At 42.0% G+C, this 57,671-nt stretch carries 61 protein-coding genes and 1 pseudogene (2 of these 62 running past the window's edge); 46 read left to right on the top strand and 16 right to left on the bottom strand.

What is annotated here, in order from left to right:
- Window positions 1-591, bottom strand: the 5' portion of a protein-coding gene (locus DIU38_RS05260) for a hydroxypyruvate isomerase family protein (protein WP_112655495.1). Its footprint begins 354 nt before the window's first position; the window shows 591 of its 945 coding nt (coding positions 1-591); its start codon is at window positions 589-591; its stop codon lies off the left edge, out of view.
- 358 nt (window positions 592-949) lie between these two features.
- On the opposite strand from DIU38_RS05260, the gene DIU38_RS05255 reads away from it, so the two are divergent.
- From DIU38_RS05255 to DIU38_RS05245, 3 genes are all read left to right on the top strand, one after another.
- Window positions 950-1,141, top strand: a complete 192-nt coding sequence (locus tag DIU38_RS05255; RefSeq protein ID WP_112655493.1) for a hypothetical protein — start codon at window positions 950-952, stop codon at window positions 1,139-1,141.
- Window positions 1,142-1,251: 110 nt separating this feature from the next.
- The gene (locus DIU38_RS05250) at window positions 1,252-1,737 is read left to right on the top strand and encodes a hypothetical protein (RefSeq protein ID WP_112655491.1); all 486 of its coding nucleotides are present in this window, start codon (window positions 1,252-1,254) and stop codon (window positions 1,735-1,737) included.
- A gap of 46 nt (window positions 1,738-1,783) precedes the next feature.
- Entirely contained in the window at window positions 1,784-1,981 is a 198-nt protein-coding gene (locus tag DIU38_RS05245; RefSeq protein ID WP_090526592.1) for a hypothetical protein, read from the top strand.
- A gap of 72 nt (window positions 1,982-2,053) precedes the next feature.
- On the opposite strand, the gene DIU38_RS05240 is transcribed toward DIU38_RS05245, so the two are convergent.
- A complete protein-coding gene (locus tag DIU38_RS05240; RefSeq protein ID WP_112655489.1) occupies window positions 2,054-2,383 on the bottom strand; it encodes a YbjQ family protein in 330 nt (109 codons plus the stop codon).
- A 384-nt stretch (window positions 2,384-2,767) separates the two neighbouring features.
- Between DIU38_RS05240 and DIU38_RS05235 the strand changes: the two genes are divergently transcribed.
- The 14 genes and pseudogenes from DIU38_RS05235 to DIU38_RS05175 all read left to right on the top strand — a co-directional run bounded on the left by DIU38_RS05235 (window position 2,768) and on the right by DIU38_RS05175 (window position 15,336).
- Window positions 2,768-3,259 carry a D-glycero-alpha-D-manno-heptose-1,7-bisphosphate 7-phosphatase gene (locus DIU38_RS05235; RefSeq protein WP_112655487.1) on the top strand — a complete coding sequence of 164 codons (492 nt, stop codon included), beginning with the start codon at window positions 2,768-2,770 and terminating at the stop codon, window positions 3,257-3,259.
- A 173-nt stretch (window positions 3,260-3,432) separates the two neighbouring features.
- A complete protein-coding gene (locus tag DIU38_RS05230) occupies window positions 3,433-4,953 on the top strand; it encodes a hypothetical protein (RefSeq protein WP_112655485.1) in 1,521 nt (506 codons plus the stop codon).
- Between the two features lie 110 nt (window positions 4,954-5,063).
- Complete coding sequence (locus tag DIU38_RS05225; RefSeq protein ID WP_112655483.1) at window positions 5,064-5,285, top strand: hypothetical protein; 222 nt, start codon at window positions 5,064-5,066, stop codon at window positions 5,283-5,285.
- Window positions 5,286-5,798: 513 nt separating this feature from the next.
- A complete protein-coding gene (gene hisG, locus DIU38_RS05220) occupies window positions 5,799-6,650 on the top strand; it encodes an ATP phosphoribosyltransferase (protein WP_112655481.1) in 852 nt (283 codons plus the stop codon).
- A gap of 82 nt (window positions 6,651-6,732) precedes the next feature.
- On the top strand, window positions 6,733-8,016 hold the full coding sequence (hisD, locus tag DIU38_RS05215) for a histidinol dehydrogenase (protein WP_112655479.1): 1,284 nt from the start codon (window positions 6,733-6,735) through the stop codon (window positions 8,014-8,016).
- Between the two features lie 6 nt (window positions 8,017-8,022).
- Window positions 8,023-8,733, top strand: a complete 711-nt coding sequence (locus DIU38_RS05210; RefSeq protein ID WP_112655477.1) for a hypothetical protein — start codon at window positions 8,023-8,025, stop codon at window positions 8,731-8,733.
- Window position 8,734: 1 nt separating this feature from the next.
- Window positions 8,735-9,781, top strand: coding sequence for a histidinol-phosphate transaminase (gene hisC / locus DIU38_RS05205; RefSeq protein WP_112655475.1), 1,047 nt, complete (start codon window positions 8,735-8,737; stop codon window positions 9,779-9,781).
- A 37-nt stretch (window positions 9,782-9,818) separates the two neighbouring features.
- Entirely contained in the window at window positions 9,819-10,958 is a 1,140-nt protein-coding gene (gene hisB, locus DIU38_RS05200; RefSeq protein ID WP_112655473.1) for a bifunctional histidinol-phosphatase/imidazoleglycerol-phosphate dehydratase HisB, read from the top strand.
- 33 nt (window positions 10,959-10,991) lie between these two features.
- Complete coding sequence (hisH, locus tag DIU38_RS05195) at window positions 10,992-11,657, top strand: imidazole glycerol phosphate synthase subunit HisH (protein ID WP_149354035.1); 666 nt, start codon at window positions 10,992-10,994, stop codon at window positions 11,655-11,657.
- A 5-nt stretch (window positions 11,658-11,662) separates the two neighbouring features.
- The gene (locus tag DIU38_RS05190; RefSeq protein ID WP_112655469.1) at window positions 11,663-12,412 is read left to right on the top strand and encodes a 1-(5-phosphoribosyl)-5-[(5-phosphoribosylamino)methylideneamino]imidazole-4-carboxamide isomerase; all 750 of its coding nucleotides are present in this window, start codon (window positions 11,663-11,665) and stop codon (window positions 12,410-12,412) included.
- Window positions 12,413-12,451: 39 nt separating this feature from the next.
- Window positions 12,452-12,748: pseudogene (locus tag DIU38_RS33805) on the top strand (endonuclease domain-containing protein); the annotation flags it as partial.
- A gap of 57 nt (window positions 12,749-12,805) precedes the next feature.
- Window positions 12,806-13,591, top strand: coding sequence for an imidazole glycerol phosphate synthase subunit HisF (gene hisF / locus DIU38_RS05185; RefSeq protein ID WP_243770842.1), 786 nt, complete (start codon window positions 12,806-12,808; stop codon window positions 13,589-13,591).
- A 145-nt stretch (window positions 13,592-13,736) separates the two neighbouring features.
- Window positions 13,737-14,324, top strand: a complete 588-nt coding sequence (hisIE, locus tag DIU38_RS05180; RefSeq protein WP_112655467.1) for a bifunctional phosphoribosyl-AMP cyclohydrolase/phosphoribosyl-ATP diphosphatase HisIE — start codon at window positions 13,737-13,739, stop codon at window positions 14,322-14,324.
- 100 nt (window positions 14,325-14,424) lie between these two features.
- A complete protein-coding gene (locus DIU38_RS05175) occupies window positions 14,425-15,336 on the top strand; it encodes a WD40 repeat domain-containing protein (protein WP_112655465.1) in 912 nt (303 codons plus the stop codon).
- A gap of 90 nt (window positions 15,337-15,426) precedes the next feature.
- On the opposite strand, the gene DIU38_RS05170 is transcribed toward DIU38_RS05175, so the two are convergent.
- Both DIU38_RS05170 and DIU38_RS05165 read right to left on the bottom strand, forming a co-directional pair.
- The gene (locus DIU38_RS05170) at window positions 15,427-16,191 is read right to left on the bottom strand and encodes a C40 family peptidase (RefSeq protein WP_112655463.1); all 765 of its coding nucleotides are present in this window, start codon (window positions 16,189-16,191) and stop codon (window positions 15,427-15,429) included.
- Window positions 16,192-16,455: 264 nt separating this feature from the next.
- Window positions 16,456-16,809, bottom strand: coding sequence for a 4Fe-4S dicluster domain-containing protein (locus tag DIU38_RS05165; protein WP_090526563.1), 354 nt, complete (start codon window positions 16,807-16,809; stop codon window positions 16,456-16,458).
- Between the two features lie 101 nt (window positions 16,810-16,910).
- Here DIU38_RS05165 and DIU38_RS05160 point away from each other — a divergent pair, with 101 nt between their 5' ends.
- The 5 genes from DIU38_RS05160 (at window position 16,911) to dnaJ (ending at window position 21,131) form a co-directional block, all read left to right on the top strand.
- Window positions 16,911-17,936: an acyl-CoA reductase gene (locus DIU38_RS05160; protein WP_112655461.1), complete on the top strand. Its 1,026-nt coding sequence runs from the start codon at window positions 16,911-16,913 to the stop codon at window positions 17,934-17,936.
- Window positions 17,937-18,072: 136 nt separating this feature from the next.
- Window positions 18,073-18,276: a fructose-6-phosphate aldolase gene (locus tag DIU38_RS05155; protein ID WP_112655459.1), complete on the top strand. Its 204-nt coding sequence runs from the start codon at window positions 18,073-18,075 to the stop codon at window positions 18,274-18,276.
- Window positions 18,277-18,280: 4 nt separating this feature from the next.
- A complete protein-coding gene (locus DIU38_RS05150; protein ID WP_091162312.1) occupies window positions 18,281-18,961 on the top strand; it encodes a cell division ATP-binding protein FtsE in 681 nt (226 codons plus the stop codon).
- 265 nt (window positions 18,962-19,226) lie between these two features.
- Entirely contained in the window at window positions 19,227-19,841 is a 615-nt protein-coding gene (locus tag DIU38_RS05145) for a nucleotide exchange factor GrpE (protein ID WP_243770808.1), read from the top strand.
- A 126-nt stretch (window positions 19,842-19,967) separates the two neighbouring features.
- Window positions 19,968-21,131: a molecular chaperone DnaJ gene (dnaJ, locus tag DIU38_RS05140; protein ID WP_090526554.1), complete on the top strand. Its 1,164-nt coding sequence runs from the start codon at window positions 19,968-19,970 to the stop codon at window positions 21,129-21,131.
- Window positions 21,132-21,251: 120 nt separating this feature from the next.
- On the opposite strand, the gene pyrF is transcribed toward dnaJ, so the two are convergent.
- Window positions 21,252-22,082 (bottom strand): orotidine-5'-phosphate decarboxylase, encoded by an 831-nt coding sequence (pyrF, locus tag DIU38_RS05135; protein WP_112655455.1) that lies wholly within the window; start codon window positions 22,080-22,082, stop codon window positions 21,252-21,254.
- A gap of 364 nt (window positions 22,083-22,446) precedes the next feature.
- Between pyrF and rho the strand changes: the two genes are divergently transcribed.
- The 3 genes from rho to purS all read left to right on the top strand — a co-directional run bounded on the left by rho (window position 22,447) and on the right by purS (window position 25,129).
- The gene (gene rho / locus DIU38_RS05130; RefSeq protein WP_112655453.1) at window positions 22,447-24,081 is read left to right on the top strand and encodes a transcription termination factor Rho; all 1,635 of its coding nucleotides are present in this window, start codon (window positions 22,447-22,449) and stop codon (window positions 24,079-24,081) included.
- Window positions 24,082-24,171: 90 nt separating this feature from the next.
- Entirely contained in the window at window positions 24,172-24,894 is a 723-nt protein-coding gene (gene pssA / locus DIU38_RS05125; protein ID WP_091162304.1) for a CDP-diacylglycerol--serine O-phosphatidyltransferase, read from the top strand.
- Complete coding sequence (gene purS / locus DIU38_RS05120; RefSeq protein ID WP_090526546.1) at window positions 24,875-25,129, top strand: phosphoribosylformylglycinamidine synthase subunit PurS; 255 nt, start codon at window positions 24,875-24,877, stop codon at window positions 25,127-25,129. The genes pssA and purS overlap by 20 nt, the downstream gene beginning before the upstream one ends.
- Before the next feature lie 221 nt (window positions 25,130-25,350).
- Here the strand turns inward: purS and DIU38_RS05115 are convergent, their stop codons facing one another.
- Complete coding sequence (locus DIU38_RS05115; protein ID WP_112655708.1) at window positions 25,351-25,728, bottom strand: Hpt domain-containing protein; 378 nt, start codon at window positions 25,726-25,728, stop codon at window positions 25,351-25,353.
- A gap of 16 nt (window positions 25,729-25,744) precedes the next feature.
- Window positions 25,745-26,233: a 2-amino-4-hydroxy-6-hydroxymethyldihydropteridine diphosphokinase gene (folK, locus tag DIU38_RS05110; protein WP_112655710.1), complete on the bottom strand. Its 489-nt coding sequence runs from the start codon at window positions 26,231-26,233 to the stop codon at window positions 25,745-25,747.
- Between the two features lie 87 nt (window positions 26,234-26,320).
- On the opposite strand from folK, the gene sppA reads away from it, so the two are divergent.
- The 8 genes from sppA (at window position 26,321) to DIU38_RS05070 (ending at window position 34,793) form a co-directional block, all read left to right on the top strand.
- A complete protein-coding gene (gene sppA, locus DIU38_RS05105) occupies window positions 26,321-28,111 on the top strand; it encodes a signal peptide peptidase SppA (protein ID WP_112655712.1) in 1,791 nt (596 codons plus the stop codon).
- 334 nt (window positions 28,112-28,445) lie between these two features.
- Window positions 28,446-30,119: a DNA polymerase/3'-5' exonuclease PolX gene (locus tag DIU38_RS05100; RefSeq protein ID WP_112655714.1), complete on the top strand. Its 1,674-nt coding sequence runs from the start codon at window positions 28,446-28,448 to the stop codon at window positions 30,117-30,119.
- Between the two features lie 67 nt (window positions 30,120-30,186).
- On the top strand, window positions 30,187-31,179 hold the full coding sequence (gene rfaE1, locus DIU38_RS05095; RefSeq protein ID WP_112655716.1) for a D-glycero-beta-D-manno-heptose-7-phosphate kinase: 993 nt from the start codon (window positions 30,187-30,189) through the stop codon (window positions 31,177-31,179).
- 88 nt (window positions 31,180-31,267) lie between these two features.
- Window positions 31,268-31,834, top strand: coding sequence for a D-sedoheptulose 7-phosphate isomerase (locus DIU38_RS05090; protein ID WP_112655718.1), 567 nt, complete (start codon window positions 31,268-31,270; stop codon window positions 31,832-31,834).
- Between the two features lie 81 nt (window positions 31,835-31,915).
- Entirely contained in the window at window positions 31,916-32,419 is a 504-nt protein-coding gene (rfaE2, locus tag DIU38_RS05085) for a D-glycero-beta-D-manno-heptose 1-phosphate adenylyltransferase (RefSeq protein ID WP_091162286.1), read from the top strand.
- Window positions 32,420-32,470: 51 nt separating this feature from the next.
- Complete coding sequence (locus tag DIU38_RS05080) at window positions 32,471-33,397, top strand: glycosyltransferase family 9 protein (protein WP_208809244.1); 927 nt, start codon at window positions 32,471-32,473, stop codon at window positions 33,395-33,397.
- Window positions 33,398-33,529: 132 nt separating this feature from the next.
- Window positions 33,530-34,150 carry a porin family protein gene (locus DIU38_RS05075; RefSeq protein WP_112655722.1) on the top strand — a complete coding sequence of 207 codons (621 nt, stop codon included), beginning with the start codon at window positions 33,530-33,532 and terminating at the stop codon, window positions 34,148-34,150.
- A gap of 166 nt (window positions 34,151-34,316) precedes the next feature.
- On the top strand, window positions 34,317-34,793 hold the full coding sequence (locus DIU38_RS05070; protein ID WP_112655724.1) for a SixA phosphatase family protein: 477 nt from the start codon (window positions 34,317-34,319) through the stop codon (window positions 34,791-34,793).
- Window positions 34,794-34,912: 119 nt separating this feature from the next.
- On the opposite strand, the gene dprA is transcribed toward DIU38_RS05070, so the two are convergent.
- Window positions 34,913-36,010 carry a DNA-processing protein DprA gene (gene dprA / locus DIU38_RS05065; RefSeq protein WP_112655726.1) on the bottom strand — a complete coding sequence of 366 codons (1,098 nt, stop codon included), beginning with the start codon at window positions 36,008-36,010 and terminating at the stop codon, window positions 34,913-34,915.
- A 248-nt stretch (window positions 36,011-36,258) separates the two neighbouring features.
- Between dprA and DIU38_RS05060 the strand changes: the two genes are divergently transcribed.
- From DIU38_RS05060 to DIU38_RS05050, 3 genes are all read left to right on the top strand, one after another.
- A complete protein-coding gene (locus DIU38_RS05060; protein WP_091210684.1) occupies window positions 36,259-36,636 on the top strand; it encodes a BlaI/MecI/CopY family transcriptional regulator in 378 nt (125 codons plus the stop codon).
- Entirely contained in the window at window positions 36,633-38,399 is a 1,767-nt protein-coding gene (locus DIU38_RS05055) for a M56 family metallopeptidase (protein WP_112655728.1), read from the top strand. The genes DIU38_RS05060 and DIU38_RS05055 overlap by 4 nt, the downstream gene beginning before the upstream one ends.
- Before the next feature lie 292 nt (window positions 38,400-38,691).
- The gene (locus DIU38_RS05050; protein WP_091162272.1) at window positions 38,692-38,934 is read left to right on the top strand and encodes a hypothetical protein; all 243 of its coding nucleotides are present in this window, start codon (window positions 38,692-38,694) and stop codon (window positions 38,932-38,934) included.
- A gap of 121 nt (window positions 38,935-39,055) precedes the next feature.
- Here DIU38_RS05050 and rsmG read toward each other — a convergent pair whose 3' ends face one another.
- From rsmG to DIU38_RS05035, 4 genes are all read right to left on the bottom strand, one after another.
- A complete protein-coding gene (gene rsmG / locus DIU38_RS05045; RefSeq protein WP_112655730.1) occupies window positions 39,056-39,682 on the bottom strand; it encodes a 16S rRNA (guanine(527)-N(7))-methyltransferase RsmG in 627 nt (208 codons plus the stop codon).
- A 69-nt stretch (window positions 39,683-39,751) separates the two neighbouring features.
- A complete protein-coding gene (locus DIU38_RS33800) occupies window positions 39,752-39,817 on the bottom strand; it encodes a sigma factor-like helix-turn-helix DNA-binding protein (protein WP_244311300.1) in 66 nt (21 codons plus the stop codon).
- Window positions 39,817-40,275 carry an RNA polymerase sigma factor gene (locus DIU38_RS05040; protein WP_244311262.1) on the bottom strand — a complete coding sequence of 153 codons (459 nt, stop codon included), beginning with the start codon at window positions 40,273-40,275 and terminating at the stop codon, window positions 39,817-39,819. Before DIU38_RS05040 ends, DIU38_RS33800 begins: the two co-directional genes overlap by 1 nt.
- Complete coding sequence (locus tag DIU38_RS05035) at window positions 40,266-41,186, bottom strand: glycosyltransferase (RefSeq protein WP_407716479.1); 921 nt, start codon at window positions 41,184-41,186, stop codon at window positions 40,266-40,268. The genes DIU38_RS05040 and DIU38_RS05035 overlap by 10 nt, the downstream gene beginning before the upstream one ends.
- A gap of 423 nt (window positions 41,187-41,609) precedes the next feature.
- Here DIU38_RS05035 and tgt point away from each other — a divergent pair, with 423 nt between their 5' ends.
- The 5 genes from tgt (at window position 41,610) to DIU38_RS05010 (ending at window position 46,989) form a co-directional block, all read left to right on the top strand.
- Window positions 41,610-42,740 carry a tRNA guanosine(34) transglycosylase Tgt gene (tgt, locus tag DIU38_RS05030; protein ID WP_112655732.1) on the top strand — a complete coding sequence of 377 codons (1,131 nt, stop codon included), beginning with the start codon at window positions 41,610-41,612 and terminating at the stop codon, window positions 42,738-42,740.
- Window positions 42,741-42,805: 65 nt separating this feature from the next.
- Window positions 42,806-43,909 (top strand): LptF/LptG family permease, encoded by a 1,104-nt coding sequence (locus DIU38_RS05025; RefSeq protein WP_112655734.1) that lies wholly within the window; start codon window positions 42,806-42,808, stop codon window positions 43,907-43,909.
- A complete protein-coding gene (locus DIU38_RS05020; protein WP_112655736.1) occupies window positions 43,909-44,811 on the top strand; it encodes a DMT family transporter in 903 nt (300 codons plus the stop codon). The genes DIU38_RS05025 and DIU38_RS05020 overlap by 1 nt, the downstream gene beginning before the upstream one ends.
- Before the next feature lie 1,008 nt (window positions 44,812-45,819).
- Entirely contained in the window at window positions 45,820-46,098 is a 279-nt protein-coding gene (locus DIU38_RS05015) for a lipopolysaccharide assembly protein LapA domain-containing protein (RefSeq protein ID WP_167516085.1), read from the top strand.
- 3 nt (window positions 46,099-46,101) lie between these two features.
- Window positions 46,102-46,989 (top strand): NAD(P)-dependent oxidoreductase, encoded by an 888-nt coding sequence (locus DIU38_RS05010; RefSeq protein WP_112655740.1) that lies wholly within the window; start codon window positions 46,102-46,104, stop codon window positions 46,987-46,989.
- Window positions 46,990-47,237: 248 nt separating this feature from the next.
- Here DIU38_RS05010 and ispE read toward each other — a convergent pair whose 3' ends face one another.
- Complete coding sequence (gene ispE / locus DIU38_RS05005) at window positions 47,238-48,038, bottom strand: 4-(cytidine 5'-diphospho)-2-C-methyl-D-erythritol kinase (RefSeq protein WP_090526498.1); 801 nt, start codon at window positions 48,036-48,038, stop codon at window positions 47,238-47,240.
- Window positions 48,039-48,218: 180 nt separating this feature from the next.
- On the opposite strand from ispE, the gene DIU38_RS05000 reads away from it, so the two are divergent.
- The 5 genes from DIU38_RS05000 to DIU38_RS04980 all read left to right on the top strand — a co-directional run bounded on the left by DIU38_RS05000 (window position 48,219) and on the right by DIU38_RS04980 (window position 55,471).
- Window positions 48,219-49,040 carry a thymidylate synthase gene (locus DIU38_RS05000; protein WP_112655742.1) on the top strand — a complete coding sequence of 274 codons (822 nt, stop codon included), beginning with the start codon at window positions 48,219-48,221 and terminating at the stop codon, window positions 49,038-49,040.
- Window positions 49,041-49,328: 288 nt separating this feature from the next.
- A complete protein-coding gene (locus tag DIU38_RS04995; RefSeq protein WP_112655744.1) occupies window positions 49,329-49,811 on the top strand; it encodes a dihydrofolate reductase in 483 nt (160 codons plus the stop codon).
- A gap of 116 nt (window positions 49,812-49,927) precedes the next feature.
- A complete protein-coding gene (gene secDF / locus DIU38_RS04990) occupies window positions 49,928-52,918 on the top strand; it encodes a protein translocase subunit SecDF (protein WP_112655746.1) in 2,991 nt (996 codons plus the stop codon).
- Between the two features lie 245 nt (window positions 52,919-53,163).
- The gene (locus tag DIU38_RS04985) at window positions 53,164-54,477 is read left to right on the top strand and encodes an NAD(P)/FAD-dependent oxidoreductase (protein WP_112655748.1); all 1,314 of its coding nucleotides are present in this window, start codon (window positions 53,164-53,166) and stop codon (window positions 54,475-54,477) included.
- Between the two features lie 142 nt (window positions 54,478-54,619).
- Window positions 54,620-55,471 (top strand): hydroxymethylglutaryl-CoA lyase, encoded by an 852-nt coding sequence (locus tag DIU38_RS04980; RefSeq protein ID WP_112655750.1) that lies wholly within the window; start codon window positions 54,620-54,622, stop codon window positions 55,469-55,471.
- A gap of 109 nt (window positions 55,472-55,580) precedes the next feature.
- Here DIU38_RS04980 and DIU38_RS04975 read toward each other — a convergent pair whose 3' ends face one another.
- From DIU38_RS04975 to DIU38_RS04965, 3 genes are all read right to left on the bottom strand, one after another.
- Entirely contained in the window at window positions 55,581-56,813 is a 1,233-nt protein-coding gene (locus DIU38_RS04975; RefSeq protein ID WP_112655752.1) for an ROK family protein, read from the bottom strand.
- 246 nt (window positions 56,814-57,059) lie between these two features.
- On the bottom strand, window positions 57,060-57,593 hold the full coding sequence (locus DIU38_RS04970; RefSeq protein WP_112655754.1) for a hypothetical protein: 534 nt from the start codon (window positions 57,591-57,593) through the stop codon (window positions 57,060-57,062).
- Between the two features lie 8 nt (window positions 57,594-57,601).
- Window positions 57,602-57,671: the final stretch of a VOC family protein gene (locus DIU38_RS04965; RefSeq protein WP_112655756.1), read on the bottom strand. 356 nt of this gene lie beyond the right edge of the window; only the last 70 of its 426 coding nucleotides appear in the window; the start codon falls outside the window, past its right edge — the gene reads right to left on this strand; it ends in the stop codon at window positions 57,602-57,604.

Here is a 57,671-nt window from a genome sequence, read left to right as displayed (position 1 = left end):
GCTTAGCGGCTCCAAAACCATTATAATGCCGTGCGGCTCCAGTATAGCAGTTCCCTTTTTTATGGCTTCAATAACATTGCCTGTTTGCACACCGATAGGGAGTTTCCGCGCAAAATCGCCGGGGACTACGGTAACCAGTTTGCTGCCTATGCGTTTGGCTACCTCAACCGCCTGCTTACAGGAGGCGATGAACTTTTCAACCTGGTCGGAATTGCCTGTTGCCAGCATGTTACTATCGTTGCCCAAGCCTGGCTGCACAAAAACGCCCATTGCCATGCCCAGCTTCGCCAGCGTATCACCTATCTTTTTTTGCTGCTCAACCGGTCGGCCGCTCATGCCGTTATCCTCAATAGCGCGGAACCCCTTATCATAAGCAAATTTTATCTGGTCGATAAAATCATCGCCTGCATGGCTTTTAAATATGCCGTCATGAATGCCATAGTTAAGATTAAAAGGTTTATCGCCGGCTACAGCAGCTGCTTCTCCTGTAGGTTGAGCGCAACCGGCAAGCGCGGAGGCTTTTAAAACACCTGTGGTCAATAGTGAAGCCCCGGCCAGTACCGAGCTTTGAACAAAGTTTCTGCGTTTCATGAGGGTTGTTGATTGGTTTGCGGGCTAAATATAACACCTATGCCCCATTTTAAAACATGGGCAACACCGTTTTATCCGTTTTTTCCAAGCATTCTTGCTGACCCGGCGACAGAGCCTGGTTGAAAATTCGGCTATTTTTGTTATCTTTGTGTATAAACGGCAAAATATTAAAGCTATTCCAGCTCACAGCGCCCAGCTATTTTGATGCTGATCTGTTTTATTCCCCGCTGATACCGTTGCTGCCCGGAACTTAACTTAAAGATCATTTTTACGCTCACCAAAACAAGGGATTATTACCTGGCCCGGCCTTTTTACTGCTACACGGAATAGCTATTGTTTAACTTAATCGATTTTAATTATGGCTAAATCGCAAGCAACATTCATGAAAAAACAACTGGAAAAAAATCGCCAGAAAAAAAAGGAAGATAAAGAACAACGTAAACAGGAACGCAAACAAAACGCAGGCGCCAGCGATCTGGAAAGCATGCTGGCCTATGTAAATGAATTTGGGGAAATTGTATCTACCCCGCCCGAAAAAAAACAGGCATAACCGGGTACGAATGGCATTACCCAGTACATTGTAACTATTTCGTGGCTGTAGCAATTAGTGATTGAACCTTTTACTATTTTAATTGTCATAACAAAAAATCAACCACAGTTATGAAATTTCAATTAGGCTTTGCTTCCCTTATCGCAATGACGGTTGCCTCTTGCTCGGGCAATCATTCGACGAATGATACTGATACGGTAATTAAAAAGGAAGACACCGCCATGGCTAATGCACCCGACGCCCCAGCTGTAAATATGGAGTATTGCTTTTATACTACCGAAGGCACCGCCAGCCAGGATACTACCAAAGTTAACCTTCATATTAACGGCAATAAAGTTACCGGCGATATGGACTGGCTGCCCAAAGAAAAAGATGCCCGCAAAGGCAGCCTGATGGGCAATTTAAACGGCAATGTTATTAAAGCCTTATGGACTTACGGGCAGGAAGGCCGCACGGATACGCTGAGCGTCGAATTTCAGCTAAGGGGTAATCAGCTTGCCCAGAAGCCTTACAGGTACGATCCAAAAACCGGCAAGCAACAAACAAACAGCACAGCCGATTATACAGTAATTTACAGCATGAAAAATTGCCGTTAATTTAAACGCAATTTATAAATTAGCTAAAAAATAAAAGGTCAAGAAAATGGAAAAGCGCGAAACCAGTATACTATATCTTGTTTTAGGCCTATATAGTTTAATGATAAGCTGGTATTACAATCACAGTGTTATATTACTTATTATCCATTACATATTTTGGCCTGTTTACTTGATATATGAACTACTAATAGGCCACCTTGCCCACGGCATGTGGAAAACCATCCCGCTTTCATACTTTAAATAAAGTAAAACTGGACGATATATAAAACAGAAAAACCACCCTGATATGTAATTTCAGGGTGGTTTTCTGTTTTTATTAAACCTTTTCAACCACAACAGCGGTACCGTAAGCAAGCACTTCTGTAACGCCCTGCATTACTTCGTTGGCGTCATAACGCATGTTAATGATGGCATTGGCACCAATAGCCTGCGCGTGCTGAATTAAAAGCTGGTAAGCCTCTTCGCGCGCGTTTTCGCACAACTCAACATAAATTGAAAGCCTGCCGCCAAACAGCGACTGAAAACCGCCGGCAATATTGCCCAACGCACTGCGGCTGCGCACCGTAATGCCACGTACAACGCCTAAATGCCTGGTAACTTTGTAGCCATCTAAGCCTGTACTTGTAGTAATAAGTGATGTATCCATTTTTAGTTTAAGTTTGTTAGCCAGCAATTTATCCGGCCTGGTTTTTATTTAGATGTAGTATGGTTAACGATATTACGTAAATATCTGTTTTTATTTTTTGAGATCAATGGTTTGTGATCAGAGATTAGAGATTAGTTTCTTTGCATATACAAGCGCTAATGATATCTAAATTAAGAGCAAATCCTAAAAATCCGTTTAATCCAGGTCAGAAACATAACCGGTATCCGCTATTAACTAACGCAAACTCCGTTTTCAATTTAAGTAATCGAAGCAAACTGCCCATGCTGCTTAAACCACCAACTATGATCCATGAACTATAAACCACAGTCTATGGACCATCTACTATGGACTAAAAAACGTACCTTCGCCAAAAAATTAAAATAGATGCCTGATAAAATTAAAGCTGTTTTTTTAGATCGAGATGGTGTGTTGAACCAGGAAATGGGCGATTATGTATGCCGTTTTGAGGATTTCCATGTACTTGATAACTTTGATGCCCTTAAAACCCTGCAGGACCGCGGCTATATGCTGCTTGTTGCTACCAACCAGGGCGGCCTGGCCAAAGGATGGTACACTGAAGAAGAACTGGCAAAAATGCACACTCACCTGAAACAGGTTTATCTTGAACGCGGCGTTGAACTTACCGACTTTTTTTACTGCCCGCATCACCCCAACTTTACCGGCGACTGTGATTGCCGCAAACCAAAACCGGGACTCCTGCTGCAAGGTATAGCTAAATACAACATCGACCCATCAAAATCGTACTTTATAGGTGACCGCGAACGCGACGTTGAGGCAGGCACAGCTGCAGGTGTAAAAGGTATTTTGATAGACAGCGACCAACCGATCAGTACGGTGCTGGATCTGATACTATAAAAGCAAAAACATATGTCATTGCGAGCGTAGCGCGGCAATCTCGTAGCCAATGCATTTCCGATCTGCTTGGCTACGAGATTGCTTCGTCGTTCCTCCGCAATGACATAAAAATAAAGCCCTTTCCCTAAAACATTTTCTTCTCTCCTGCTTTTTACAAATATTTATATTATCCTATGCAAAAAAGCCGCTACTTAAAAAACCTTGATGCTGTAATAGCCGCCTTAATCGGCTGGTTTATATTAAGCTTGTTTTTCAGGTATAGCGGTGTAGGAGTTTCTCCGGATAGTATCATGTATACCAGCGCGGCCAGGAGCTTTAAAGACCACGGTACCCTGCTAACGTTCAACCATGTACCTATTGTTGACTTTCCGGTTTTCTATCCTATCTATCTTGGTATAATTTCAGTTATCACCCAGATAGATCCTGTTAAGTTTGGCGCAATGTTGAATGGCATCATGTTCGCCGCACTCATTTTCACTAGCGGCTGGATCATTGAGCACTTTGTACCGGCCTCAAGAATTTATAAATGGCTGATGCTGGCGGCTATCATCCTGAGCCCCCCGTTGCTCCAGGTGTACTCCTATTTATGGTCCGAGACCTTGTTCATTCTTGAGATCCTGTTTTTTTTGGTTGCTTTCCGCGAATACCTTTTAAAACACACGCTTAAAGCACTTATAGTAGCAGCCGTTATAGCAGCTATAAGTTGCATAACCAGGTACGCGGCTGTTACCATTGTAGGTACAGGCGGTTTACTTTTGCTATTGGACAGGGTATTGCCCCTTAAAAAGAAGATTACCCATATCATTGTTTACGGGCTAATTTGTATCTCGCTGCTGGTGAGCAACCTTGTTTTCAATGCTTTTGTAACGGGTACAACAACCGGTCCGCGGGAGCCATCTATCACTCCGTTTAGCAAAAACCTGTATTACTTCGGCACCGTAATGTGCGACTGGATGGGCCTTACACCAAATCAATACTGGGCTGCCACACCTTTAGCCATCATCATTTTTCTGGGCTTTATTGCTGCCCTGGCATTTAATTATTATCGCCGCAAGCTGGATAGCTTTGAAAATTTGGCCATTACTTTCGCATTGGTTTACGGGGCTTTTATTGTGCTCTCATCTACTTTCTCAAGGTATGAACGGATCAATCACCGCCTGTTATCGCCATTGTACATTTCGGCTTTATGGGGATATACCAGTTGGGCTTTGCTCCTGCTGAAAAAAATAAACAATACCACTACCCGGCGCATTATCGGTGCTGTAATGGTGGTGCTGATGCTGGGTTTCATAACCAGCGAATTTTTCATAGATAGAGCCCGGTACAACGACCAGGTAGCCGACGAATACGGTAACCCCGGCTATACCGACGAAAGCTGGATAGATTCGGAATTTGCAGCCTATTTAAGGGGTACAGACCACAGCCTGTTTAAACCCGGCGTCAAAATCTATACCGACGCGCATGAAGCCGTTTATTTTTTCTCGGGCATGTCATCCTACCTGGTGCCGCACCGTTTCTTCACTAAGGATATCGATAAGTTTTATAAGGTGAAACATTATTATCTTATTTGGTTTAATGTATTGGAGAACCCTGAACTGATCAACCTGAAGGATATCCAAAAGGTTAAAAACCTCAAAAAGATCAAGGATTTTGGCGAAGAAGGGGCGATTTATGAATATCATTCAGAACCATGATTTACGGGATTTTAGGATTACCAAGAATTGAATAAACGCAGCTTCCGCCCGTTGTTGGTATTGTCACCAACAACGGGCGGGTTTCATTTGTCAATGTTTATCTTTGTTTTATGGCTGGCCAAAAGGACCCCAAAGAAGCATCAAACATCTTTAACTCTATAATAAAAGCATCGGTGAATATTCCTTTGCCTAAAAAGCCTTACCCCGACTGTTTAGAATGTGGTGAAGAAGCAAAAGATATTGTATCGAATAAGCGAGATGGTAAACTGATAATCTATACATACAAATGCCCCAATGGGCATTTGTTTACTGAAGAACTAACGTTGAAGTAATTCTTTTCTCATCCACATGGTCTAACAGGTATATAGTTACCTGACAACACCAATAACGGGCGGGTGACAACAAGTTGACCACAGGCTAAGTATTTTAATAATCTTTGGAGTAACCCTACCTTCAAATTAAACAATTGACAAACAATTACTTATTTCAACATATTCAAATTTATGTTAACCCCCCTCTCATTGCAATCTGCGGTTGCTGTTGTCACCAACAACGGCAAAGGTTAACAAAATTAAATTCTAAAAGCTCGTTCAATCGGACATAAAACTTCTTTAAAATTTCACGCACCCGTATACTTTTTCACATTAAATTTTGATTTAAAAAACATCTGTCTATATTTGCACCGCTAATCTATAGTTTTACTATATAAAAAATGAACGGTATCGCACTACATCATCTTCATCTGCATCACCACCATGTGGTGATCAGCTAATATGTATGTTTCTACGCGAAATAACAACCTCCGTTTATATTCTTTTTTATCATAGTCTCTTAAATTCAATCTTTTGAAAACACTTAAAATAGCTATCCAAAAATCGGGTAGGCTCAACGAAAAATCTGTTGAATTGTTAAAAAATTGCGGCTTAAACTTTGAAAACTACAAAAGCTCGCTTATCTCTCCGGTATCCAATTTCCCTTTAGAAATCCTTTTCCTTCGCGATGATGATATCCCTGAATATGTGCAGGATGGCATTGCCGATTTAGGTATCGTTGGTGAAAACGTGATCCAGGAAACCGAAGTTGAAGTAAGCTACCTGCAGCGCCTTGGCTTTGGTAAATGCTCGCTCAAGATAGCAGTGCCCAACAACAGCGATATCAACTCACTGGCCGATTTACACGGCAAAGCAATTGCTACCACCTACCCCGCCATTTTAGGCAAGTTTTTAAAACAACAAAATATTAACTCAGATATCCGCACCATTTCCGGTTCGGTTGAAATTTCGCCGGGCTTAGGTCTAAGTGACGCCATTTGCGATTTGGTATCAACAGGCGGTACCCTTAAAAGCAATGGACTGAAACCTTTTGCCGATGTAATGTCATCTGAGGCGGTACTGATAGGCAGCAAGGCCATTGCCGAAAGCGACCTTGTACAGGAACTGATCCAGCGTATTCAATCAGTTTTACGCGCCAAAGAAACTAAATACGTGGTACTTAACGTTGAGAAAAAAAACCTCGATGCCGTTATTGCTTTATTGCCGGGCGTAAAAAGCCCGTCGGTAGTGCCATTGGCCGAAGAAGGCTGGGTTGCCGTACACACAGTGATCCCCGAGCGTGATTTTTGGGACCGCATCAGTCAGCTTAAACAAGCCGGCGCGCAAGGCATTGTGGTAATGCCTATTGAAAAGATCATTTTATAGTAGTTGGCAGTGGCAGCTGGCAGTTTGCACTATAGTAAATTGCTGATTGTTGCAAACTGCAAACTGATAACTGCAAACTGGAATGAAAACATACAATTATTCAGAACTTACCGCATCCGATATCCAGAAGCTGGTTCAGCGTAATGTTGACCCTGCCAATGAGATCAGGACTATTGTTGAAGATGTGATAGCCAACGTGCAGCAACATGGCGACAAGGCCCTGCTTGATTATGCTTTAAAGTTTGACAAGGTAGAGCTGAACAAACTTTATCTTGATAAAGCCGAACTGGCAGAAATTGCCAAAGCAATATCTGCCGATCAAAAGGCGGCATTGGAAACGGCTTACAGCAATATCTATAAATTTCACCAAACGCAGCTAAAGACCGAGGACAAGGTTGAAACCATGCCCGGTGTAACCTGCTGGCGCGAATTACGGCCAATTGAAAAAGTAGGCTTGTATATCCCCGGTGGCTCTGCTGTATTGCCAAGTACGTTTTTGATGCTTGGGATCCCGGCGCGTATTGCAGGTTGCCATGAAATAGTGGTTTGTTCGCCCCCGCAAAAAAATGGCAAGGTAAATGCCTTTATAGCTTATGTGGCATTGATGCTGGGGATTGATAAGATCTACCTGGCAGGTGGTTCACAAGCTGTGGCGGCCATGGCGTACGGAACAGAAACCGTTACCAAAGTTGATAAGATCTTCGGGCCCGGCAACCAGTTTGTAACCAAAGCTAAAACCATTATCCAGTCAACCACCACAACGGCAATTGATATGCCTGCGGGCCCTTCGGAAGTATTGGTTATTGCAGATGAAACTGCAATTCCGGCTTATATAGCTGCCGATTTGCTGGCCCAGGCCGAACATGGTATCGACAGCCAGGCTGTATTGGTTTGTACCTCTGCAGATATTGCCCAAAAAGCCGTTGCCGAGGTTGAAAAACAACTACCCGTTTTGCCACGTGCCGAGATAGCCAAATTGGCTATTGATAACTCATACGTGGTAATTGCCGGCAGCCTGAGCGAAGCCATGAACTTCAGCAATCAGTATGCGCCTGAACACCTCATACTTGCTACAAATAGCTGGGAGCAAATTACCGGCAGTATCGTAAATGCAGGTTCGGTATTTTTAGGAAACCTGACCCCGGAAAGTGCAGGCGATTATGCATCAGGCACCAACCACACCCTGCCAACCAGCAGTTATGCAAGAGCCTATTCAGGAGTGTCGGTTGATTCGTTTGTGAAGAAGATCACTTTTCAGCATATCACCCGCGAGGGCATCAATAACATTGGCCATGCGGTAGAAGTTTTGGCAGAGTTGGAAGGGCTGCACGCGCACAGAAATGCCGTGAGTGTGAGGAAACAATAGTTGATTATGAAAAAGCTTGCATACCTTTTGAGTTTGTTTACACTCACAGCTTGTCACAGTGTTAATCATAAACCATTAATATCTGATACAGTTAAACAAGGTACCACTACTAAACAAGATACAACTATCTCGTTTAAGCCTTATCGGCTTAATAAAGACTACACTGTAATTGACACAGGTATTTTTGATGCGACTGTTATGGGAGGCAGCTATGCTGTTGTAACAAGAAACGGAAAGCTTGCGGATACTATTGACAAATATTACGGAATTGAAAAAATTGGCAACGATAACTATTTATATCTAACCATAACAGGTACAGGACCGGGAGAAGATGATGCTTCGAAAACACAGAAATCCCAAAAATCAATCAGTGGGTCTTTGGGCAGTTATATAATGGTCGTAAATGGTAAAAAGCAAAATCTGTCCGCTTTGACAACTGACTTTAATGACTATTTTTCTTCACCGTCTGTAATAAACGGCAACATTTATTTCTGGCAAATAAAAAAAATAGATACAACGGGTAATAACAGTATATCGGCTGCTAAATATGATCCAGCTACCAGGAAAACCACGAATTATTATTTGGTTGATGATTATATCGAAACAGATGATGCCAACTATTTTTCAGCGCCATATTTAAAAAATGACACCATCTATTTTGATGGAGAAAATAAAAAATTAAGAAAATTCACAAAGGATTTTAAGCCTTACAATTAAAATGTTCGACATAAATAATATACTCAGAGAAAATATAAAACGTCTTGTGCCCTATTCATCGGCACGTGACGAATACCAGGGTGAGGCAAGCGTTTTCCTTGATGCTAATGAAAATGCCTTTGGTTCTCCTTTAGATCAGCAGTTTAACCGCTACCCTGATCCTTTACAATACGATTTAAAAAAACGCATTACCGAAATTAAGGGGGTGCCGCCACGAAATATTTTCATAGGCAACGGCAGTGATGAAGCTATTGATATCCTTTTCCGCAGTTTTTGTAACCCGGGAGTTGATAATGTGATCCTGGTGCCGCCTACTTACGGCATGTACGAAGTATCGGCAAACATCAACGATATCGAAGCCCGTAAAGTAAACCTTACGGAAGATTATCAGCTAAATTTAGAGGGCATTGCCGAAGCTATCGACAAAAACACCAAGCTCATCTTTATCTGCTCGCCCAACAACCCGACTGGCAATTCTATCAACCGCGATGATATTCAAACCCTGCTGGCCAACTTCAGCGGAATTGTAGTGGTCGATGAGGCTTACATCAACTTCAGCCGTCAAAAGTCATTTATACAGGAATTGACCGAATGTGCCAACCTTGTGGTAATGCAAACCCTTTCCAAAGCCTGGGGCCTGGCCGGTTTACGTGTTGGTATGGCCTTCGCCAGCGAAGAGATCATTGAGGTGATGAACAAAGTAAAACCTCCTTATAACGTTAACGAGTCCTCACAACAGCTGGCATTGGCTGCCCTGGCAAACGTTGGTCAGGTTAATAAATGGATTAAAGAAACCCTTACACAACGCGATAGGTTGGTTTTACAACTGAAAGATTTTGAGTTTGTGGTAGATATTTACCCATCAGATGCCAACTTTATCCTTGTAAAAACCACCAATGCTAACGGTATTTACGATTACCTGGTAAAACAGGGCATTATAGTGCGCAACCGTTCAAAAGTTGAGCTTTGCGAGGGCTGTCTGCGCATCACTGTAGGCACACCAGATGAGAACACTATTTTACTCGAAGCGCTTCAAAACTTTAAATAAAAAAATCACCAACTCAATAATTCACTAATTATAAAGAATGAGTTTACAGAAAATATTATTTGTCGACCGCGACGGCACCCTGATCAAAGAGCCTGCTGATGAGCAAATTGATTCATTTTCCAAGCTGGAGTTTTATCCGGGCGCGTTAACCTATCTGCCCAAAATAGCCAAAGAACTTGATTTTGAACTGGTAATGGTTACCAACCAGGACGGTTTAGGAACTTCTGTTTATCCTGAGGATACATTTTGGCCTGTCCACAATTTCATCCTGCAAACATTTGAAGGTGAAGGCGTAAAATTTGCCAACCAGATCATCGACCGTACCTTCGCCCGCGACAACGCTCCCACCCGTAAGCCGGGCACTGCACTGTTAACGCAATACTTAGATGCGGATAAATACGACCTGAAAAATTCGTTTACTATCGGCGATCGTAAAAACGATGTATTGCTGGCAAAAAACCTGGGTGCAAAAGCTATCTGGCTTAACAACAACAGCAACCTGGGTGGAAGCGAATTTAGCGAAGCAGATCATATTGATGACGTTATCGCCCTTGAAACTACCGACTGGCAAAAGATTTATGAGTTTCTGAAACTTGGTCAGCGGGTATTTGAACATCGCCGTGCCACTAAGGAAACCGATATCTATATCAAAATAAACCTTGATGGTAAGGGCGATGCCAAAATATCAACCGGTTTGCATTTTTTTGACCACATGCTGGATCAGATTGCCCGTCATGGCAGTATTGACCTGGAAATTACAGCCAAAGGAGATCTGCATATCGACGAGCATCATACAATTGAAGATACCGGCATTGCCTTAGGCGAAGTATTTGCCGCTGCGTTAGGTAACAAAATGGGGATTGAACGCTATGGTTTCTGCCTGCCGATGGACGATTGCCTGGCCCAGGCCGCTATCGACTTCGGAGGCCGTAACTGGCTTGTTTGGGAAGCTGATTTTAAACGCGAAAAAGTAGGCGATGTACCAACAGAAATGTTCTTCCACTTTTTCAAATCGTTTAGCGATGCTTCAAAAAGCAATCTGAACATAAAAGCCGAAGGACAAAATGAACATCACAAAATTGAAGCTATATTTAAAGCCTTTGCCAAGGCAATAAAAGTGGCTGTAAAACGTGATGTAGATAAGATGGTTTTACCAAGCACTAAAGGACTTTTGTAACCCCCAGCCCCTAAAGGGGAGTAACTAATCAAAATGGAAACACCAGATCAAAACAATACATCGGAAACCGATAAAAGCCTCGCAGAGGCACCCCTTCAGGGGCGGGGGGGTATCGGCATCATACTATACGGAGCCGGAAACATATTTTCCCTAACTGCCGCTTTAGAGCGCTTAGGTATCCTTTATGGCTTTATAAACAGGCAGGAGGATTTTGATAAGTACGACCGTTATATCATTCCTGGTGTTGGGCATGCAGGCGCAGCCATGAATAAGCTAAAAGCTACCGGATTGGTGCCTGCTATCAAGGCACTTAAAAAACCTACGCTGGGTATCTGTGTAGGTATGCAATTGCTTACCTCCCACTCTGAAGAAGGCGACTCTAACCTCTTGGATATCATACCGGTTAAAACTTTAAGGTTTAAAGATAGCGCCGATCATAAAGTGCCGCACACGGGATGGAACAGGGTTTATCCCGAAAAAGAAAACCCGCTATTTGAAAATATACCGTCAGGTTCACATTTTTACTTTGTACATTCATACTTTATTGAGTATGATAAAGCATACACTTTATTAGCTTCTGATTACGGAAATGAATTTTCGGCATCAATTTGGCTTGATAATTTTTATGGCGTACAATTTCACCCCGAAAAGTCGGGTGTGGTTGGCGAAACATTGTTAACTAATTTCTCAAAAATATAAAGGATATGTACATTATTCCTGCCATTGACATTTTGAACAAGAAGGTTGTTCGTCTTCGTGAAGGCGACTACAAACAGGTAACCGAATACGACGTTACCCTTGAAGAAATGATTGAACGCTACCAGAGCAACGGCACCAATTTCATCCACATTATCGACCTTAACGGCGCAAAAAATGATTTCAGCAATCAGCAGTACCTGTTTGACGTGATCCGTAAAACTGATATGAAGGTACAGTATGGCGGTGGTATACGCAGCATCGAAAAAGTAAAAGAGCTGATAGATGCAGGCGTTCACCGCGTTATTGTTGGCACGCAGGCACTTACCAACCCTGATTTTTTACCAGATCTGAGCAAAGAGATCTGCGGCAAAGACAAATGCTCCGACCAGGTGGTTGTGGCTATAGACGTGCTGGATGAAGTAATCAAATACTCAGGCTGGATGGAAAGCTCCCCCATCAAACTGATGGATTACGTTGATAAATGCCTGGCTTTAGGTTTCTTCCGTTTCCTTTGTACCGATATTAACAAAGATGGTAAATTGGGCGGTGCCGGCATTGAACTATACGAAAAACTGCTTGATCATTCTCCATTCATTAAACTGATCGCCTCAGGCGGCGTTAGCTCTATGAGCGATATCGAAAAACTTAACCGCTTAAAAGTTGAGTCGGTAGTAGTTGGGAAAGCCATATATGAGGGCCATATCACCATTGAAGACGTGAAACACTGGAATTTAGACGCGTTGATATCGATATAAGTCGCCCCCGGCCCCCTAAAGGGGAGAAATAGTTCAACAATGAAAAGAAAAATGTTTTTGGGAGCCGATAAGTTAGTTTTCCAAAATGCAGAATCTCTTCGTTATAGAATGACTGCCGCGGAAGAGTTACTTTGGGAACAATTAAAGGGCAAACAGTTAGGTGTAAAATTCAGAAGGCAGCATCCTTTGGGAATTTATATCGCCGACTTTTATTGTCATCAACATAAATTGGTTATTGAGCTCGACGGGAGTATTCATCAGCTTCCTGAGGTTGCTCAAAATGATATAATCAGGCAAACCAACTTAGAACTCGACGGCCTCAAAGTATTACGTTTTACTAATGAGCAAGTCTTCAACAACTTAAATAAAGTATTGGAAAATATAACCACACAAATCAAAGGCTCCCCCTTTAGGGGGCGGGGGGGGTTAGCCAAGCGAATCATCCCCTGTCTTGACGTTAAAGACGGTCGTACGGTAAAAGGTGTAAACTTTGTTGACCTTCGCGATGCCGGCGACCCGGTTGAGCTGGCCTGGAATTACTCGAACCAGGGAGCCGACGAGTTGGTGTTTCTGGATATTACAGCAACCGTTGAACGCCGTAAAACTATGGTTGAACTGGTGAAAGCAGTCGCCAGGCAAATCAACATTCCTTTTACTATTGGTGGTGGTATCAATGAAATTGCTGATGCCGATGCACTGCTCAATGCCGGAGCCGATAAAATCTCCATCAATTCGGCCGCGGTACGTAACCCTAAGCTGATAGATGAACTGGCCGCCGCTTTTGGTGTTCAGTTTGTAGTAATAGCTGTTGATACCCGCAGAATAGATGATAAAAATATTGTGCACTTAAATGGCGGCAGACTACCGACAGAACGCCAAACACTGGAGTGGATCCTGGAGGCTGAAAGCCGTGGTGCAGGCGAAATCCTGCTCACTTCTATGGATCATGACGGCACAAAGGGTGGCTTCGATAATGGTTTGCTCAAAACTGTTAATGATGCCGTGCATATCCCGGTAATAGCTTCGGGTGGTGCAGGCAAAGTTGAACACTTTGTTGACGTGTTTGAAAAAACCAATGTGGATGCAGCACTGGCGGCTTCAGTGTTTCATTATGGTGAGATATTGATACCTGATTTGAAGCGGACGTTGCAGGGTAATAAAATAGAAGTTAGGATTTGATAATCCCATAAAAAGCGGCGGCTCTGCGCGATTCCCCTCTTGAGAGGGGTGTAGGGGTGTGTTTCTCATCAAGCTTAGAACACACCCCTGCCAGCTCACACACCTACGCTCCCCCCCTCAAGAGGGGAATTTAAAAGCAGTTATTATGAACATAGATTTTGAAAAAACCGGTGGACTTGTCCCCGTAATTATACAGGACGAGCAAACTTTAGAGGTACTGATGCTGGGTTACATGAACCAGGAAGCTTACGATAAAACCGTTCAGGAAAATATCGTTACTTTTTATTCCCGTACAAAAAACCGTTTATGGACTAAGGGGGAAACCAGCAGCAACTTCCTGCATGTAAAAAGCATCAGCATTGATTGCGATAATGATACATTGCTGATCAAAGTGAAAGCCGACGGCCCAACCTGTCATACAGGCTCACGCAGCTGCTTCAATACCGAATTTAATCAAAATTTTATCCTGGAGCTGGAAAATATCATTGCCGACAGATATACTAACCCGGTTGAAGGATCATATGTGAATAAACTTCGCAACAAAGGCCTTAACAAAATAGCCCAGAAAGTTGGCGAAGAAGGAGTTGAAACCGTAATAGCAGCCCTTGCCGAAACAGAAACCGACCTGATCAACGAGTCATCAGACCTGGTTTTCCATCTATTGGTTCTGCTTCGCGAAAAAGGTTTAGCACTGGAAACTATTGCTAAAAATTTAGAATCAAGACATAAGTAAATAGTTGGTAGTTTTGAGTTTGCAGCAGGCAGTTGGAGAGTTTTAACTAATATTGCAAAATACAAATCTATAAACTGCCAACCGGAAACTGCAAACTGAAATGATTACCGTCCAAAAAACAGCCGAGCTCACAGGCCATGCCAACCCAATATTCACACTTGAGTTATCGCAAAAGCCGGGCATATTGTTTACGGGCGGGAATGATAAAGGGCTGGTTGAGTGGAGCTTGAATAATTTCACTTTTATTAAAGTGATGTTCCCGGTTAATGCATCTATTTATGCTATTCATTGTCCGGAGGGATATCCGCTAATGTTTGCGGGTTTACGCAGCGGCGAAGTTCTGGTGTTTGATTTTATTCAGCAAAAATTGCTCAAACCTTTAAGGCATCACCGCAAGGCTATCTTCGATATCAAATCATCAGTTAAAAAAGATGAGTTATTAATAGCATCGGAAGATGGCACCGTATCTGTATGGAACCTTAAAACGCTTGAAATGGTGCACAGCATAACAGTATCCAGGGACACCGTTCGTTGTATTGCCGTTTCGCCGGATCAAAAACAGGTGACATTCGGTTGCCGTGATAATCACATCGCCATTTACGACCTGGAAGATTATACGGTTATTAAAGCTCTTCACGGCCATACTATGGCTGTTTTTGCGCTTGCCTACAGTCCCGATGGGAGTTACATCGCTTCCGGCTCAAGAGATGCCCAGGTAAAGATTTGGGATAGCAGCAGTTATCATGAAATAAAAAATGTTCCGGCCCATTTATTTGCGGTGAACCATATCGCATTCCATCCCACCCTACCCTATTTTGCTACCGCCAGTATGGATAAAAGTATCAAGATTTGGGGATCAGACGATTTTAAACTCTACAAAAATATCAGCAGGGAAAAAGGCTATCCAGGCCATGTGCTATCTATCAACAAATTAGCCTGGGGAACGTCCGACCAGCTACTTTCGGTAAGTGATGATAAAAAGATCATTTCATGGGAGATTAAATTTAGTTGACCCCATCTTTTTTCAGGAAACTTATCTTACCAAATTAAACTACCTTCCCTCCGTATGCCTTTACCATTTTTGGGTAAATAAGGCATGGAGCTAATTAAATAACCGCCTTATACCGCACAGGTTATGGGTATGTTTTTTTTGCTCCCGCGAGTATATACCATCTTCGTTAATAGTATCAATTTTAACCTTGCCCGATGCATGAATGATGTGCTCATTATTAAGTATAATACCCACGTGAGTTACCCTGCCTTCGGAATTATCAAAAAAAGCCAGATCGCCTAACCGTGCTTCCTTTATTGAATCAACCTTGGTACCTTCTTTCACCTGCATGCTTGCATCCCGCTTAATTCTGAGGCCCTTAAGTTTGTAAACCATTTGCGTAAAGCCCGAGCAATCAATACCAAAATGCGTTCGCCCGCCCCACAAGTAAGGAGAGTTCAGAAATGCTTTAGCGGTGGCAGCAATGTCTTCAGGCTCACCAATTTTACCAATTATTTCAAAACGTTCATGACCAATGCGGCATGAGGTCCCTTCTAAAAAAGCAAGCGAGCTGCCCGCCGGCAAATAAACAACACTATTGTCGCTCATTTTCCATGCCTGCGTAACCGGCTGGTAAGTGAGCTTTGAGGGATGGTTCCTGATATTTTTATACGCTATATGACCAAGCATAGCAAATTGCAAGCGGCCTATCCAGCCGATATACCCATCCGCCTCGGCAATGATCTTAACCCAGTTGTTTTGCCACTCAGTAATTTCAAACACTTCGCCAAATAGCAATTGCGATACCTGCTCGCTCCGCTCACTGGGCTCGGCCCTGAGCGGGATTACAGCAAGATTACATATCCCGTACTCCATAGTTCTGTAATGTCAAATAAACAACAATCTGGCACGTATTTTTTAATCTATACGCGGTTAACATTTTAATATGATATTATTTTATAATTGGTATCAGTAACTTTTGGGGTAAAAGCTATACGATAATACAAAATATTTTTGAATACTTAGCCCAACAGAAATGTTCCTGCAATCCTTAATACTTAATTTATCACTCACCGAATCATCGCTAACTAAAAAGGGACATGCATTGCATATCCCTTTTTATATCCCTAAAATAATGTCCTATTCGTTCATGTGCAGCCACTCTTTTTTGGCAAGCAGCTCTTCTTCGCTTTCGCGGATATCTTCGTCATCAACACAACAATCTACAGGGCAAACCGCAGCACACTGGGGTTCATCATGGAAACCTACACATTCGGTACACTTATCGGGTACTATATAATAAATATCGTCAGATAATGCAGCTTGTGTTTCTTCGGCATTCAGGGTATTACCATCGCCAAAATCAATTATCCCTCTAAGGCCAGTCCCATCGCTGAAACGCCAGGCCGCTCCTGCATCATAAATAGCATTATTAGGGCATTCCGGTTCGCAGGCCCCGCAGTTTATGCATTCGTCGGTGATTTTAATCGCCATATTTCTAAATATCTAATAATCTCAATTAACTTTGCCTGCAAATTACAAGCGTACAAATATAACAAAAAAAGGCTTTAAGGGTTTAATCCCTTAACATATATATGTCAAAAATTAATCCAAAAAACTCAATAAATTCATTTTCGGAATTAGGCAGGCAACTTCTGCCCCCCGATGCGGCATTAAGCGCACTCATTGAAAACGAACAATATCATAATGCCTGGTTTACGCCGGCAAGTGTTTCAGAAGCCGTTACAGCCATAGGCGCCATGCTTAACGTGGAAGATCTAACTACATGGCTTTCGAAATATGTGCTTGAAACAGGCAAACCTGCAAAAAACGTAGGGCTTATACTGGCAGGCAACATCCCGCTGGTAGGCTTTCACGACGTGCTTTGTGTTATTGCTTCCGGCAACAAGGCGCTTATCAAAGCCTCATCACAGGATGCACGACTCATCAAAGCTGTATTGGAAAAACTGGTAGCTATTGATCCTGCTTTTGCCGGCAGCTTTAACTTTGTTGACAGGCTGGAAGGTTTTGACGCCATCATAGCCACAGGCAGCAACAACAGCTCACGTTATTTTGATTATTACTTTGGCAAAGTGCCTAACATCATTCGTAAAAACCGTAACAGTATTGCCGTTTTAAGCGGCAAGGAAAGCGCTGCAGACTTATTTAGCCTGGGACATGATATTTTAGATTATTATGGCCTTGGCTGTCGTAACGTATCCAAAATACTGGTACCGGAAGGGTATGACTTTACTTTCTTTTTCGAATCGATAGAAGATCATAAAGCCATTATCAATCATCATAAATACAACAATAATTACGATTATAACAAATCCATTTACCTGGTTAACGGTGATAAACATTTTGATAATGGTTTTTTGATGGTTAAAGAAGATGACAGGCTGACATCTCCGCTGTCAGTATTATTTTTTAACTATTATCATAACATGGCAGAGGCCGAAAATATCATCGATCAGAATGCCGAAAATATCCAGTGTATAGTGAGCAAACTACCGTTGCAGGTTACAAACCAGGTGGTAGGTTTTGGACAAAGCCAGCAACCCAAACTATGGGATTATGCCGACGGCGTGGATACTATGGAATTTTTGTCAAGTCTTTAAATAAAATAAATACCTTTGGGAATAAGCTGAAAGCCGAACGCGGAAAGCTAAAAGCAAACATTTTGCAACTGTTTTTAATTTAACAGTGAAACAGATACAGCTTTGGGCTTTTTGCCTTAAGCTTTAAGCTCAAAAAATGTATATCATAAAAGTTAAAGGGGTTGCCAAAATACCCGATTATGTACAACTACGTGATGATAAGTTTACGCTGTTGGCTTATTTCAGGGTTGACAGACCGGATAAATCGCTTGATAAGGTTGGATTAGGCGACAAGGCCGACGAGATCATGAATATTATCAAAGAACTGCCGTTTGGACAGATCTTAAAATTAGAGTTATAAAACAATGATTGGAAATTCTATAATAAAACTAAACAACGTTGATATTTTTCAACAGGCGCACCTGGTACTTTCAAACGTAAATTTACATGTTGATAAAGGTGATTTTGTGTGGCTGATAGGTCAGACAGGATCAGGGAAAAGCAGTCTGCTGAAAGTAATTTATGGCGATTTGGGGATTAAAGCAGGTACCGGTCATGCCTGTGGTTATGAATTAAGCAAGCTGCCCAGCCGCGACATTCCCTATCTGCGTCGTAAACTGGGTATAGTTTTCCAGGATTTCCAATTACTTACCGATCGTACCATTGAGCAAAATCTCAACTTTGTAATGCGTGCCACCGGTTGGAACGATAAAAAGCTGATTTCAGATAAAGCTCTTGATGTACTTGAAAAAGTTGGCCTGCGGTCAAAATTAAAGAAAATGCCTCACGAACTTTCAGGCGGTGAGCAACAGCGTGTGGTTATAGCACGCGCATTGCTTAATGATCCGGAAATAATCCTGGCCGATGAACCTACAGGCAACCTCGACCCCGAAACATCTGAAGAAATTGTACTCCTGCTCAAACAAATCAGCCAATCGGGCACTGCCGTACTGGTAGCCACGCACGATTATCACATTATCCGTGCTTTTCCATCGCGTATTATCAAATGCGAGAACGGTAAGGTTTTGGAAGATGTGGAGATATGACCGCTGATCATTGATGATTACGTTGATTTCGTTGATCTTTTAATTTAATGATTGAACTGACGTTTTAAATTCGCCGGCAAGTCAAAATCATGCCGGCGAATAGTCATAAACACTCTTCAAGAACAATCAACGAAATCAGCGCCATCAAAAACCAACGGTGACAAATCAACGGTTCGCCTGTCACCCTTTCTTAAAATCATTTCATGCTACTGACAGCTTGACTGCTTTACAGTTGTGGCAAGATACTTGATTGGCACTACTCGCTATGAAATTTAACGATATGTTGAAGAAAAAGAAGAAAGAAAATACGGATAATACTGAAAATATAAACGAAGTGAACAACGAGCAATTACATGATGAAGGGCAGGAACAAGCCCCGGTAGCAGAAGCGACAGCCACGGAAACCCAACAGGGAACTGCCGCTGCCCCAACTGCCGAAGAAAAGTTGAAAGACGAGCTGGCACAGGCTAATGACAAGTATTTGCGTTTATATGCCGAATTTGATAACTTTAGAAGGCGTACCATTAAAGAACGCGAGGAAGCCCGCAAAACTGAAGGTAAAGATGTAATTGTGGCTTTACTACCTGTACTTGACGACTTTGAACGCGCGCAGCGTGCCATGGATAAGGCTACCGAAGTTGCCCCGGTTAAAGAGGGCGTTACTTTGATCCAAAACAAGCTAAAAAATATACTTGGCCAAAAAGGCCTGAAAGAAATGACATCAATAGGCAATGCCTTTGATGCCGACCTGCATGAAGCTATCACCAATATTCCGGCACCTACTGATGACCTTAAAGGCAAGGTAATGGACGAAATGGAAAAAGGTTATACCCTGAACGACAAAGTGATCCGCTTTGCTAAAGTGGTTGTAGGAGCGTAACTGATTTCGGATTTGAGACTTTCAATTTCGGATTTATCCGGATGTGATAGTCTATCCTGATCTTACACAATATTAAATAATAATAAATCCGAAATCTAAATTTCGGAATCCGAAATTTTTAAAATTATGGCTAAAAGAGATTATTACGATGTGCTTGGGGTTGCGAAAGGCGCAAGTGCTGATGACATAAAAAAAGCATATCGTAAAATGGCTATTAAATATCACCCTGATAAAAACCAGGGCGATAAGGAAGCGGAAGAAAAGTTTAAGGAAGCTGCCGAAGCTTATGAGGTACTAAGCACCCCCGAAAAACGTCAGCGTTATGATCAGTTTGGTCACGCAGCCAACGCTTCATCGCCAAATGGTGGTGGTTATGGTGGCGGCGGTATGAATATGGACGACATATTTAGCCAGTTTGGCGATATTTTTGGTGGTGGCAGTCCGTTTGAAGGTTTCTTTGGCGGCGGTCGTCAAAGCGGTGGCGGCGGCAGGCGTGTAGCCCGCGGCAGCAACCTGCGTATCAAAGTACGCTTAACCCTTGAGGAAATTGCCAACGGCGCCGAAAAGAAGATCAAAGTAAATAAACAGATCATCTGTAAAACCTGCGATGGCAGCGGGGCTAAAGACAAATCATCGTTCCAAACCTGCAAAACCTGCGGTGGTTCAGGAGCGGTACGCAGAGTAACCAATACCATTTTGGGTCAGATGCAAACTACCAGCACCTGCCCTACCTGTAACGGCGAAGGATCAACCATACTGTCAAAATGTAACGTTTGTCATGGTGACGGCGTGGTTCGCGGTGAAGAATTGATCACCATCCAGGTGCCTGCAGGTGTTAGCGAAGGTATGCAGTTGAGCATGAGCGGTAAAGGTAATGCAGCCCCACGCGGCGGTGTGCCCGGCGACCTGATCATCCTGATTGAAGAGGTGCCTCACGAAACATTAAAACGTGATGGCAATAACGTGATTTATGATCTGCATGTAAACTTTGTTGATGCAACTTTAGGCACATCTATTGAAGTGCCAACCATTGACGGTAAAGCTAAAATAAAAATTGATCCCGGAACACAAGGGGGCAAAATACTACGCCTGAAAGGTAAGGGTTTACCGGAAGTAAATTCATATCACCGTGGCGATCAACTGGTGCATATCAACATTTGGACACCAAAAGCGTTAAGCCGTGAGGAACGTGAGATCCTGGAAAAGCTGCAGGGCTCTCCTAACTTTAAACCCAATCCGGGCAAAAACGAAAAAAGTTTCTTTGAACGGATGAAGGAATATTTTGAATAGTATTTTCTTTAGGTAAAAGGATAAAGGCGAAAGCTGAAAGGTATATGCAAAGCCCGGAGTTGTTATGACTTCGGGCTTTTTAGTTTAAAGAAAGTTGAAGCGTGGACGCCCGGACTTGCTTTACAAAATGCCCGCCTTTTCCAACTCCGCCTGCATCTGTTGCTGCAAACTTAGCGCTTCCGCACGGGCGGCATCGGCAAAATCTTCGCCATTGCTTGCATATAATATAGACCGCGACGAGTTTACGATGAGGCCGCAATCTTTAGTGATGCCGTATTTGCAAACTTCTTCAAGGCTTCCGCCCTGTGCCCCTACTCCGGGTACTAATAAAAAATTATCGGGCGCATATGCGCGGATGTTAGTAAACTCGGTGCTTTTGGTTGCGCCCACTACATACATTATCCTATCGGCTCCGGCCCAGGTATTGGCCTTTTTTATCACATTTTCATATAAATAGCCGTCTCCGGTTTGCAGGTATTGAAAATCCTTACTGCCGACAGATGATGTTAAGGCTAAAATAATAACCCATTTACCTTCGTAGGTGAGGTATGGCGTAACGCTGTCATTACCCATATAAGGTGTAATGGTGATAGCATCAAAGCTCATTCCGCCCGATTGTTCGTCAAAAAATGCTTTGGCGTATTTGTCTGATGTATTGCCGATATCGCCCCGTTTGGCATCAATGATACTTAAACAATCTTTGGGCAAATATTTATAAGTATCAATTAAGCTTTGCAATCCTTTTATACCATAGGCTTCGTAAAAAGCAGCATTGGGTTTATAGGCAATGCAAAGATCCTGCGTAGCATCAATGATGCGTTTGTTAAATTCAAGTATAGGATCGGGATACGATTTTAAAAACTCAGGGATCTTATTAATATCGGGATCAAGCCCAACACATAAAAACGATTTCTTTTTTTTGATTTGTTCAATTAACTCCTGGCGGGACATCATCAGCGGCTGAATAATATTTTAATTGTCAAAAAAACTAAAAATTTGGCTTATGTGTTCTGATATAAGTGATATTTATTTAATTAATTTGAAATTAAAGAATAATTGTTTACACTTGCATCGTTTTCCATTGAATTTTTCTTGCACTAAAGAAACAATTTAAATCACCACGCTTTTTATTATCACTTTACATAATACTTGCATGGGTTTGGATGTTTACTAAAACAAGGTTTCAAGATCAATTTCTTTCAATTATAGCCTCATATGTTTTTACATGTGGTCAAGCTTTAACACTTGCATAGAAATTTTTGCCGTTTGAAAACAAATTACAATTAAAAAATCCCATTGAACTATAATTCATATCATGTCTGATAAAATTGAATTGAACGACAAACTCGTTTCTGAGTTGCGCGAAATTGCCAGAAATTTAGGTATTGCTGAGGCCGACGAACTACGTAAAGCTCAGCTTGTTGCCCGTATTATTGAACAACAACAGCTTATTGAAGCCGCCAGGGCCCAACAAGATCTAATTGAATCAAACTATACCCCTACACCCGCGCCAGGCGAAGCGCCTGCTGAAACAATTGAAAAGCCCCGAAAAAGAACCCGTGTTATAAAAACCAAAGATTCATCAAAACCGCGTATAGAGGTTCCTTTAGATGATACCAATCTTTTTGATGCGCAGGATGATGAGCCGTCACAGGATGATCCGGAAACTGAAATTCCTGCTGTAAGCACAGAAACGGAAGCGCCGCAAGCCGGTGAAACAGTTACCCGTACAGAAGAAGTTGTTCCGGAAGCCCGCCCGCAAAAGTTTGAGCGCAGGGTTAACAGCAACAACCAAAACCAGCAAAAAGCGCAGGAACCGGCAATCAATCTCGATTTTGATAATGTTATTGTAAATGAGGGTGTTTTGGAAATTATGCCTGATGGTTATGGCTTCCTTCGTTCATCTGATTATAACTACCTTACTTCTCCTGATGATATTTACGTATCACAATCACAGATAAAACTATTCGGCCTTAAAACAGGTGACACGGTTAGGGGCAGCATCCGCCCACCGAAAGAAGGTGAAAAATACTTCCCGCTGGTACGTGTTGAGGCCATCAACGGCCGCATCCCAGCCGAAGTGCGTGACCGCGTTCCGTTTGATCACTTAACACCATTGTTCCCTTCTGAAAAGCTGAGCCTCTTTACCGATCCGAACAACTATTCAACCCGCATCATGGACCTGTTTTCGCCTATTGGTAAAGGTCAGCGTGGTTTGATCGTGGCACAGCCAAAAACTGGTAAAACCATGTTATTAAAGGATGTGGCAAATGCTATCGCCAAAAACCACCCTGAAGTATACCTTATTATATTACTGATAGACGAACGTCCGGAAGAGGTTACCGACATGGCCCGTAGCGTACGTGCCGAAGTTGTATCATCAACCTTTGATGAGCCTGCTGAGCGCCACGTAAAAATTGCTAACATTGTGCTTGAAAAATCAAAGCGTATGGTAGAGTGTGGTCACGACGTAGTGATTTTGCTTGACTCTATCACCCGTTTAGCACGCGCTTATAATACGGTTGCCCCTGCATCGGGTAAAATATTATCAGGCGGTGTTGATGCCAACGCATTGCACAAACCTAAACGCTTTTTTGGTGCCGCCCGTAATATTGAGGATGGCGGTTCATTAACTATCATCGCTACCGCGCTTACCGAAACCGGCTCAAAAATGGATGAGGTTATTTTTGAAGAATTTAAAGGTACCGGTAACATGGAGTTACAACTGGATCGTAAATTATCGAATAAACGTATTTTCCCGGCTATCGATATTACTGCTTCAAGTACCCGCCGCGACGACTTACTGCTTGACCGTGACACGCTTCAGCGTATCTGGATCCTTCGCAACCACCTTGCTGATATGAATTCGCAGGAATCAATGGAGTTTTTACAAGCTCAAATTAGGGGCACAAAAACTAACGAAGAATTTCTGATTTCGATGAATTCGTAATATTTTAGCGATAATGAAGTTATAAGTAAGTAGAATATTATTTGTAACTTCATTATTACTTAATAAATTCCTGATAATTTCGATGGCGAAATGAAGAGACGCGTCAAAAAACACCTTCCAAATGCTATTACCTGCGCCAACCTTTTTAGCGGTTGTATAGGTATAGTTTTCGCTTTCCAGGGTAACCTCATAGTGGCTGCTTATGCCATTTTTCTTTCCTCAATATTTGATTTTTTTGACGGCCTTGCATCAAGGGTTTTAAACTCCTACTCATTTATAGGCAAAGACCTCGATTCGCTGGCCGATATGGTAAGCTTTGGCGTATTGCCGTCAGTGATCATGTACGAACTATTTTTACAGGCTCCGCAATTAGACGGCATAAGTCACCTGTTAAACTTCGTTGCATTCCTTTTACCGGTATTTTCGGCGTTGAGGCTTGCAAAATTCAACAACGACACGCGGCAATCAGATAGCTTTATCGGGTTACCAACACCAGCAAACGCCATCCTTATAGCATCACTGCCTTTAATAGTGCAACAGTACGATGCTTTGGCGCATTACATTTTAAATCCTTACTTTCTAACGGTTCTGGTTTTAATAATGTGTACGCTACTTGTATCCGAAATACCGCTCATGTCGCTTAAATTCAAGAACCGCGACTTTAACAAAAACATTTTCCGTTATTTACTGCTCTTGTTTTCGGCAATACTCATACTATTTTTTAAATTTGTGGCCGTTCCGGTGGTTATATTTATTTATATCACCTTATCTCTAATTCAAACAAAACTCACAAATGACAAAGTTCCAGGCTGAAATCGACGTAATGCCAAAAAAAGAAATACTTGACCCACAAGGAAAAGCAGTAACCGGTAGCATGAAAAACCTTGGCTTAGCCGAAATTCATAACGTGCGCATTGGCAAACACATTACGCTTGAAATAGAAGCCGAAAATGCCGAAGCCGCCAGCGCCAAAGTTGACCAGGCCTGCAAAAACCTACTGGCCAACCTGATTATGGAAAGCTATACTTTTAAAATATCTGAAGTTTAGGTGAAAAGCGAAAGGTAAAAGGCCAAAGGTTTCTTATCTCTATAAAACAACTAAAAACTTTATAAAATGCAAAAGGCAAAAGGGAAACCTCTTGCCTTTGTTTTTTATATCTAAGCGGCGAACCTTTCACCTTTCACCTTTCACCTTTCACCTTTCACCTTTCACCTTTCACCTTTCACCTTTCACCTTTCACCTTTCACCTTTCACCTTTCACCTTTCACCTATAAATTAGCTTCCTTCTCGGCTTTAATTTCCTTTAAAGTGATGAGGTTTGCAGATACCATGCTGTTTACCTGGTTAAATTTTTCAAATATTTCGGTTGGGTTTTGACCGCCAGCTTTACAGGCCAGCTCAACTTCCTGTATGGTAGCCTGGCTTATGGGCATACCAAAAAAACCAAGGTTAGGCTTTAATTTATGAGCTGCCTGGGCAGCTAAAGCCCAATCCTGGTTATTTAATGCGTTGCTGATCGTATTAAGTAGATCGGGCGATTGCTCAAGGAACATCCCAATCGAGTCAACAATAAAATCGTCACTACCGTCGGCGATCTCGTATAAAAAAGAAAGATCAAGATCCTGTTCTGGTGAAATATCTGCCATTATAAAAGCTTTGTGTTTATTCAAAAATATGCTTTTTTACGATTAAGTTATCCTTTAGTTCATCCTTTAGCTGCAAAATATTTTTTTTGAACACAGGATGAACAAGGTTAGGTGCTATCTCGGCCAGGGGGATCAGCGTAAAACTGCGTTTATATAATTCGGGATGTGGCACTACCAGATTAAAATCATGGATCACTTCATCGCCATAAAACAAAATATCAATATCAATAATGCGCGATCCCCATTTAACCTCCCGTTTACGGCCCATTTGTAATTCGATACCCAATATTTTTTCCAACACATCCTGCGCCGAAAGCTCAGTTTGGAGCATCAGCACCTGGTTTAAATAGTCGGGCTCATCGGTTTTACCCCACGACTGGGTTTCATAAACCGACGATATCAATTTAACCGGAGCAATTTGGGCCGAAACAGATTCAATTGCCTGCTGCAGAAACAATTCGCGGGTACCGAGGTTGCTCCCAAGCAGTAAAAAAACATCAATCATGTTGTAACAAATATAATGGAAACCGCTCTTAGCATTATACGGCTCCTTATTACTAAGTTTGCATAGTTAAAAAGATTTATAACATTAATGAAACAATTCTTCAAATTCGTTCTGGCCACTATTGTAGGGGTAATTATTTCGGGTATAATAATAGGTGTTGTAGGAGCGGTTCTTGTTATCGGCCTTATTGCATCCGCAGGCAGTGATAAAACTGTAGATGTTAGCCCAAACTCTATTTTATACATGTCGCTTAAAAATCAGATCACCGAGCGAACACCAAACAATCCCCTTGCCGGTCTGGATTTTTTGGGTTTGAATGAAGATAAATCAATCGGCTTAAATGACATCCTGGCTGATATTAAAAAAGCCAAAACCGACGATAATATTAAAGGCATATACCTTGATGAGAGTTATATGACCGCCGGCCAGGCCACTACCGAAGAGATCCGCAACGCACTTATCGACTTTAAAAAATCAGGCAAATTTATTGTAGCCTACGCCGAAGTATATACACAGGGCTTTTACTATCTGGCATCAGTAGCCGATAAAGTTTATATTAACCCAAAAGGTATTTTTGAGTTTCACGGCTTTAGCTCTCAAACCACTTTCCTGAAGGGTGCACTGGACAAATTAGGCATTGAAGCACAGATCATTAAAGTTGGTACCTTTAAAAGCGCTGTTGAACCGTTGTTCCTTACCAAGATGAGCGATGCTAATAAACTACAGGTAACCTCATATCTTGGTTCACTGTACAATCATTTTTTAACCGGCATCAGCAAAAGCCGCGGCCTTAACAGGGATTCGTTATTCACTTATGCCGATAATATGCGTATTCAATTTCCTGAAGATGCATATAAATTGAAGCTGGTTGATGGCTTAAAATATAAAGATGAGATCCTTAACGACTTAAAAAGGCGCACTGGTACCGATTTAAAAGACGATTTAAAAAGCGTTGACCTTAGGGATTACGCCAAAAGCAAAAATGATGATTCGGACGATAAGGAGGATGATTCATCATCTAAAAACCGGATTGCTATAGTCTATGCATCAGGTGATATTACCGGTGGCGATGGCGACGACAACAGTATCGGTTCAGAAACTATTTCGAAAGCATTACGCAAAGCTCGTTTAGATGATAAAGTTAAAGCTGTGATATTGCGTGTAAATTCGCCGGGCGGCAGCTCACTGGCATCAGACGTGATCTGGCGCGAGGTGAAACTCATCCACGAAAAAAAGCCGATCATTGTTTCTATGGGTGATTATGCTGCATCGGGCGGTTATTACATTTCATGTGCAGCCGATTCGATCATTGCCCAGCCTAATACTATTACCGGTTCTATCGGCATTTTCGCCGTATTGCCAAACATGCAAAAACTGTTTAATGATAAACTGGGTGTAACCTTTGATGGTGTAAAAACCGGGAAGTATGCAGATTTGGGCGATATTAGCCGTCCGCTTAGCCCCGACGAACGCCTGATATTACAAAACAGCGTAAACCGTGGTTATGATGAATTTACCAAAGCAGTGGCCGAAGGCCGCGGCAAAACACAAGCTTACATTAACAGCATTGGCCAGGGCCGTGTTTGGACTGGTGAGCAGGCCCTAAAAATTGGCCTGGTTGACCGTTTAGGGAATATCAACGATGCTATCACTTCAGCGGCCAAAAAAGCTAAGATCAAAACCTATAATATTGTAAGTTACCCCGAGCAAAAAAGCTTTTTCAACAAGGTGGGCAGCGGTTTAAGCGTCGAAGTACAAACCCGCATGGTGAAAAACGAGCTTGGTGAAAATTACAGGGTTTACCAACAGATAAAAGGTATCACACAAATGATGCGTACCCCTCAAGCCCGCCTGCCTTATGACCTTGTGATCAAGTAAAATTTCATTAATACATTAATTTTGATTGTGAAAAGCTGCCCTGTTCGGGTGGCTTTTTTTGTTGTCCGATGCGACTTACAAACTTTTGAAAGCTGCGTAAGTCTGTTAAATATAATAACCCTTATCCCCTCTTCAAATAAGCATTTGGCACATTCAAAGAATCAAAGGACTGCTTATCCGACAATTTGGAATCTCGCAGAGATGTAACAACGATAGGCATCCTCAAGTTTTATTGCAGCATTGCCGCGCTTTAAAACATCTCTCACAAAAACAAACCCACCATCTAAGCTGTCATTACAATGGCTTTTTGTATTTTTACCGCCTCATTGTAATTATGGAAAATAAACCCATAGCCCGTACACTTCGATTACTTTCGCAACTCATGGAACTCCATGAAGTTAATCCATTCAAGATCAAATCGGTAGCTAATGCAGCTTTTAAGGTTGATAAGCTCCCCTTCCCTATCGCCGGTAAAAAACTGGATGAACTGGAAAAGATTGATGGCATTGGCAAAAGTATAGCCGGTAAAGTTGCTGAGTTGCTTGAAACCGGCACCATGACCGAGCTGCAGGACATGTTGGATAAAACCCCTGCCGGTGTGGTTGAAATGATGGGTATCAAAGGCATCGGCCCCAAAAAGGTAGCTGTTATCTGGAAAGAGTTGGGCATTGAAAATACCGGTGAGCTTTTTTATGCCTGCAATGAAAACCGCCTGATAGAGGCTAAAGGCTTCGGCCTTAAAACGCAGAAAGAGATCCGTAAAGCTATCGAGTTCAGAATGGCGAGCAATGGCAAATTTCTTTTTGCCCAGGTTGAGAAGGAAGCCAACGAACTGATGGATGAGGTAAAAGCCATTTTCCCTGATGCGCTAAAACACTTCGCAGGCGAATTCAGGCGTTTGAATGAGATCATCACCGAAATTGTGATCGTAGTAGGTAGCCTTAACCATGATATTGCTTACGATGCACTGGTGAATTCAACTATACTTTGTAACGTAAGCAAAAATAAAAACCATATCCAGGGCGAATTGCAAAATGGCTTGCTGGTTGATATTGTTTGTGTTGATAAAGCTGATTATTACAAAGAACTATTCATCAATACCGGTACTGACGATCATGTACAGGCCGTTTTCGACAGAATCAATGTACCGGTTGAACAGCCAGAAACGGAAGAATTGATTTATACCAAAGCCGGTTTAAGCTGGATGCAGCCCGAACTGCGTGAAGGTACCCTGTTTATTGAAAAAGCCGAAAAGAACGAACTGCCAACGCTGATCAACTGGCACGACCTGAAAGGCACACTTCATAACCACAGCACCTGGAGCGATGGTGTTAACAGCATTGAAGAAATGGCCTTGTATTGCCGGGATACCCTGAAATTAGAATACCTGGGCATGTGTGATCACAGTAAGAGCGCGTTTTATGCAAAAGGCTTGAGTATTGAACGGGTATTGCAGCAACATGAAGAAATAGATGCCCTGAATAAAAAACTCGACGGTTTCCATATTTTTAGAGGTATTGAATCGGATATTTTGTATGATGGTTCGCTTGATTACCCTGACGAGATCCTACAAAAGTTTGATTTCATTGTAGCCTCAGTTCATTCAATCCTCAAAATGGACGAGGAAAAGGCTACGTCAAGACTGATCACCGCAATCGAAAATCCTTATACAACTATATTGGGACACCCAACAGGCAGACTTTTACTAAGTCGTAGCGGATATCCTATCAACTATAAAAAAGTGATAGATGCCTGCGCAGCGAATAACGTAGTTATTGAAATCAATGCCAACCCGTTAAGGCTTGACCTGGACTGGCGCTGGCACCAATATGCTTTAGATAAAGGTGTTATGTTGTCTATAAACCCCGATGCCCACCGTATTGAAGGGTTTACAGATATGCATTACGGCATCCTGGCAGCCCGCAAAGGAGGTTTATATAAGGAGATGTGCATGAACGCTATGTCTTTAGAAGAAATCACTAAAGCATTTGCTGTTAAAAGAGGTTAGAGATTAGAGGTTGGAGATCAGAGATTAGCTGATACAGCCACCAATGAACTATTGAACTAATGAGCTAATGAACAATCTAAAAGATAAAGTACAATCCATACAGGCCGCAGCTCACAAACCGGCAATACTGGTAATTGGCGACCTGATGGTTGACCATTATATATGGGGCAACGCTACCCGCCTTTCGCCCGAGGCGCCTGTGCCTATTGTAAACGTTAAAAATGAAACCACTACATTAGGTGGTGCCGGTAATGTGGTTCAAAACCTGGCATCATTAGGTGCAAAAGTTATTGTTGCCGGCATAATAGGAAATGACCAGGCTGCGGGTGAACTGATCAAAATCCTGACCGACGAAGGCGTTGAAACGGACTCTATTATTAAAGATAGCAATCGCCCCACCACAGTAAAAACCCGCGTTGTTGTTGGCAGCCACCAACTGGTACGTGTTGACCGGGAAGTTACCGACGAAGTATCGGAGCCTATTGCCAACGAGCTTATAAGTAAGCTAAGCGGTTATATTGACAACGCAGATATGGTACTTTTATCGGACTATAACAAAGGTCTTTTTTCACCGTTTTTAACGCAAGGCATTATCAGGGCGGCCAATGCTAAAGGCAAAAAAGTGATCATCGACCCCAAAGGGCTTAATTACGAAAAATACAAAGGCGCTTTTATCATTAAGCCTAATCGCAAGGAATTGTCTGAAGCTGCTAAAACTGATAAGATCAACTCGATAGAAAGCCTGCAACAGGCCGGCAAGGTAATTTTTGAACAAACCGGGACCCAATATATAGTAGTTACCTTATCCGAAGAAGGTATGGTAATACTGAATGAAGAAGGCTATCAAAGTTTACCTGTAAAGGCAACCGAAGTATTTGACGTAACAGGTGCCGGCGATACTGTACTGGCCACCATGGCATACTTTATGGCAGGAGGTCTGAATATTGAGGATGCCTGCGAATTGGCTAACCATGCCGCTGCTATAGTGATTCGCCGTGTAGGTAGCGCAACAACCACTGTAGATGAGATAATTGAAGATATATTAAAAGGCGAAAGGTGAAATAGAGGTGAAAGGCCAAAGGTTAAAGGCGAAGGGTTTGAAATGTGCTTGCCCTAACCAACCAATGAACTAATGAACAAGTGAACTAATGAACCAAAAGATATTAAACGAACTTAAAGATCACCAGGATACGCTGCAAAGGGTAATTGATACGCTTGGCGGCGATATCGAGATAGCCTGTGATATGATTACCTCAACCATAAAAAAAGGCAATAAAGTATTACTGGCTGGCAACGGCGGTAGTGCTGCTGATGCTCAGCATATTGCAGCAGAGCTTACAGGGCGTTATGTAAAAGATCGTAAACCCTTGCCGGGCATTGCATTAACAGTTGATACTTCGGCGCTTACTTCTATTGCCAATGATTACGGCTACGAACATGTATTTTCACGCCAGTTGGAGGCATTCGCCAGGCCCGGCGACTTGTTCATCGGCATTTCGACAAGTGGAAATAGTCCGGGGATCCTGGCGGCATTTGAGTCGGCTAAAAAACTGGAGGTTAAAACATTAGGCCTTTCGGGCAGGGATGGCGGTAAAATGAATGGTCTTTGCGAGCTGAACATTATCGTACCGTCAAACATTACCGCGCGTATCCAGGAAATGCATATCCTTATCGGGCATATCCTGTGTACCGCCGTTGATGACCTTTTTGATTAAACAGTACCGTAGAGACGCATCACACGCGTCGTTCTAATAATATACAAAGACACATGTGATGTGTGTTTACAGGAAAAACAAATGAGGACCGGCTTCGAAAAAACCCTTCTTGATAAAATAACAGATCAGCCGTCGCTACAGGCACAGATCAAAAACTGGCAAGCTGAAGGCAAAAAGGTAGTGTTCACCAATGGTGTTTTTGACCTGCTGCACATAGGCCATCTCACCTACCTGGCCAAAGCGGCCGAACTTGGCGACAAGCTGGTGATCGGCCTTAATGCAGATAGTTCGGTTAGGCGCATCAAAGGCCCAACCCGGCCGGTAAATGATCAAAACAGCCGTGCAGCACTGTTGGCGGCTTTATTTTTTGTAGATGCCATCGTTGTTTTTGAGGAAGATACCCCTCTTAATTTGATCAGCTCCCTTCTGCCCGACATACTGGTAAAGGGAGCCGATTATGCGGTTGAAAACATCGTAGGCGCCAAAGAAGTGATTGCAAACGGAGGCGAGGTTAAAACCATTAATTTTGTTGAAGGATATTCATCCACTTCTATAATCGAAAAAATCAGGAACCAGATTTCCTGAACTTGATAACAACATGAAGATACTGGTGATCCGCTTTAGTTCAATGGTGATATAATTTATACCACGCCTGTTGTACGTTGCCTCAAAAGGCAGGTCGCCAATGCCGAAGTCCATTTTTTAACTAAACCGGCCTTTAAATATATTTATGATAATAACCCTTACGTTGATAAGCTGCTATTATTAAAACCTTCTTTAGCAGATACCATCAACGAAATTAAGGCCGAAAAGTATGATCACATCATCGATCTGCATAACAATCTCCGCACAAGCGTTATCAAGCTACGTGCCGGTATTAAAGCATCAACTTATAAAAAACAGCCGCTTTTAAAGTGGCTAAGTTTAAAGTTGAAACGCAACCTGGTAAGTAAAGAGCATTTGGTTGACAGGTATTTAAAAGCTGTTAAGTTTTTAGGTGTGGTTAATGATGACAATCCCATTGACTATTATATTAAAGCTGAACATGATATAACTAAACTACTTCCGCTTAGTCATCAAAATGGTTACGTTGCATTTGTAATAGGAGCAACTCATTTTACCAAGCGGATGCCTAATTACAAGATCATTAGCATTTGCAGGCAGCTTAATTTACCTGTTTTGCTATTGGGCGGCAATGATATAAAAGCAAATGGCGATGAAATAGCTGCGGCAGTTGGTACTTCAGTTTATAATGCCTGCGGAATAACATCACTTGATGAATCGGTTTTTCTGGTATCGCGCGCAAAAAATGTAATTGGTTTTGATACAGGTCTCACACATATTGCCGAAGCGTTTAATGTGCCCATAGCCTCGGTTTGGGGTGGCACCACGCCCGATTTGCTGGGGGTTTGGCCTTATAAAGTAAAAGAAACACTGATTGCCGGTATTGAACTATCCTGCCGTCCCTGCTCCAAATTCGGACTTGAAAAATGCCCGCTCGGACACTTTAAATGTATGAACGATATGCCAGAAGCTGATATTGTAGATTTCTCCAATCGCTAATTACAAGTATAAAACCTTGCCTAGGTTATACTTACAAATGCACAATTGATAATATTTCACAAAAAGCACCAGATATGTTTTAATCTTAGTGTATTTATATAATTTTGTGTATTAACTTAAAATCCTTTCACGATGAAAAAAACATTACTAAGCCTGTGCCTTTTAATGGCATCTTTCGCAGCCTTTGCACAATTACCTACCGTTGGTTTTAAAGGAGGTGTAAACTTCGCAACGTTACATGCTACAGTTGACGGGGTTAGCGGCTCCGGCAATTCGGGCAGCTTAACCACATTCAACGTAGGCGCTTTTGTCGATTTTAAATTTGGCAATGTATCATTACAACCAGCCTTAAACTTTACCGGTAAAGGCGGATCATCAAGTGTTTCTTTTGATGGCGAAGCAAACTCTGGCGGCAAAGTAAAACTCTATTACCTGCAAGTTCCGGTAAATGTTGTGTACCACGTGCCTGCGGTAGTCGGTGACTTTTACTTTGGTGCCGGCCCTTACCTTGGCATGGGTGTTTCCGGCAAAGCAAAAGACAACAACGGCAATTCTGAAGACATTAAATTTGGCAGCGGACAGGACGAAATCAAAAGAACAGACGCTGGTTTAAATGCGATTGTTGGTTTTAAATTCAAAACCGGTTTCCTGATCAATGCTAATTATGATTGGGGACTTACCAACATCACCAACGTTGATGGTATTAAACTTACAAACCGTGTTTTCGGCATTTCAGTTGGTTACGCGTTTTAATTAACCCGGTGAAAAAATTGAAGCAGACTTTGTCTATCTTTTATTATAAGGAGAAGCAGCAGCTTCTCCTTATTTATTTAGTATTATTGGAAACTTATTACAAATGTCTCACGTTATAATCACAAAACCGTAACATTATAAACCGATCGGTCAGCCGTTTAAAATCATGAAAAAGTTATTATTAATACGCCACGCAAAAGCTACCCATGAAAGCGGTTATGTTGATTTTGACCGACCTTTAAAACAATCGGGTATGCAGGATGCGGTTTTAATGGCTACTCTTTTAAAAGGACAATTACAAATCCCTCAAATTATTATAACCAGTCCGGCACTTCGTACCAAAACTACTGCCGAGATTTTTGCCAACCAGTTTAAATTACCGGCTCCCGGGGAAGACAAAAGAATTTACGAAGCCAGCGAAAACACCTGGGTTAAAGTGATTAATGGCCTGCCCGATGAATATGATTATATAGGCGTAGTTGGGCATAACCCTGGCGTAAGCCAAATACTATATTACCTCACCAGCCAGTTAAAAGAGATGCCTACGTGTGCTGTAGCTATCATTACTTTTGAAAACGATACATGGCAATCTATCAGCGAAGAGGATGGGAAACTGGTACATTTTGATTCACCGAAGGGGTAGCAGAGAAGTCCGAAAGTCAGAGAAGCCAGTAAGTCCGGAAGTAAACATTATTTAGGGCGTAAAAGTCTCCCAGCTTTCGAACTTCCTTTACATTCGGACTTTCCAACTCCTTACAAATCTTAATTTGCACGATACATTTTCCCGGGCAGCGAACTGATATATCCCTGCATCTCCATAGTAAGCAAATTCATAGCGAGTTGGCTCATAGGCATATTAGCCCGCAGGGTTAAATCATCAATCGCAACGGGCGTATTGTTTTGCCGTAATATATCCATGATCAGCCGTTCATCGTCCGATAGATCAAACGGCAGCATAAATTGCTCAACAGGTTTACTTACATCATTCTTTTCCCAACCTAAACTATAAGCCAGATCAGCAGGGCAGGTTAGCAGGCTCGCTTTATTATTGCGGATCAGGAAGTTACATCCTTCAGAAAATTCATCACCTAATCTGCCCGGAAAAGCAAAAACATCCCGATTGTAGGAATTGGCAATTTCGGCCGTGATGAGCGCACCTCCTTTTATACTGGCTTCAATTACCACGGTTGCATCAGCAATACCGGCAACTATCCGGTTTCGCTGCGGAAAGTTTTCTCTATCGGGATTAGTGCCTGAAGGGTATTCGGATAGTAAACCGCCGTTTTCGAGCATTTTATCAGCGGTGGCCCGGTTTTGAGCAGGATAAAGCCTGTCGAGCCCATGGCCAAGTACACCGATGGTTGGCACGTTTAGCTTTACACATTCTTTATGTGCCGCTACATCAATGCCATGTGCCAAACCACTTACTATTAATACATTATATTGCTGTAATTCATCAACTAACTGGCGGCATAATTGCCTGCCGTAATCGGTAGCGTTACGGGTGCCCACTATACTAATAATGTGGGGCGGGTTAAGATCCATTTTACCCTTTGCATAAAGTAGCACCGGCGAATCGTGGCAATTTTTTAAGCGCTTGGGGTAACGGGCATCTGTATAAAAAATGACATCGATATCGTGACCTTCTAAAAACTTCAGCTCCTTTTCGGCTTGCCTCAAAGCGTCGTCAAAATCCCATTTTACAGCGCGCTTCTCACCTATTCCCGGGATTCTGGTCATTTTTTCGGGCGATGCGTTAAACACTTCTTCTACGCTGCCAAGATATGCGATCAGCGACTTAGCCGCTACCGGCCCGAGGTTTTTAACAAAAGATAAAGCTACTTTATGGAGTAATGACATTGGGTTTAGACATGCAGATTAGGGCCTTGCAAATTATAAATATTCGGTCGATTTTCAAGCAGTACCTGTTATTTGTAATGCAATAAATAAAGTCTGGATATCATATTTAGCTTTAAAACAAACGCCTTTCATTATTTAATTGCATATCTGCACATCCGTAATCTGCACATTTTTTTTAAAAACTATAAAAATAGTTTGCAAACTATAAAAATAGTTTTACCTTTATCTAACTATAAAAATAGCTTGCTATGCATATCAAAGAACTAACCAAAGCCGAAGAGCAGGTAATGCAGATCCTTTGGCAACTGAAAGAAGCCATTGTTAAAGATATTATTGAAGAAATGCCTGAGCCTAAACCCGCTTATAATACGGTGTCGACTGTGGTAAGGGTATTGGAGGGCAAAGGCTTTATCGACCATAAGGCCTATGGTAACTCGCATGTTTACTTCCCGCTCATCAGCGATGCGGAGTACAAAAAATTCACATTTGATAAGATGATGAAAAACTATTTCAGCAATTCATATCAAAGCCTGGTATCATTTATTGTTGACGAAAAGAAGATCAGCGTAAAAGAACTGGACGAATTAACATCATTAATTGATAAACTTAAAAACGAAAAACAATGAACTGGCTGTATTACCTCCTTGAGGCAAATTTATACCTGTGTGTATTTTATGCCGGGTATTGCCTGTTTTTAAATAAAGAAACACACTATACCTTAAACCGTATATACCTGTTATTGAGCTGTGTGGTTTCATTTGTATTACCCGTTGTACAAATTGGCTGGCTAAAACCGGTTGAAACTGCAACCAAAATAATCGTTATCATTCCTCAAACGGCTTACCAAACAACAGTGCAAAAACTTACCGTGCGGCAAACGTTAACCTTTAACGATATTTGGGTTTACGCCTATATACTTGGTATAATAGTACTTACCACAGTACTATTTATCAGGCTTTATCAATTGGTCAAATTAACAAAGGCCACCAAAACCCTGTTTGATGGTAAGTATAAACTCATCAATATAGAGGGATCAAACACCGCCTTTTCCTTCTTTAACTACCTTTTTATTGGCACAAAAACCCAGGCTAATAATATCATTATCAGGCACGAGCTGGTTCACATTCGTCAAAAACACTCGGTTGATATTGTTTTTCTGGAGCTGATCAAGATCATTAATTGGTTTAATCCGCTGGTTTATTTATTGCAAATCAGCCTGAAAACCATCCATGAATATATAGCCGACGAGCAAACTGCCGCGCAGGAAAGTGATGCCTTTAGCTATTCGTCGTTTTTGGTAAGCAATGCTTATGGGTTAAACGGCTCGCCCCTGGCGCATTCATTTTTCAATTATAATTTATTAAAAAAGAGGATAATTATGTTAAACCAAAAACGTTCGGGGAAATTAGCCAGGCTAAAATACCTCGTGGCCGTACCCATATGCGCCGGCCTGCTTTGTGCATCAACCCTGGTATTCAGTAAAACTTATGGTTTTTTCGATCTGATGCCCCAACAGGAAATTGTTAATAAAAAGCTGGCCAATACGCATATAGCCCCCGCCGACACTGTAAAAGTAGACCCAGTCCGAATAAAAAAAGCAGATGTTACTTCCAAAGGTTTTAAATACGAAGAAACCGGTTACCTTGTTAATAAAAAAACCGATTTCAAGGTAATTATTACCGAAAAGAACGGAGAGCAAAAAGAATACTATAAAAGCAAAGCTACCCCGGAAGAACTGGCTACACTAAAAACTAAATACGGCTATACATTTCCTAAAATGTTAATTTATCCAAAGCTTCCACCACCTCCGCCTGCTCCACCCGCAAACAGCAAAAAACCAAAAGTTATTGATGTAAAGCTGCCACCTCCGCCAGCGCCTGCAAATCCGGAAAAGATAAAGAAAGCACCTAAAGTGGTCGAGGTGACACCGGTTATCCCGGCAGCACCGGCAGGTCCTGTACCAGCAGTTACAGAGCGCGTTCCGCCGCCACCGCCACCTGCCGATCCATTTCAGAACCTGTATTCGTATGTTGCAAAACACGTTCGCTATCCTTCAAAGGCACGCTTAAACCATATTTCGGGAAGAGTGATCCTCACCTTCAGTATCGATAACGGGAAAATAAACAATGTAAACATTATCAGAGGTGTTGACCAGGAAATTGACAATGAGGTGCAGCGGGTAGTGAATGATTTTGATGGCAACCTTAGTGTAAAATCAGGTTACTATAATATACCTGTAACTCTATCATTGGTAGATGCCCAGGATAAAAAATACGATTATACCCCTGCAAAACTATATGCTCAGGCAAATACATCCGCCGCTAAACTTTCAACTACTCTTCGCGAAGTTGTTGTTTTAGGCTATGGCCCCCTGACTGACAATAAGTAAATAAAAAGGCTTTTAACAAGCTTTTCTAATTGTCGACCGGCCTAAAACCGTCCCGGCAATTTTCTGCGTAAACCCCTTTGTTCTCTTTAACCGCCCTGTTTTACAAATAGCTAAATAATTTCTTTTAGTATCCAAAAATTTGTAACTTAGATATATCCCATCGGGACAATTTCTTTTAAAATATATCTAAAACAAAGCAAACACATTAAATACCGCTTTGTTTAATAGGTACCAATTATACTTCCTGGACCTTACCGTTAGCCTGATTTTGTTCATTTTTAAACCTCATAATATGAAAAAGTTTGGGATCATTTTAGCAATAGTAGGCATTGTGATGCTTATTGCAGGTAATTTTTTTTATAAGCATACCATCAATGCGGTAGATAGCTCTGGCAGTTCAATTATCACTACCGGCTTAAATGGCGGATGGACATTTAAACTGCCTGTTTTTGCCGGCGGTGCTTTATTTTTCCTGGGGTTTGTTTTTTGGGCAGCATCACGCACCGACAACCAGCATCATGATCATTTGATATAGAAGTTAAACCGCATTTTATAAATGATTTCCCGCAAAGACGCGAATGCGTAAAGTGATTTACTTTATCGCTGTAGCGTCTTTATGTGCATATTTATAATCAGAAAGGTGGATTACAAATAGATTATCCCTTCACGTATATCACCTGTTTTGTTTCGAAAAACTCCTCTTTAAAGTAATCTTTCAGATGATATTGGGTAACTTTTAAGCCCGATTCTTTGATCTCCTTCTCCAAATCGCCGCCCTTTAAATACAGGATACCGTTGGGTAATTTGTTATTCGATTGCTTGTTGAATTTACCTTTTACCCATGGATAAAAATCCTTTAATTGGGTAACAGCGCGTGATACTACAAAGTCAAATTTATCCGCAATTTGCTCGGCACGCAGGTGTGATGCTTTCACATTTCTGAGGCCTAAGGCTGCAGCTACTTCCGTAACAACCTTGATTTTTTTGCCTATCGAATCAACCAAATGAAATTGTGTTTTGGGGAATAAAATAGCCAGTGGAATACCAGGAAAGCCCCCACCGGTACCCACATCAAGCACATTTTCGCCCGGTAAAAAAGCCATTACTTTGGCAATCCCAAGCGAGTGGAGCACGTGACGTTCAAATAAAAGATCAATATCTTTGCGGGAAATTACGTTGATCTGGCTGTTCCAGTGTTCATATAAAGCAGGCAATTTTTCAAATTGCTCACGCTGTTCGGCACTTAAATCAGGAAAATATTGTAGAATTATTTCAGATGTCATCCCTGTTAAAACGGTTAATAATATTGCCAAGCAGGTACCTTGCCCTAAATAATTGCGCCTTTACCGTTCCTAAAGGAGGTCGAGTTGCTGAGCTATTTCTTCGTACGAAAGCTCATCGAAATAGCGTAAGGTAATCAGGTTACGGTAACGCGTGGGAGGCTTTCAATTAATGATCTTAGCTCCTGAGTTTGTTGCTTTTTGATAGATGTTTCTTCGGGGTTAAGACTATCGGCCTTAATTTGCAGCGGTTTTTCATCCCCTTCGTCGTCCATCATGCCGTGAATTGACATGGTACTTAGTTTCTTTTTGCGGATAAAATCGATGCAATTGTTAGTTGCTACCCTGAAAAGCCAGGTGCTAAAAGCAAAATCAGGCTGGTATTTTTCAAGTTTTTCAAATGCCTTGGCAAACGTTTCAACCGTTAGGTCCATTGCATCTTCTTTGTTGTTTACCATCTTAAGCACCATGAAATAAATCGAATCTTTATAACGGTGCATCAAATCGGCATAGGCTTTTTGATCTCCCTGCCTGGCCTTCACTACCAGGTGAAAATCATTCTTTGCGTTCTCGGTAAAGTTGGCGTTTATTTCCATTGAGTAGTTTTTAAAAAGGTACCGATCAATCCAAAAACATTTAAATATGTATAATATAATAGGTCAAAAAAGGGGAGATACCACCAAAGGTCTTTGCCATTAAGTTTTTTAAATATACGATTATAAATGGCCATTTGTAATATCAACCTAAAAACGTACAAACCTAGTGCCAGTAACGGCTCATATCTCAAAATAAGGAATAATATCAATAAAATATAGAATATAAACCCGCTAACTGCATCAAAACTAAGCATACGCCTGTGCTGGTTTTTATACAGTTTCCCCACTCCCATGTGTCGCTTTTTTTGTTTAAACCACGATTTAAATGTGGTTTTAGCTTCAGTAAACATAAATGATTCGGGACTCAGTTCAACCACTGTGTTATCAGGAGTAGCATGCTGGTTAACAAACAGGTCATCATCGCCTGATATTACGTGCATGTGCGAAGCAAAACCTTTTGCACTAAAAAATAACGTTTTTGTATAGGCAAGGTTGCGACCAATACCCATATAGGGGTCGCCGGTTAACGCGCCCGACAGGTAACTGGTTGCTGTTTTTATGGTTTCAAAGCGGGTAAAAGCATTAATAAAACCACCTTTTTTATAATAAGGAGAGTACCCCAAAACTATTTGCACACCGCTTGCAAAATTGGCTGCCATACGGCTTATCCAGTTTTCGGAAGCTGGTTTACAATCAGCATCGGTAAATAAAAGGTGTTCATTTTTTGATGCCTTGATGCCTAAAGTAAGGGCAAACTTTTTACCGGTTTTAAAGCGGTCATGCTCGGTAATGGTAACAACTTTAAGGTGGGCGTATTTTTTCTGCATGGTTTCAAGCACCTCGTCGGAAGTATCAAAAGAGCAATCGTTGATAACAACCACCTCAAAATCAGGATAGTTTTGTTCCAGTATCGATGGGAGATTTTCCTCTAAGTTACGGGCTTCGTTGCGGGCGCTGATAATAACAGAAATGGGGATTAAGACTCTGGCGGCGGCCCTTCGGCGGGTTTATGGCCTGCAAGGCGGGTATGCCTGCTTACCAGGTAATATAGCTGAACTATAAAACAAAGCTGAAAAAGAATAAAAAGCGCGTCGTGTAAGTACGTTTCCAAACAAAAAAATAATGAGGCAAATTTGTTAAAAATCAATGAAATTAAGGCTCAATATCAGCGTTAATTTGAAGTTTAATGTACTCTTATTTAATCTCCCTTAAAATAAAATTACTTTAATTAACATGGTTTTAATATTCAGCACGTTTATAAATAGCTTTTATCCTGCCGCCGTTTTGGAAAGGACGGGCATGAGGGTTTTTTTTGCTAATTTTGCAACCCTAAAATGAAATTTAACTTAACAGCACAAGACCCGCTTTCAAAGGCCCGAGCCGGCGAGATCACTACCGACCACGGTACCATACAAACCCCTATTTTTATGCCCGTAGGCACTGCCGGCACTGTAAAGGCGGTACACCAGCACGAGCTTAAACAGGATATTTCGGCGCAAATTATATTGGGCAACACCTATCATCTATATCTGCGTCCTGGTTTAAATACACTTGAAAGCGTCGGAGGACTACATAAATTTAATGGATGGGACGGTCCCATCTTAACCGATAGCGGCGGCTACCAGGTATATTCATTAACCGAAGTACGCAAAATAAAAGAGGAAGGGGTAACGTTCCGCTCGCATATTGACGGATCAAAACATTTGTTTACTCCCGAAAATGTAATGGACATTCAGCGCATAATCGGCGCCGATATTATCATGGCGTTTGATGAGTGTACCCCCTATCCCTGCGATTACAACTACGCAAAACGATCGATAGAAATGACCCACCGCTGGCTGAAACGTTGCTGCGACAGATTTGACAGCACCGGGCCAAAATATGGCTACAGTCAAACACTTTTCCCAATTGTACAAGGTTCGGTATATAAAGATCTGCGCGTACGATCGGCCGAAGTAATAGCCTCATATGAGCGTGAAGGTAATGCCATAGGCGGCCTTTCGGTCGGTGAACCGGCCGAGGAAATGTATGCCATGACCGAAATTGTATGCAATATATTACCGCAGCAAAAACCACGTTACTTAATGGGGGTAGGTACGCCTGTAAACATTTTGGAAAACATAGCCCTGGGCATTGACATGTTTGATTGCGTTATGCCAACCCGTAATGCACGTAACGGCATGCTCTTTACCAAAAACGGCATCATCAATATAAAAAATGAGAAATGGAAAAACGACTTTTCGGCCATTGAAGATGACAGCGATCTGTTCGCCGACAGGGATTACAGCAAAGCCTATTTACGTCATTTGATCCACTCGGGCGAAATGTTAGGCGCTCAGATCGCCACCTTGCACAACCTCCATTTTTATCTATGGCTGGTTAAAGAGGCGCGAAAAAAAATTATTGCAGGTGAGTTTTACGATTGGAAAAACATGATGGCAAAGCGCCTTGGGCAGCGCTTATAAAAACTCCTAAAATCACAAGAAATCTCCAGGAAAAACATGGAAATTAACAATCAAACAACCGACAGATGAAAGCTTTTTTTCATAGATATTTAAAGATCATCGACAGGTTTATTATTGGCAAATACCTCGGCACTTTTATATTTACTATGGGTATTTTCATGGTGATATCTGTAGTGTTTGACGTATCAGAAAAGCTGGATAATTTCCTTAATAAACATGCCAGTCTGCACGATATTGTGTTCAGATATTACGCGGGTTTTATTCCGTTTTATTTGAATATGCTGTCGCCATTGATCAATTTTTTAGCGGTGATTTTCTTTACAGCTAAGATGGCAAATCAAACAGAAATCGTTCCGATATTGAGCGGCCGGGCAAGTTTCAATCGATTTTTAAGACCTTATGTAATCGCTTCATCAATCATATTTGTGGTGTCTTTTTTTGCAAATGTATACCTTATTCCTTTCACAAATCGGCTGAAAATCGACTTTGAAAATGCCAATGGCATGATGGACAATGACCCGACTAAGGTGGAGGTACACATGCAAATAGACAAACATACTTTTGTTTATCTTGCCAATTACGATCCCACAACTCATTTAGGTTACAATTTTATAATGGAGAAATTTAATGGTGATACGTTGCGTGAAAAACTGATTGCCGAACAAATTCAATACGATTCTTTAAAACGGATCTGGTCGCTTAAACAATACAGTGTTAAATATGTAAACGGAATGAAAGAACAATTCATTACAAGCAACACACCAAAAGACACTGTTTTGGATATGCACCCGAGCGATTTTATTGTATATGATAACGTATACCAGGCCATGTCTTTAAGCGACCTGAACAAGAATATTGACAAGGAAAAACTGCGCCGCCCGGAATATTTAAAGGCTATTTATTTTGAAAAATATCACCGTTTTGTATACCCTTTATCAGCCTTTGTACTTACTTTAATCGGTGTTTCCATATCTTCAAGAAAGGTACGCGGAGGTGTTGGATTACCCCTGGGGATAGGTATTTTATTATGCTTCGCTTATATTATATTAGAACGGTTTGCGCTTGTATTTTCGGTAAAAGGGGGCATGTCGCCTCTGGCAGCTGTATTCATTCCTAACATCGTTTTTGGCATTTTGGGCTATTACCTACTTTTAAAAGCACCCAAATAATGGCGCGAAACACCCCCTTGACCCTAAATAAGAACCTTATAATACTCCATTTTACTGTTTTTGTGTGGGGATTTACCGGAATTTTAGGCGCCCTGATCACCATTTCGGCCGTACAATTGGTGTGGTACAGAGTCCTTATTGCCTTTGTTTCGCTGTTTTTGTATTTTAAATTCAATAAAACCGATTTTAAAGTCGATAGAAAAACGCTGATCAAACTGGTGTTTACGGGGGCAATTGTGGGCGGGCACTGGATCCTTTTCTTTGCAGCCATCAAGCTTTCAACCGTTGCGGTAACCCTGGTTTGCCTTTCATCAATCACGCTTTTCACAGCAATTTTTGAGCCGATCATCAATAAAAAAAACATTTCAAAATTGGAAATTTTAGCCGGGCTTTTAATTATTTCGGGCATCGTTTTAATTTTCAAATTTGAAGCAAGATACACTAAGGGTATTGTAGCCGGACTTGTAAGCGCGGTTTGCGCAAGCCTTTTCTCTATCATTAATTCGCGCCAGGTGCAAAAAGTACAGGCACCAGTCATTGCATTTTATGAGCTGTCAGGGGCCTTTGTATGGATCTCGATCTACCTATTTATAACCTCCGGCTACACCCGTGCCATGCTGTTAAAGCCTGCAGATATCGGTTACCTGGTGCTGCTTGGCACCGTATGCACATCGCTGGCCTACGTGGCCGGGGTATCTGTAATGCGTGAGCTTTCCGCCTTTCGGGTAGCGCTCGTCACCAACCTTGAGCCGGTGTATGGTATCATCCTGTCGTTTATTTTTTTTGGTGATCTTAATAAAATGACGCTTGGATTTTGGGGCGGGGCCATCCTTATTTTGTCTACAATTTTTTTATACCCCGTAGCCCGAAAGCAAATTTCACGGCATAAAAGCATATCCTAATTCTTAGCTTCCTCATTTGCTTACCTCATACAGATACTTGTAACGGCCGTACTTCTGCCTGTTATTAAACAGCGATTCAACAACTCCAATCAGCCTTAGTTTTCACATCCTCAACTCCAAAATAGGAGCGAAATATCAGCGTCCGCTTTGGCTATTTTTAGCCCCTCAGAGCGATTTAAATTTTTCAAGGCATTCCGGGCTCAACTAACATCTCAGCGCAAAACAGCGGCAAAATCCAATTTTAACTTAGTGTATTAAGTTCCAATATAAAAATTGGATCGGCAAACTATACAATTTCAATTTAAGTCATTTCACACCGATTAATAAATTTGAACTAACTATTTATATTATAAAAATATAAATTTAAAAATCAGATATTTATATAATTTATATAAACAAATAATCAAACAAAAGCAATGCAAATAAAATCACAAAAAACTAAAAAAATTAGTATTTAAAAAATAACAAGCAAAAAATCATCATATAAATTTATAAATCAGATAATTAATGCATCTTATTTAGTGTAAAAATTTCGATTTCGGCACGAACAAAGCCCACGTCAGAAAGTGTAGTGAAGTAATAATCCAGGAATAAAAAAAAATCGCGGCATCTCTCCTGCTTGTATACAAAATCAGTTTTCGAACGGATTTTTTTTCACTCTCGCAGGATTCTCGCAAAGAAATTTTGGGCGAAAGAAATCCTCGCAATATCAAATTCCAGGGGTATTAAAAGTTCTGATTTTAGCCTTTGAAAAATACGGGCAAAATTTCACTGCGGTTATTGTCACCTCATTTTTGAAAGGGCAATTATCAACCGGGCAAAATCTGGGCGACTTAAAATTGAAGAGCTACCAGAGGTGGACACAGCCAATAAAATATGAACCTAAAAATGCAGACACATCTCCGCACTATTTCGCGATCAAATTCCATGACCTCGATTTACATGAGATCAATTTTTATTAAACATTTTAAAAGCGGATATTGTATTACTCTAAAACCAACATCCATCATGAGCATTAAAACAATAGTCATTGTAGCCATCGCAGTTTTGCTTACCATCGTACTAATGCAAAATACCGACGAGGTTTACTTCAAATTTTTGTTCGCCACTTTCAGGGTATCCAAACTAATGATGATGCTGGTAGTTGCGGTAACAGGTTTTATATTGGGCTTGATCGTGGCATGGCCTAAAAAACAAAAGTTCGATATTGAAGGCTATCATGACGCCATGCACAAAAAAGACGACACCGATACACTAAGTGACGAAGACAGGGAATACATCAGCTAAAATATGAAAACAAAGATTGGATTTATAGGGCTTGGCAACATGGGTACCAGCATGGCCAAAAACCTCATTGACTCAGGGTATCATTTGCAGATTTACAACCGCACACTTTCAAAGGTAGACGAGCTTGGCACCGACAGTGTAACCAAATGCCAGAGTCCTGCCGAAGCTGCGGCAAATGTGCCATTTTTGATCACCATGGTATCAGATGACGAGGTGCTGCGAGAATCGGCCGTAGGCGACGGCGGAATTTTAAAAACGCTACAGCCAAATGCTGTACACATATCCATGAGCACTATTTCACCTGGAACTTCTGAAGAACTTGCCAGGTTACATGAACAGGCAGGAACCCGCTACCTCGCTTCCCCTGTATTCGGAAGGCCCGAAGCAGCCGCTGCACGTAAGCTATGGATCTGCGTTTCGGGTGATGAACAAACTAAAACTGATGCCCGTCCTATACTTGATTTACTTGGCCAGGAAGTGATTGATTTTGGCCCCTCGGCGGGGGGTGCAAATGTGGTTAAAATAGCAGGCAATTTTATGATCATGGCATCCATGGAAATGATGGCCGAGGCATTCACCCTTGCCGAAAAAAACGGACTAAGCAGAATGCAGGTAGCCGACTTTTTCAGCTCGACGCTTTTCAACGCTCCAATTTTCCAGAGCTACGGCAAGGCCCTTGCCGGCAAGCAATATCAACCGGTAGGCTTCAAATCAAAATTGGGTTATAAAGATGCGCGCCTCGCATTTAAATTATCGCAGACAAGCGAGATGCCCATGCCTATTGCAAACGCCGTACACAGCCGTTTACTAACCGCTATTGCCAAAGGCTGGGGCGAGAACGACTGGGTGGAAGGCATAGGGCGAGGCGTGAGTGAAGACGCGGGCATTTGATTTCGGATTTCGGATGTTTGATTTCGGAATTTGTAAGTAGGATTTTGGAATCGGATATTTCTTTTAAATAAAATGCCGGATGGTCTATCGACTGATAAAATGATCGATAAATCATCCGGCATTTACATGCAGCAGGATGATTAAGTTTCGTAGCAGAATTGCTTTATATCGCAACGACGATTTTATTTTGCTTCGGGACAGCTTCCCGATTCCTACCAAATCCGAAATCGAAAATCCAAGTCCCGAAATCATAAATAGAACACTTGGTTCTCCCCTTCCAAAAATTTCAAATCGGGAGTTTCAGCAAAAATACCGAACACAGATGCTCCGGTTCCGCTCATGCTTGAGTATATGGCCCCTGCCTCATAAAGGGCCGCTTTGATACCTCTGATTTCCGCATGATTTTCAAACACCGTTTGTTCAAAATCATTTTTGATAAGCTTCTTCCAATCAGCTATCGGTTCGTTGATCAAATCGAACAATGAATCTTTTACCGGGGTCGGCTTTATACCGCGAAAAGCTTCCCCTGTTGATACATGGACAGGCGGCATTACCAACACGATTTTGTAAGCCGACAGGTCGAGCCTGATGTTCTCAAATTCATCACCGCGTTCAAAAGCAAACACAGGTTTGTTCTCGATAAAAAAAGCGCAGTCGGCACCGAGGCGGCGCGCGTAATTGGTCATTTCATCTACCGAAAGGCCGAGTTTAAATTCATCATTCATCAACCTGATAAAAAATGCGGCATCGGCCGATCCCCCGCCCAACCCCGAGCCTATCGGAATATGCTTATGCAGATGAATGCTCACCGGTGGCAGGTCATGGTCCTGCTTGAGCATTTGATAACCTTTAACGCAGAGATTATCCTCCGGTAGGCCAGGAATATCCAGCCCGCTTGAGGTGAAGCTAAATTTGTCGCTTTTCACTACTTCAAGGGCGTCTTTAATGTCGATAGGGTAAAAAATGGTTTCGAGATTATGATAACCATCCGGCCGGCGTTCGGTAATATTGAGGCCGATGTTTATTTTTGCATTCGGAAATAAAATCATACAAATTAATTAACACGTGATGTATTTGCCAACATCCGTAGGAAACCAAAGGTAGATTATTTTTCTTTGCCTTTTGAAACTTTGGTCATTGAGTCATTAGGTCATTATGTCGTTGCCTTCTCAAAGCAATAACCTAATTGACCAATCTCACTCAATCAACCTAATCTAACTTAAAATAAAATGAAACAGTATCTCGACCTGATGAGGCATGTGATGGAAACCGGAGCGCAAAAGCATGACAGAACCGGCACCGGTACAGTAAGTGTGTTTGGCTACCAGATGCGTTTCAATCTCAAGGATGGTTTCCCGATGGTAACCACCAAAAAACTGCACCTCAAATCTATTATCCATGAGCTCATCTGGTTTTTGAGCGGCGACAGCAATATCCGCTACCTGAAAGAAAATGGCGTAAAAATATGGGACGAGTGGGCCGACGAAAATGGCGACCTTGGCCCCGTGTACGGCAAACAATGGCGCTCATGGCCTACACCGAATGGCGGCCATATCGACCAGATCAAACAGGTGGTGAACCAGCTTAAAAACAATCCCGACTCGCGCCGTATCATCGTGTCAGCCTGGAACGTTGCCGAGGTTAATCAGATGGCCCTGCCGCCATGCCATAGTTTGTTCCAGTTTTATGTAGCTCCGCCCGATATTTCAAAAGGCGAGACTAAAGGAAAGTTATCGTGCCAGTTGTATCAGAGAAGTGCAGATATATTCTTAGGAGTTCCGTTCAACATAGCTTCCTATGCGTTGCTCACCATGATGATGGCACAAGTCTGTAACCTTGACCTTGGTGACTTTATACACACTTTTGGTGATGCACACCTGTACAACAACCACATGGACCAGGCCCGGCTGCAGCTAAGCCGCGATCCTCGCCCCCTGCCAACCATGAAAATCAATCCGGAGGTAAGAGATATCTTTTCATTCAAGTTTGACGATTTCACTTTGGAGAATTATGATCCCTGGCCGCATATTAAAGCGGAAGTGGCGGTGTAGTTCATTTGTTCACTGGTTCATTAGTTCATCGGTATTTACCGTGGGCAGATTTAAGAATTAATAGAATTTCACTATCCTTACAAAATAAACTATACGTCATTGCGAGGTACGAAGCAACCCAAACTATACAGAGGAGCCATGCAAAGTAGCTGTGTACATCGGGGATTGCTTCGTACCTCGTAATGAGGCTTTGAAAACATGGGCGTTTTGAGAAACAATAACGCTTTGAAAAACAAGGTTCACCTGCTTAGCACCAATGAACCAATGAACTAATGAACTAATGAACCTATGATTTTATCCATCATCGTAGCCATAGCCAAAAACCACGCTATCGGTAAAGACAATAAATTACTCTGGTACCTGCCTAATGATCTGAAACATTTTAAAGATATAACTACCGGGCATACCGTGATCATGGGCCGTAAAACTTTTGATTCGGTTGGTAAGCCGTTGCCCAAGCGGCGCAATATTGTGATCACCCGACAGGCCATCAGTATCGATGGTTGCGAGGTGGTACCATCCATTGAAGCGGCTATTGAGCTTTGCAAGGCCGAGGATGAAGTTTTTATTGTTGGCGGAGCTGAGATCTACCGGCAGGCTATCCCGCTTACAAACCGCATATATCTCACCATTGTTGACCAGGATTTTGAGGGGGATACATTCTTCCCGGAGTTAAATCCTGATGAGTGGCAGGAAAAAGATCGTGAAGATTTTGAGCCCGACGAAAAAAACAAGTATAAATATTCGTTTATCACACTTGAGCGTCGCTAACATTCTTTGTCATGATTTTGTTTTAATTTAAAATTTTGTGCTTACGAAATTTTATTAGATTTGCTGCCTTATTGAAAAAAAGCTTATAAACTAATTTATTACATATTACAAATTCGATGCAAGGCAAAGGGGTTATTAAATTTTTCGCCATACTACTGGCAGTGGTGTGCTTATACCAGCTATCATTTACGTGGGTGGCCCATAAGGTTAGGGAGGATGCCAAAGTATACTCAAAGGGAGATCCTGAGAAAGAAAAAGCTTATTTGGATTCTATTTCCAATCAACCGGTTTATCCGCTATTAAAACATGATTACGCTTATGTATTGCAAAGGGAAATTGCATTAGGTCTTGACCTTAAGGGTGGCATGAACGTTACTATGCAGATCCAGCTTGATGAGCTGGTTAGGAAAATTGCCAACAACAATCCTGATGCTACTTTTAACCAGGCTTTGGCTAACGCCGATAAATTGCAGGCAAATGCTCAAACCAACCAAAAAGATTACATCGCTTTATTTGTAAGCGAGTACGAAAAGCTAAACCCCAATGGTAAACTTGCCGCTATCTTTTCAACAAAAGATAACCAGGACCACCTGAAGTTCAACGCTTCAAACAGCGAGGTTAAAACTTATCTTGAGGATTTGGCTTCAACTGCGGTTAAACAATCATTTACTGTTTTGAACACCCGTATCAACCAGTTTGGTGTAACCCAACCAAACATCCAGTTGCAACAAGGCTCAAACAGGATTTTAGTTGAGTTGCCAGGCGTTAAAGAACCAGAGCGTGTTCGTAAATTGCTTTCGGGTTCTGCGAAACTGGAGTTTTACGAAACTTTTGATAATGCTGAGGCATATCAATACCTGATCAATATTGACAACCTGCTTGCTGCAAAAAGCAAAACTGCCAAAGCGGACACAGGTAAATCAGCGAAAGCTGATACCACTGCTAAACTTGCAGCCGGAAAAGCTGATACAGCTAAAGGTGGTTCATTGTTAAGCAAGGTTCAGAAAAATGCCGCTAAAAACGATACTTCAGCTGCTTCATTAAGCAAAACAAAATTAGCTGCACAACACCCGTTGTTTGCAGTAATGTCATTAAACGTTGGCCAGGGTGCAAACGGCCAGCAGCAATTAGGCCAGGGCCCTGTTGTTGGTTATGCTCCGCTTCAGGATACTGCTAAAGTAAATTCATACCTGCACAGTGCAGATGTTTTGGCAGTTATTCCACGCAACATCAAATTTTTGTGGGAAGTAAAACCTGTTAAAAACACTAAAACTTTTGCGTTATACGCTATTAAACTTACAGGTGCTGAAAACGGCCCGGTATTATCTGGCGACGTAATTAACGACGCCCGTGCTGATAATGATCAAAAAGGCAGCCCAGAGGTTGTGATGATCATGAACTCGGAAGGTGCTCAAAAATGGCGCGCAGTTACTGCCGAAGCATCATCTGGTACTAATAAAAAATCTATCGCCATCGTATTGGACGATAATGTTTATTCGGCCCCTGTCGTTCAAAACGAAATTTCGGGTGGTGTATCATCAATCTCCGGCAACTTTACCATTGATGATACACGCGACTTAGCCAACGTATTAAAAGCAGGCCGTTTACCCGCTCCTGCCCACATCGTATCTGAGTCAATTGTAGGTCCGTCATTAGGCGAGCAGGCTATCTCTGCAGGCATTACTTCAAGTATCTTAGGCTTAGTTGTGGTATTGATCTTCATGATCGCTTACTACAATCGTGCCGGTACTGTAGCAGTTGTTGCAGTAATCATCAATATCTTCTTCCTGATGGGTGTATTGACCAGTTTAGGCGCGGTACTGACAGTACCTGGTGTTGCAGGTATCGTATTAACCCTCGGTATCGCGGTAGATGCCAACGTACTGGTTTATGAACGTGTACGTGAAGAATTAAACTTAGGTAAATCATTAAGGATTGCAGTTGCCGATGGTTTCAAACATGCATTACCTTCAATCCTCGATTCACAGATCAGTACATTCCTTACCGGTTTAATCCTGTTTGTATTTGGTTCAGGTCCTATCCAGGGTTTTGCAACTACATTGATGATCGGTATCGCTACTTCATTGTTCTGTTCACTATTGATCTCAAGGGTTATATTTGAGTGGATGCTTGACAAAGGCATGGATATCAAATTCTCCAACCCTTGGAGCTCACATACTTTCAAAAATGCAAACTTTGCGTTTGTTAAAAACCGTACTAAGTTTTACATTTTCTCGGGCTTATTCATTGCAGCAGGTTTGGTATCTATCTTCACCCGCGGCTTTACCTACGGTGTGGATTTTGAAGGCGGCCGTAACTACATTGTTAGCTTCCCTAACAAAAACGTTACTACCGAGCAGATCCACGATGCTATCGACGCCACTTTAGGTCGCAGTACCGAGGTTAAAACCATGGGTACCGATAAATTCAGTATCACTACCAACTATCTGTTCAATGATAACTCAACAGCTGCCGATGCCAAGGTAAGGGCAACCCTTGTTAGCACATTAGCTGCTAAAGCTGAAACTAAAATTACCGACAGCAACATTTTAGGTGGTTCAAAAGTAAGTGCTACTATTGCCGATGAGTTAAAAACATCAGCTATTTACACCGTATTGTTCGCCATCTTTGTGATTTCGGCTTACATCCTGATCCGTTTCCGTAAATGGCAGTTCAGCTTGGGTGCGATGATCGCGACTGCTCACGATGCCTTATTGGTACTATCCTTCTTCTCGTTGTTCAATGGCTACCTTCCATTCTCATTAGATATTGATCAGGCTTTCATCGCGGCTATCCTTACTGTTATCGGTTATTCAATTAACGATACCGTGGTAGTATTTGACAGGATCCGCGAGTTCCTTGACCACTCTAACAAAAACGAAAAAACTGAAGAGGTTATCAACAGGGCAATCAACAGTACCTTAAGCCGTACAATTATCACAGCTTTAACCGTGGTATTCGTATTGTTGGTATTATTCATCTTTGGTGGCGACGTGATCAAAGGCTTCTCATTTGCGTTATTGATCGGTGTTCTTTTCGGTACATACTCGTCGATCTGTGTGGCAACACCGGTGATCGTTGACTTTGGAAAGAAAGACCTGAAATAAGAAAAAGAATAAATTATTAAAAGGCTCCAAAGTAATTTGGGGCCTTTTTTGTTGATGTACAATGCAATACTGCTCATTAGAAAAAGCCATAATATCACCGACAGATGGTGTTGCATATTGCGTACAATGAGCTATACTTACACCGTATTTCAAATAAATGTTATTGGCGGCACGGAGATTGCGCTATATTCCCAAAAGCGCATTACGTTGCCCTTAAAAAGTTTTTTAACAGATACCCTGCACAAATGAACACATCAAATAATTCAAAATTTCCACTTGTAGTGATCGTAGGCGGCGGATTCGGCGGCCTGCAGGTAGCAAAACAACTAAAGGACAAACCTGTAGACGTTTTGATGCTGGATAAGCACAACTACCATACCTTTCAGCCCCTCTTATACCAGGTGGCTATGGGCAGCCTTGAATCGGAGTCGATAGCTTTCTCATTAAGGAAAAATTTTGCCAGTCAAAAAAATTTCCGGTTTAGGATTGCCGAAGTAACCAGGGTGGATGCGGAAAATAACATAGTCGAAACCACTATAGGCAATATAGCTTATGATTACCTCGTGATTGCTACCGGCTCAACTACTAACTTTTTCGGCAATAAAGATATCGAGCATTATGCTATGCCGATGAAGTCGATCCCTGAGGCCTTGAACCTCCGGTATTCTATTTTGCAGAACATTGAAGAGGCCCTGCTTAAAGTTGGCAAGGCCGAGCGCGATCCCTACCTTACTTTTGTACTGGTTGGCGCTGGCCCAACGGGTGTTGAGCTTGCAGGCTCATTGGCCGAGCTTCGTAATCACGTTTTGACTAAAGACTATCCTGAACTTAAAAAGGAGGACATGAAGGTTTACCTGGTCGACTTTTTACCGAAAGTGCTGGGACCTTTTTCCGATCAAGCATCCAACGCGGCCCGCACCTTCCTGACCAATATGGGTGTTGAAGTGCTAACCGGCGTAAAGGTGGAAAGCTACGACGGCGAGGAAATAAAATTTGAAGGCGGTAAAAGCATTCGCACCAAAAATGTGATCTGGAGCGCCGGGGTTATGGGTGTTGTTCCCGAGGGCTTTGATAAAGAGGTTATTGAACGTGGAAATAGAATAAAAGTGGATAGCATAGGCCGCGTTGCCGGCTTTAACAACGTATTCGCAATTGGCGACGTTGCAGCCATGATCACCGATGAAACCCCTAAGGGACACCCCGGCGTAGCGCAGGTAGCCATACAAATGGGCCAGCACGTGGCTAAAAATATCATTCATATCATTAACGGTGAACAAACCTCACCGTTTAAGTATAACGATAAAGGCTCATTGGCAACTATTGGCCGCAATAAGGCGGTGGCCGATTTGGGCAAAGTAAAATTCCAGGGATTTTTTGCATGGCTTGTATGGATGTTTGTACACCTGATATCGCTTTTAGGTGGCCGTAATAAGGTGATTGTATTCATTAACTGGGTATCGAGCTATGTAACCTATAATGGCGGTACAAGGCTTATTATCCGCAAATTTGAGCGCGAAGGTTTAACAGAAAACCATCACTTGCCTAATACGGTTGATTAGTTTAAAGTCGGAAGTCTTACGTTCTAAGTCTAAAGTCAGCAGCTTTAAGCTGGAAGTTTAGTACTTTGTAAATTAAATTGATGACTTTTGACTTAAGACCCAAGACTTTGAACTTACGACTTAGAACTTCAGACTTTAAACAATGAACATCAAAATAACCGAATGCCCGCGCGATGCCATGCAGGGTATTCATGGTTTTATCCCTACCGAAGTAAAAGCCGAATATATCAACCTGCTTTTACAGGTAGGTTTTGATACGATAGATTTTGGGAGTTTTGTATCACCTAAAGCTATCCCACAGTTACAAGACACGGCTGAGGTATTAAAGAAACTCGAACTAAGCAATACCAAATCAAAACTGCTGGCTATTATTGCTAACTACCGGGGTGCCGAAGATGCAGTGAAACATGGTGAGATCGCCTATTTGGGTTATCCCTTCTCCATCTCCGAAACCTTCCAGCTTCGCAATACCAATACCACTATAGCACAAGCTTTTGAAAATGTGCAGCGTATAAATGAGCTGTGCGGTAAAAATGGCAAACAGTTATTGGTATATCTCTCTATGGGTTTTGGTAATCCCTATGGCGACGAGTGGAATACCGGCATCATCGAGCACTGGGCTGAAAAAATAACAGCCGAAGGAATAAAGAATATTGCCCTGGCTGATACCATAGGTATTGCAGATGCGGCGCAGATCGGCAGCATTTATCCTAATCTTTGTCGGTTATTCCCCGACGCTGAGTTTGGCATTCATCTTCATTCCACACCCGATTCCTGGCAACCTAAGATAACAGCAGCCTATGAAAGCGGTTGCAAGCGTTTTGACACTGCACTAAAAGGATATGGGGGCTGCCCAATGGCCAAAGACGATCTCACAGGCAACATTGCCACCGAAAACCTGATAAGTTATCTTAAAACACAAAGTGAGCCCACAGGGCTTAATATGGATAAATTTACGGAAGCGATGGATTACTCAGGAAGGGTGTTTGTCTGAATCAAAATTTCCAGGATTTAAGAATTTTCAGAATATTAGCTTGCAATAATATAAGCGAAGCTAATTCTGTTAATTTAAAAATTCTGTAAATTCTGATTCAAACAGTTATCTACGCCGCAGCATGCTTAGCGGCCTTAGCTGCCTTATTTTTCACCACCCTGTCAAAGTTCTCCATTACCAATACAGCCGCACCAATTAACTCAGCATCAAATCCAAGTTCAGATACCAATAGTTCGGTACCGCCTGCCAGGCGCGGGATACAGTACTTGTGAAGGGCTTGTTGTATCGGGGCCATCAGTATCTTGGCAACTTTAGCTCCGCGACCACTTAATACAATGATGGCGGGGTTCATGATGTGGATAAGAATAGCCAGGGCCTTCCCTATTTTATAACCCGCATCCGATAATAGTTCAATCGCAAACTGGTCACCGTTATTGGCAGCCTCTATCAGGGCATCTCCCATTAGTTTGGAGTGATCTTCCTCATTATATTTTAAGCTGGTTACACGGCCTTTTTTGATACCTGCTATGGCTTTTTGAGCAACTACCAATAATGATGCTTCGGCTTCCAGGCAGCCACGTTTACCGCATTCGCAAAGGGAACCATCTTCCGATAGCGGGATATGGCTTAGCTCGCCCGCAAAACCGTTGTGGCCGCGGAACAGTTTTCCATTTACGATCATCCCCAGGCCAATACCCCAGCCCAGGTTTATTACCATAACTTCCTGCTGTGATTTGGCAATACCAAATTTTTGTTCGGCAAGGGCTATCAGGCTCGAATCATTATCGATATAAGTGGCGATGCCTGTTTTGGAAGTAAGATAGGCCGTTAAGCTTTGCCCGCCGGCATCAAGGTAAGTGTAATTGATACCCTCGGTAATATTGATGAAGCCGGGCATACCGATGCCTATTCCGGCAATCTTATCTTTAGGGATCGCACTGTGTGTTATGTAGTTATTAATCTGCTCAACCAGCGTGGGCAACGCCTCTGGGTTATTGAGCAGTTTAAGCTCAAAGGTGAGCATATCGGCAACGGGATTATTCAGCAGATCAAACATCTGGATGCGGGCGGTGAGCTGATCGAGCGCTATAGCTAAAATATGCATAGCACTTGACTTTACCGAATACATTAACGGGCGACGGCCGCCGCTTGAAGGAGCATAACCCTGTTCAACCACAAAACCCTCGTGCATTAATTCGTTTATGGCTTTGGCTATGGAAGGGATACTTTTATCAAACAACTCGCTCAATCCCGCGCAGGACATGGCCTTATTAAAATAAAGCCTTTTAATGATCATATTTTTTAACTGGCTGCCCTTTACCCCTTTATTCGTAAGTTCCATCAACAATTATTATAGTTTGGTTTATAACAGGCAACACCTTAGTGTTCTGAATTTTATAAAATTAAAAATAAAGTTATTAAGTACAACTGTAAATATTACAGTAAACCTGTTGTAAGTACATGGACACCATTAATGTACCTTTTGCCTACAACGCACAAAAATATCTATTATATTCGTGTACGATATAAAATATGCGAAAGTTTTGATTAAAACTTGCCATCCCGGCTATTTGAACCCAATAATTTACTACGGCAGCAGCCAAAACCGCCACCCGTTCCAGTATTCATCATACTGCGAGTTAAAATCTTTTAAATGCCGCGATAATGGTAAACCGTATGAAACAGCAAAAGCGTTATACATTGGCTCATCGCTGAAATTAACAACACCTTTGGTTCTTAAGTTATAAACTTTATACCCCGAATCAACCGACATGCAAAGGTTATCGCCTTTTAAAAGATAAGTATCCACATGGATTTGTTCACTTTTCCCTTTAGGCACAAAATAAGCAAACTGGTCGCTCTCCTCCATAGCTTCTCCATGCCCCAAAGGAATCCGGGATTCATCGCCGAGGCCATGATTGCCATGATAGGTAAAGGAAAACACGATCAGCGATATACTGACAATTTTATAAACTGCAAATACCCTGAACCATTTAAAGCCGGTATACTTTTTTTGTGTTTTTAAAAACAGCTCCCATAAAAACCAGACTACCGGGGTATAAAGCAACCCAAGAATGGATGATTTAATTACAACAAACAATAAATGGAACAGCGTAGTCATAAGGTGGTTTAATCTCTTTCAATTTGCATAAACATCCAGCGCTGCCCCTCCAGGTCGGCAGCACGATAGCGGGTGCCG

The organism is Mucilaginibacter metallidurans, from assembly GCF_003286435.2.
GTDB classification, from domain to species: domain Bacteria; phylum Bacteroidota; class Bacteroidia; order Sphingobacteriales; family Sphingobacteriaceae; genus Mucilaginibacter; species Mucilaginibacter gossypii.
This window is presented reverse-complemented; position numbering and strand designations above follow the sequence as displayed.

Coding starts and splice junctions, on each gene's coding strand:
- DIU38_RS05075 (WP_112655722.1), top strand. CDS start 33,530: ATGAAAAAAACATTACTAAGCCTGTGCCTTTTAATGGCATCTTTCGCA.
- DIU38_RS05100 (WP_112655714.1), top strand. CDS start 28,446: ATGGAAAATAAACCCATAGCCCGTACACTTCGATTACTTTCGCAACTC.
- DIU38_RS05150 (WP_091162312.1), top strand. CDS start 18,281: ATGATTGGAAATTCTATAATAAAACTAAACAACGTTGATATTTTTCAA.
- DIU38_RS05175 (WP_112655465.1), top strand. CDS start 14,425: ATGATTACCGTCCAAAAAACAGCCGAGCTCACAGGCCATGCCAACCCA.
- DIU38_RS05235 (WP_112655487.1), top strand. CDS start 2,768: ATGCCTGATAAAATTAAAGCTGTTTTTTTAGATCGAGATGGTGTGTTG.
- DIU38_RS05010 (WP_112655740.1), top strand. CDS start 46,102: ATGAAAACAAAGATTGGATTTATAGGGCTTGGCAACATGGGTACCAGC.
- DIU38_RS05115 (WP_112655708.1), bottom strand. CDS start 25,728: ATGGCAGATATTTCACCAGAACAGGATCTTGATCTTTCTTTTTTATAC.
- sppA (WP_112655712.1), top strand. CDS start 26,321: ATGAAACAATTCTTCAAATTCGTTCTGGCCACTATTGTAGGGGTAATT.
- ispE (WP_090526498.1), bottom strand. CDS start 48,038: ATGATTTTATTTCCGAATGCAAAAATAAACATCGGCCTCAATATTACC.
- pssA (WP_091162304.1), top strand. CDS start 24,172: ATGAAGAGACGCGTCAAAAAACACCTTCCAAATGCTATTACCTGCGCC.
- hisH (WP_149354035.1), top strand. CDS start 10,992: ATGGAAACACCAGATCAAAACAATACATCGGAAACCGATAAAAGCCTC.
- DIU38_RS05190 (WP_112655469.1), top strand. CDS start 11,663: ATGTACATTATTCCTGCCATTGACATTTTGAACAAGAAGGTTGTTCGT.
- DIU38_RS04970 (WP_112655754.1), bottom strand. CDS start 57,593: ATGACTACGCTGTTCCATTTATTGTTTGTTGTAATTAAATCATCCATT.
- DIU38_RS05230 (WP_112655485.1), top strand. CDS start 3,433: ATGCAAAAAAGCCGCTACTTAAAAAACCTTGATGCTGTAATAGCCGCC.
- DIU38_RS04975 (WP_112655752.1), bottom strand. CDS start 56,813: ATGGAACTTACGAATAAAGGGGTAAAGGGCAGCCAGTTAAAAAATATG.
- tgt (WP_112655732.1), top strand. CDS start 41,610: ATGAAATTTAACTTAACAGCACAAGACCCGCTTTCAAAGGCCCGAGCC.
- DIU38_RS04980 (WP_112655750.1), top strand. CDS start 54,620: ATGAACATCAAAATAACCGAATGCCCGCGCGATGCCATGCAGGGTATT.
- DIU38_RS05000 (WP_112655742.1), top strand. CDS start 48,219: ATGAAACAGTATCTCGACCTGATGAGGCATGTGATGGAAACCGGAGCG.
- secDF (WP_112655746.1), top strand. CDS start 49,928: ATGCAAGGCAAAGGGGTTATTAAATTTTTCGCCATACTACTGGCAGTG.
- hisC (WP_112655475.1), top strand. CDS start 8,735: ATGTTCGACATAAATAATATACTCAGAGAAAATATAAAACGTCTTGTG.
- DIU38_RS04995 (WP_112655744.1), top strand. CDS start 49,329: ATGATTTTATCCATCATCGTAGCCATAGCCAAAAACCACGCTATCGGT.
- DIU38_RS05070 (WP_112655724.1), top strand. CDS start 34,317: ATGAAAAAGTTATTATTAATACGCCACGCAAAAGCTACCCATGAAAGC.
- DIU38_RS05040 (WP_244311262.1), bottom strand. CDS start 40,275: ATGGAAATAAACGCCAACTTTACCGAGAACGCAAAGAATGATTTTCAC.
- DIU38_RS05170 (WP_112655463.1), bottom strand. CDS start 16,191: ATGGAGTACGGGATATGTAATCTTGCTGTAATCCCGCTCAGGGCCGAG.
- DIU38_RS05025 (WP_112655734.1), top strand. CDS start 42,806: ATGAAAGCTTTTTTTCATAGATATTTAAAGATCATCGACAGGTTTATT.
- DIU38_RS05160 (WP_112655461.1), top strand. CDS start 16,911: ATGTCAAAAATTAATCCAAAAAACTCAATAAATTCATTTTCGGAATTA.
- rho (WP_112655453.1), top strand. CDS start 22,447: ATGTCTGATAAAATTGAATTGAACGACAAACTCGTTTCTGAGTTGCGC.
- DIU38_RS05225 (WP_112655483.1), top strand. CDS start 5,064: ATGGCTGGCCAAAAGGACCCCAAAGAAGCATCAAACATCTTTAACTCT.
- dprA (WP_112655726.1), bottom strand. CDS start 36,010: ATGTCATTACTCCATAAAGTAGCTTTATCTTTTGTTAAAAACCTCGGG.
- dnaJ (WP_090526554.1), top strand. CDS start 19,968: ATGGCTAAAAGAGATTATTACGATGTGCTTGGGGTTGCGAAAGGCGCA.
- DIU38_RS05250 (WP_112655491.1), top strand. CDS start 1,252: ATGAAATTTCAATTAGGCTTTGCTTCCCTTATCGCAATGACGGTTGCC.
- DIU38_RS05145 (WP_243770808.1), top strand. CDS start 19,227: ATGAAATTTAACGATATGTTGAAGAAAAAGAAGAAAGAAAATACGGAT.
- DIU38_RS05090 (WP_112655718.1), top strand. CDS start 31,268: ATGAACCAAAAGATATTAAACGAACTTAAAGATCACCAGGATACGCTG.
- hisIE (WP_112655467.1), top strand. CDS start 13,737: ATGAACATAGATTTTGAAAAAACCGGTGGACTTGTCCCCGTAATTATA.
- DIU38_RS05155 (WP_112655459.1), top strand. CDS start 18,073: ATGTATATCATAAAAGTTAAAGGGGTTGCCAAAATACCCGATTATGTA.
- DIU38_RS05165 (WP_090526563.1), bottom strand. CDS start 16,809: ATGGCGATTAAAATCACCGACGAATGCATAAACTGCGGGGCCTGCGAA.
- DIU38_RS04985 (WP_112655748.1), top strand. CDS start 53,164: ATGAACACATCAAATAATTCAAAATTTCCACTTGTAGTGATCGTAGGC.
- DIU38_RS05055 (WP_112655728.1), top strand. CDS start 36,633: ATGAACTGGCTGTATTACCTCCTTGAGGCAAATTTATACCTGTGTGTA.
- hisB (WP_112655473.1), top strand. CDS start 9,819: ATGAGTTTACAGAAAATATTATTTGTCGACCGCGACGGCACCCTGATC.
- DIU38_RS05245 (WP_090526592.1), top strand. CDS start 1,784: ATGGAAAAGCGCGAAACCAGTATACTATATCTTGTTTTAGGCCTATAT.
- rsmG (WP_112655730.1), bottom strand. CDS start 39,682: ATGACATCTGAAATAATTCTACAATATTTTCCTGATTTAAGTGCCGAA.
- DIU38_RS05050 (WP_091162272.1), top strand. CDS start 38,692: ATGAAAAAGTTTGGGATCATTTTAGCAATAGTAGGCATTGTGATGCTT.
- DIU38_RS05240 (WP_112655489.1), bottom strand. CDS start 2,383: ATGGATACATCACTTATTACTACAAGTACAGGCTTAGATGGCTACAAA.
- DIU38_RS05255 (WP_112655493.1), top strand. CDS start 950: ATGGCTAAATCGCAAGCAACATTCATGAAAAAACAACTGGAAAAAAAT.
- folK (WP_112655710.1), bottom strand. CDS start 26,233: ATGATTGATGTTTTTTTACTGCTTGGGAGCAACCTCGGTACCCGCGAA.
- pyrF (WP_112655455.1), bottom strand. CDS start 22,082: ATGTCCCGCCAGGAGTTAATTGAACAAATCAAAAAAAAGAAATCGTTT.
- DIU38_RS05015 (WP_167516085.1), top strand. CDS start 45,820: ATGAGCATTAAAACAATAGTCATTGTAGCCATCGCAGTTTTGCTTACC.
- DIU38_RS05020 (WP_112655736.1), top strand. CDS start 43,909: ATGGCGCGAAACACCCCCTTGACCCTAAATAAGAACCTTATAATACTC.
- rfaE1 (WP_112655716.1), top strand. CDS start 30,187: ATGAACAATCTAAAAGATAAAGTACAATCCATACAGGCCGCAGCTCAC.
- DIU38_RS05060 (WP_091210684.1), top strand. CDS start 36,259: ATGCATATCAAAGAACTAACCAAAGCCGAAGAGCAGGTAATGCAGATC.
- DIU38_RS05210 (WP_112655477.1), top strand. CDS start 8,023: ATGAAAAAGCTTGCATACCTTTTGAGTTTGTTTACACTCACAGCTTGT.
- purS (WP_090526546.1), top strand. CDS start 24,875: ATGACAAAGTTCCAGGCTGAAATCGACGTAATGCCAAAAAAAGAAATA.
- hisD (WP_112655479.1), top strand. CDS start 6,733: ATGAAAACATACAATTATTCAGAACTTACCGCATCCGATATCCAGAAG.
- rfaE2 (WP_091162286.1), top strand. CDS start 31,916: ATGAGGACCGGCTTCGAAAAAACCCTTCTTGATAAAATAACAGATCAG.